Source organism: Limosilactobacillus gorillae (genome assembly GCF_001293735.1).
GTDB classification, from domain to species: domain Bacteria; phylum Bacillota; class Bacilli; order Lactobacillales; family Lactobacillaceae; genus Limosilactobacillus; species Limosilactobacillus gorillae.
The window spans coordinates 1-40,609 of the sequence record NZ_BCAH01000020.1 but is presented as its reverse complement, the minus strand read 5'-3'; the positions used below and the strand labels follow the sequence as shown (position 1 = coordinate 40,609).

The 40,609-nt window shown below is 47.4% G+C and carries 39 protein-coding genes and 2 tRNA genes; 26 read left to right on the top strand and 15 right to left on the bottom strand.

Annotation, left to right across the window (positions count from 1 at the left end; translation table 11 throughout):
- Positions 1-54 precede the first annotated feature (54 nt).
- The gene (locus AOQ57_RS03770) at positions 55-1,083 is read right to left on the bottom strand and encodes a branched-chain amino acid aminotransferase (RefSeq protein WP_093625354.1); all 1,029 of its coding nucleotides are present in this window, start codon (positions 1,081-1,083) and stop codon (positions 55-57) included.
- A 17-nt stretch (positions 1,084-1,100) separates the two neighbouring features.
- Positions 1,101-2,042 carry an L-lactate dehydrogenase gene (locus AOQ57_RS03765; protein WP_093625352.1) on the bottom strand — a complete coding sequence of 314 codons (942 nt, stop codon included), beginning with the start codon at positions 2,040-2,042 and terminating at the stop codon, positions 1,101-1,103.
- A gap of 309 nt (positions 2,043-2,351) precedes the next feature.
- Between AOQ57_RS03765 and AOQ57_RS03760 the strand changes: the two genes are divergently transcribed.
- The 9 genes from AOQ57_RS03760 (at position 2,352) to whiA (ending at position 14,124) form a co-directional block, all read left to right on the top strand.
- Positions 2,352-4,076 carry a phospho-sugar mutase gene (locus AOQ57_RS03760; RefSeq protein WP_093625350.1) on the top strand — a complete coding sequence of 575 codons (1,725 nt, stop codon included), beginning with the start codon at positions 2,352-2,354 and terminating at the stop codon, positions 4,074-4,076.
- Between the two features lie 61 nt (positions 4,077-4,137).
- Positions 4,138-4,773 (top strand): YfbR-like 5'-deoxynucleotidase, encoded by a 636-nt coding sequence (locus tag AOQ57_RS03755; RefSeq protein ID WP_093625348.1) that lies wholly within the window; start codon positions 4,138-4,140, stop codon positions 4,771-4,773.
- A gap of 6 nt (positions 4,774-4,779) precedes the next feature.
- The gene (locus AOQ57_RS03750; protein WP_093625346.1) at positions 4,780-4,986 is read left to right on the top strand and encodes a hypothetical protein; all 207 of its coding nucleotides are present in this window, start codon (positions 4,780-4,782) and stop codon (positions 4,984-4,986) included.
- A 99-nt stretch (positions 4,987-5,085) separates the two neighbouring features.
- On the top strand, positions 5,086-7,101 hold the full coding sequence (gene uvrB, locus AOQ57_RS03745; RefSeq protein ID WP_093625344.1) for an excinuclease ABC subunit UvrB: 2,016 nt from the start codon (positions 5,086-5,088) through the stop codon (positions 7,099-7,101).
- Between the two features lie 10 nt (positions 7,102-7,111).
- Positions 7,112-9,973, top strand: coding sequence for an excinuclease ABC subunit UvrA (uvrA, locus tag AOQ57_RS03740; protein WP_093625342.1), 2,862 nt, complete (start codon positions 7,112-7,114; stop codon positions 9,971-9,973).
- Between the two features lie 87 nt (positions 9,974-10,060).
- Positions 10,061-11,152 (top strand): 3'-5' exonuclease, encoded by a 1,092-nt coding sequence (locus AOQ57_RS03735; protein WP_093625340.1) that lies wholly within the window; start codon positions 10,061-10,063, stop codon positions 11,150-11,152.
- 145 nt (positions 11,153-11,297) lie between these two features.
- Positions 11,298-12,167 carry an RNase adapter RapZ gene (rapZ, locus tag AOQ57_RS03730; protein ID WP_093625338.1) on the top strand — a complete coding sequence of 290 codons (870 nt, stop codon included), beginning with the start codon at positions 11,298-11,300 and terminating at the stop codon, positions 12,165-12,167.
- Between the two features lie 21 nt (positions 12,168-12,188).
- A complete protein-coding gene (gene mgfK, locus AOQ57_RS03725) occupies positions 12,189-13,166 on the top strand; it encodes a gluconeogenesis morphogenetic factor MgfK (RefSeq protein ID WP_093625336.1) in 978 nt (325 codons plus the stop codon).
- Between the two features lie 19 nt (positions 13,167-13,185).
- The gene (gene whiA / locus AOQ57_RS03720; protein WP_093625334.1) at positions 13,186-14,124 is read left to right on the top strand and encodes a DNA-binding protein WhiA; all 939 of its coding nucleotides are present in this window, start codon (positions 13,186-13,188) and stop codon (positions 14,122-14,124) included.
- Positions 14,125-14,161: 37 nt separating this feature from the next.
- On the opposite strand, the gene clpP is transcribed toward whiA, so the two are convergent.
- On the bottom strand, positions 14,162-14,752 hold the full coding sequence (clpP, locus tag AOQ57_RS03715) for an ATP-dependent Clp endopeptidase proteolytic subunit ClpP (RefSeq protein WP_093625332.1): 591 nt from the start codon (positions 14,750-14,752) through the stop codon (positions 14,162-14,164).
- A gap of 316 nt (positions 14,753-15,068) precedes the next feature.
- Positions 15,069-15,203, bottom strand: coding sequence for a hypothetical protein (locus AOQ57_RS08395; RefSeq protein ID WP_268871487.1), 135 nt, complete (start codon positions 15,201-15,203; stop codon positions 15,069-15,071).
- Positions 15,204-15,501: 298 nt separating this feature from the next.
- Here AOQ57_RS08395 and AOQ57_RS03710 point away from each other — a divergent pair.
- Both AOQ57_RS03710 and AOQ57_RS03705 read left to right on the top strand, forming a co-directional pair.
- Positions 15,502-15,573 (top strand) — tRNA-Arg (locus AOQ57_RS03710).
- 17 nt (positions 15,574-15,590) lie between these two features.
- A tRNA-Leu gene (locus AOQ57_RS03705) sits at positions 15,591-15,674 on the top strand.
- 1,045 nt (positions 15,675-16,719) lie between these two features.
- Here AOQ57_RS03705 and AOQ57_RS03700 read toward each other — a convergent pair.
- The 9 genes from AOQ57_RS03700 to AOQ57_RS03660 form a co-directional block, all read right to left on the bottom strand.
- Positions 16,720-17,076: a hypothetical protein gene (locus AOQ57_RS03700; RefSeq protein ID WP_093625330.1), complete on the bottom strand. Its 357-nt coding sequence runs from the start codon at positions 17,074-17,076 to the stop codon at positions 16,720-16,722.
- 684 nt (positions 17,077-17,760) lie between these two features.
- Positions 17,761-18,270: a hypothetical protein gene (locus tag AOQ57_RS03695; RefSeq protein WP_093625328.1), complete on the bottom strand. Its 510-nt coding sequence runs from the start codon at positions 18,268-18,270 to the stop codon at positions 17,761-17,763.
- Entirely contained in the window at positions 18,236-18,625 is a 390-nt protein-coding gene (locus tag AOQ57_RS03690; protein WP_093625326.1) for a hypothetical protein, read from the bottom strand. The genes AOQ57_RS03695 and AOQ57_RS03690 overlap by 35 nt, the downstream gene beginning before the upstream one ends.
- A 4-nt stretch (positions 18,626-18,629) precedes the next feature.
- Positions 18,630-18,995 (bottom strand): hypothetical protein, encoded by a 366-nt coding sequence (locus tag AOQ57_RS03685; protein WP_093625324.1) that lies wholly within the window; start codon positions 18,993-18,995, stop codon positions 18,630-18,632.
- Positions 18,996-19,301: 306 nt separating this feature from the next.
- On the bottom strand, positions 19,302-20,870 hold the full coding sequence (locus AOQ57_RS03680) for a DNA primase family protein (RefSeq protein WP_093625322.1): 1,569 nt from the start codon (positions 20,868-20,870) through the stop codon (positions 19,302-19,304).
- 55 nt (positions 20,871-20,925) lie between these two features.
- A complete protein-coding gene (locus AOQ57_RS03675) occupies positions 20,926-21,753 on the bottom strand; it encodes a bifunctional DNA primase/polymerase (protein WP_093625320.1) in 828 nt (275 codons plus the stop codon).
- A gap of 21 nt (positions 21,754-21,774) precedes the next feature.
- Positions 21,775-22,020 carry a hypothetical protein gene (locus tag AOQ57_RS08185; RefSeq protein ID WP_157686479.1) on the bottom strand — a complete coding sequence of 82 codons (246 nt, stop codon included), beginning with the start codon at positions 22,018-22,020 and terminating at the stop codon, positions 21,775-21,777.
- 338 nt (positions 22,021-22,358) lie between these two features.
- A complete protein-coding gene (locus tag AOQ57_RS03665) occupies positions 22,359-22,625 on the bottom strand; it encodes a helix-turn-helix domain-containing protein (protein ID WP_093625316.1) in 267 nt (88 codons plus the stop codon).
- Between the two features lie 11 nt (positions 22,626-22,636).
- Positions 22,637-22,822, bottom strand: a complete 186-nt coding sequence (locus AOQ57_RS03660; RefSeq protein ID WP_093625314.1) for a helix-turn-helix domain-containing protein — start codon at positions 22,820-22,822, stop codon at positions 22,637-22,639.
- A 137-nt stretch (positions 22,823-22,959) separates the two neighbouring features.
- Here AOQ57_RS03660 and AOQ57_RS03655 point away from each other — a divergent pair, with 137 nt between their 5' ends.
- Both AOQ57_RS03655 and AOQ57_RS03650 read left to right on the top strand, forming a co-directional pair.
- Positions 22,960-23,985 carry a helix-turn-helix domain-containing protein gene (locus AOQ57_RS03655; RefSeq protein ID WP_093625312.1) on the top strand — a complete coding sequence of 342 codons (1,026 nt, stop codon included), beginning with the start codon at positions 22,960-22,962 and terminating at the stop codon, positions 23,983-23,985.
- A 122-nt stretch (positions 23,986-24,107) separates the two neighbouring features.
- Entirely contained in the window at positions 24,108-25,211 is a 1,104-nt protein-coding gene (locus tag AOQ57_RS03650; RefSeq protein ID WP_093625310.1) for a tyrosine-type recombinase/integrase, read from the top strand.
- 197 nt (positions 25,212-25,408) lie between these two features.
- On the opposite strand, the gene AOQ57_RS08390 is transcribed toward AOQ57_RS03650, so the two are convergent.
- On the bottom strand, positions 25,409-25,540 hold the full coding sequence (locus tag AOQ57_RS08390) for a hypothetical protein (RefSeq protein WP_268871486.1): 132 nt from the start codon (positions 25,538-25,540) through the stop codon (positions 25,409-25,411).
- A 267-nt stretch (positions 25,541-25,807) separates the two neighbouring features.
- Here AOQ57_RS08390 and gap point away from each other — a divergent pair, with 267 nt between their 5' ends.
- The 9 genes from gap (at position 25,808) to smpB (ending at position 36,889) form a co-directional block, all read left to right on the top strand.
- The gene (gene gap / locus AOQ57_RS03645) at positions 25,808-26,821 is read left to right on the top strand and encodes a type I glyceraldehyde-3-phosphate dehydrogenase (protein WP_093625308.1); all 1,014 of its coding nucleotides are present in this window, start codon (positions 25,808-25,810) and stop codon (positions 26,819-26,821) included.
- Positions 26,822-26,902: 81 nt separating this feature from the next.
- Positions 26,903-28,108, top strand: coding sequence for a phosphoglycerate kinase (locus AOQ57_RS03640; RefSeq protein WP_093625306.1), 1,206 nt, complete (start codon positions 26,903-26,905; stop codon positions 28,106-28,108).
- 86 nt (positions 28,109-28,194) lie between these two features.
- A complete protein-coding gene (tpiA, locus tag AOQ57_RS03635; protein WP_093625304.1) occupies positions 28,195-28,956 on the top strand; it encodes a triose-phosphate isomerase in 762 nt (253 codons plus the stop codon).
- Between the two features lie 125 nt (positions 28,957-29,081).
- Positions 29,082-30,404 (top strand): phosphopyruvate hydratase, encoded by a 1,323-nt coding sequence (gene eno, locus AOQ57_RS03630; protein ID WP_093625302.1) that lies wholly within the window; start codon positions 29,082-29,084, stop codon positions 30,402-30,404.
- A 214-nt stretch (positions 30,405-30,618) separates the two neighbouring features.
- Complete coding sequence (locus tag AOQ57_RS03625) at positions 30,619-32,016, top strand: amino acid permease (protein ID WP_093625301.1); 1,398 nt, start codon at positions 30,619-30,621, stop codon at positions 32,014-32,016.
- A gap of 87 nt (positions 32,017-32,103) precedes the next feature.
- Positions 32,104-33,654: a ClC family H(+)/Cl(-) exchange transporter gene (locus AOQ57_RS03620; protein ID WP_093625299.1), complete on the top strand. Its 1,551-nt coding sequence runs from the start codon at positions 32,104-32,106 to the stop codon at positions 33,652-33,654.
- Positions 33,655-33,716: 62 nt separating this feature from the next.
- Positions 33,717-33,956, top strand: coding sequence for a preprotein translocase subunit SecG (gene secG / locus AOQ57_RS03615; RefSeq protein WP_004563267.1), 240 nt, complete (start codon positions 33,717-33,719; stop codon positions 33,954-33,956).
- A gap of 53 nt (positions 33,957-34,009) precedes the next feature.
- The gene (rnr, locus tag AOQ57_RS03610) at positions 34,010-36,394 is read left to right on the top strand and encodes a ribonuclease R (protein ID WP_093625297.1); all 2,385 of its coding nucleotides are present in this window, start codon (positions 34,010-34,012) and stop codon (positions 36,392-36,394) included.
- A gap of 21 nt (positions 36,395-36,415) precedes the next feature.
- Positions 36,416-36,889: an SsrA-binding protein SmpB gene (gene smpB / locus AOQ57_RS03605; protein WP_093625294.1), complete on the top strand. Its 474-nt coding sequence runs from the start codon at positions 36,416-36,418 to the stop codon at positions 36,887-36,889.
- A gap of 51 nt (positions 36,890-36,940) precedes the next feature.
- On the opposite strand, the gene AOQ57_RS03600 is transcribed toward smpB, so the two are convergent.
- On the bottom strand, positions 36,941-37,489 hold the full coding sequence (locus tag AOQ57_RS03600) for an LURP-one-related/scramblase family protein (RefSeq protein WP_235788999.1): 549 nt from the start codon (positions 37,487-37,489) through the stop codon (positions 36,941-36,943).
- 139 nt (positions 37,490-37,628) lie between these two features.
- Here AOQ57_RS03600 and AOQ57_RS03595 point away from each other — a divergent pair, with 139 nt between their 5' ends.
- From AOQ57_RS03595 to AOQ57_RS03580, 4 genes are read left to right on the top strand one after another with little or no spacing between them, the layout of a single operon-like run.
- The gene (locus tag AOQ57_RS03595) at positions 37,629-38,318 is read left to right on the top strand and encodes a uracil-DNA glycosylase (RefSeq protein ID WP_093625292.1); all 690 of its coding nucleotides are present in this window, start codon (positions 37,629-37,631) and stop codon (positions 38,316-38,318) included.
- Between the two features lie 34 nt (positions 38,319-38,352).
- Positions 38,353-39,327: a phosphate acetyltransferase gene (gene pta / locus AOQ57_RS03590; RefSeq protein WP_093625290.1), complete on the top strand. Its 975-nt coding sequence runs from the start codon at positions 38,353-38,355 to the stop codon at positions 39,325-39,327.
- An 8-nt stretch (positions 39,328-39,335) separates the two neighbouring features.
- Positions 39,336-39,788: a tRNA (adenosine(37)-N6)-threonylcarbamoyltransferase complex ATPase subunit type 1 TsaE gene (gene tsaE, locus AOQ57_RS03585; protein ID WP_093625288.1), complete on the top strand. Its 453-nt coding sequence runs from the start codon at positions 39,336-39,338 to the stop codon at positions 39,786-39,788.
- Positions 39,788-40,300 (top strand): GNAT family N-acetyltransferase, encoded by a 513-nt coding sequence (locus tag AOQ57_RS03580; RefSeq protein ID WP_093625286.1) that lies wholly within the window; start codon positions 39,788-39,790, stop codon positions 40,298-40,300. Before tsaE ends, AOQ57_RS03580 begins: the two co-directional genes overlap by 1 nt.
- The last annotated feature ends 309 nt before the right edge of the window (positions 40,301-40,609 follow it).

Sequence of the window (40,609 nt, the reverse complement as noted above, 5' to 3'; positions counted from 1 at the left end):
CGGTTCTAGGCCCCTTTAAAATTGTTACAGCCCTTTATTATTATGGGGATTGGCTTACTTCACGCGGACAGTCCAACCGTGGGTATCTTCGACATCTCCTTGCTGGATACCATAAAGGGTATTATAGAGCTTAGTTGTAACTGGTCCGACCTCTTTTTCGGAATAGAAGACGTGCTTTTGGCCTTTGTAGGTCAATGAGCCGACCGGTGAAATTACGGCTGCCGTTCCCATGGCCCCGGCTTCGGTAAAGTTGTCGAGTTCTTTATCGATTTCAATTTTGCGTTCAACCGGGTTTAAACCCAGGTCATCAGCAATTACTAGCAGGGAACGCTTAGTGATTGATGGCAGGATTGAATCAGACTTTGGCGTTACGAACTGACCCTCCTTGGTAATGCCAAAGAAGTTGGCACCGGAGAATTCGTCGATATACTTGTGTTCGCGTGGGTCCAAGTAAAGACAATCGGCAAAACCGGCCTTCTTAGCTTCGATTTCTGGTAAAAGGGAGCTAGCGTAGTTTCCCGCGGTCTTGGCTTGACCAGTCCCGGCGCCAGCCGCTCGATCGTATTCGGAGACCGTGTATGGCGATGGAGCCAAACCATTGATGTAGGCACCAACCGGGGTGGCATAGATATGAAAGGTATAGGTATCGGCTGGGGCTACCCCGACAATTGGCTGGGTTCCAATTAAGAAAGGACGGATATAAAGGGAACCGCCCGTTCCGTACGGCGGAACGAATTCTTCGTTAGCTAAGACAATCTGCTTAACGGCCTCAACAAACTTATCGACTGGGTAAGGTTCCATTAGCATTCGCTTGGCAGAGTTGACTAGACGCCTAGCATTTTCTTCCGGACGGAATAGGTTGATATGGCCGTCTTTAGTTCGGTAGGCCTTGAGTCCTTCAAAGACCTCTTGACCGTAGTGAAGGACTTCGGCGGCTTCCGATAAGGTGATGGTGGAGTTTTCCGTTAGGTGTCCCCCTTGCCATTTGCCATCCTTAAACTCTTCATTGAAGCTATAGGGGAGGTCATGGTATTCAAAGCCAAGGTTGTTCCAATTCAAGTTTGCGACAGTTTCTTTGGTCATAAAAGTAGTCCTCCTAATTAATTTTCATGGTTCGCGGCTGATAAGGACTCAGCGAACTTTTGCTTGATAAAGTCAGCGGAAACTTGGAGCTTCTGGAGCTCTTCTTTGGTTAGGTCTAACTGACACTGTTCGACAATCCCGTCTCGTCCTACCACGGCTGGGTAGGAGAGGTAGACATCGTATTCCTCGCGGTAATTAGAAACCGGTAGCTCAGTTAAGGCGTTAGAAAGAATCGTATTCACCAGTCGAACAGCGGCTGTGGCTACCCCGTAGTTGGTGTACTTTTTACCCCGGAAGACGATGAACCCCCCTTCCCGGGCAGCCTTATCTAAGGCCACCAAATCCAGTCCCCGTTGGTCAGCAATGGCTTGAATTGGTTTACCTAGGACCCGGACCGTGGACCAGGCGGTGAATTGGGAGTTACCATGTTCACCGAGGTTATAGCCATCTACGGAGCGAGGATCCAGGTTAAGTTTCTTGGCCACAGCTCGCTTCATCCGGGCAGAGTCAAGAAGCGTTCCGGTTCCGATCACGTGATTTTTAGGAAGGCCGGTAACCTCTTGATATAGTGAAGTAACTACGTCAACCGGGTTAGTGATAGCTACGATGATCCCGTTGAAGCCGACCTCCTTGAGCTTTTCGGCAACCTTGCGAACCTGTACCCGGGTATAGGGAAGTTCGGCAAAGCGGTCATCATCGGGGTTATCCTGGAGCTTAATATTACCTAGGGCTGAAATAACTATATCGGCGTCAGCCAGAGACTGATAATCATTAACGAAGATGTTGGTGTGATACTCGAGGTTAGCCATGGCGTCTTCAAAGTCGACAGCATCGGCGATAACCTTTTCTTCACGAGGATCAATGAGGATGAGATCGTCGGTAAATCCGCCGGCGATAATATAGTGGGCAACGGTTGCACCGACGTTACCCATCCCAACAATAGCAACTTTTCGTGCCATGTAAACATCTCCTTTACATCGTTACTTAATTTTCTAATTAATTTTTAATATAGCGCGTTAAAAGGGAAAGTGCAATGATTATTTTGGAGCCAATGCTAGAATGTCAGAAAGGGTGGTTACTAATGTTAACCTCATGCTGTTTAATGAACGGGTTGAGCAGTGTCTGATTAGTAAAGCGAAGTCGTAATGGTTCCTCTAATGATCATGATGGGGCATTAGACAGATTAAATCTGGGTCATCTATTTAACCCCTTTCACTAGTGCGGTATACTAAAGTTGTTGAAATAAATACCGTAAGGAGATGCTTGTTGTGACCTGGAAAGACACCTATCAAGAATGGCTAAACCAAGATCAATTAGAACCGGCGCTAAAGAAACAACTCGTTGAAATGGATGACGACCAAGAGAAAGAGGACGCCTTTTACGGCCCACTTTCCTTTGGAACGGCCGGGATGCGGGGGCTGATGGGTCCCGGAATTAACCGGATGAATGTCTACACGGTTCGTCAGGCTACGGCTGGCTTAGCTAAGCTGATGACCAGTTTGGGTGAAGAAACGATGGCCCGCGGGGTCGCTATTTCTTACGACTCTCGCAATAACTCCCGCCTCTTTGCCCACGAAGCAGCACGGGTTTTAGGAGCCAAGGGGATTAAGACTTATATTTACGACGACCTGCGCCCAACACCGGAACTGTCCTTTGCGGTACGCCACCTGCACACTTACGCGGGAATCATGATCACAGCCAGCCACAATCCTAAGGAATATAACGGCTACAAGATCTACGGTGAAGATGGGGGACAAATGCCACCAAAGGAATCCGATATGATGACGGACTATATCCGTCAGATTGAAGACCTCTTTAATATTGAGTTGGCTGACGAAGGTGAGCTGATGGATAAGGGCTTAGAGATCGTAATTGGTGAAGACGTTGACCAGGCCTACCTGAATAACGTTAAGACGGTTACGATTAACAACGAGTTAGCCAAGGAATTTGGTAAGGACATGAAGTTCGTTTACACCCCACTGTGCGGGACCGGACGGATGCTTGGGGAACGGGCCTTAAAGCAGGCAGGCTTTACTAATTATGAGCTGGTGGAAGAAGAAGCAATGCCCAACGGTGACTTCCCAGGACTCAAAAACCCAAACCCAGAATTTCCGGAGGCCTTTGTACGGGCAACGGTCCTTGGTAAAAAGGTGGATGCCGATATTTTGATCGCTACCGACCCGGATGCTGATCGGCTGGGCTGTGCGGTACGCCAACCAAGCGGGGATTACCAACTCCTGACTGGAAATCAAATTGCCACTGTTTTGCTACACTACATCTTAGAGGCTAACAAGCAGGCCGGTACTCTACCAGAAAATGCAGCTGCCGTTAAGTCAATTGTTTCCACGAACTTCGCCACCAAGATTGCTCAGAGCTACGGGGTGGAAATGGTAAATGTTTTGACTGGCTTCAAGTGGATTGCCGACCAGATTCACCAGTATGAAACTAAGCATAACCATACCTTCATGTTTGGGTTTGAAGAATCATACGGCTATCTAATCAAACCGTTTGTTCGGGATAAGGATGCCATTCAAACTCTGGTTCTCCTAGCTGAGGTAGCCGCATACTACCGGAGCCGGGAAATGACTCTTTACGATGGGGTACAAGAGTTATTTGCTAAGTACGGCTACTTCAAGGAAAAGACAATCTCAACGACATACGCGGGGGTTCAAGGACCGGCGAAGATTGCAGCCCTGATGAAGAAGTTCCGTGAGGAAGCACCAAAGGAATTTGCCGGAGTGAAGATTGAAGAGACCGAAGACTTCACTAACAACACTAGGACTCAGGCCAACGGGACCGTTGAGAAACTGGGGATGCCAAACTCTAATGTTTTACGCTACATCTTGGCTGATGAGACCTGGATTGCCATTCGGCCGTCCGGAACTGAACCAAAGCTTAAGTTTTACATTGGAACGTCAGCGAAGACTGAGCAAGAATCTAACCAAAAGTTGGCAGACTTTGAAGCTGCCTTAACCACTTTTGCTAACGAATGATTGATTTGAAATGGTGCGCCCCGCTTGGGATCGCACCATTTTTGGAAGGAAAGAGAAAAATATGGGAATGCATGAATACCTTAAAAGTTTAAGCGACTTAGAGATGATTAACCGGGCACCGGGCTATTTTAAGTTTGAAGAGCACAATGTTGCCGCCCATTCCTTTAAGGTGACTCAGGCAGCTCAGATGCTGGGCGACATTGAAGAGCAGGCGGGTAACGAAATCGATTGGCGTTCCCTGTACGAACGGGCGCTTAATCATGATTACACTGAGCGCTTCATTGGCGATATTAAGACGCCGGTTAAGTACGCAACCCCGGAGTTACGGACGATGCTGGCTAGGGTTGATCGATCGTTGACTGAAAATTTTATTCAGTCTGAGATCCCAGCTGAGTTCCGTAAGGCATATGAACGTCGCTTTGAAGAAGGAAAAGATGAGACCATCGAGGGCCAGATCCTTTCGGTTGCCGACAAGATTGACCTAATGTACGAATCCTTTGGCGAAATCCAAAAGGGAAACCCCGAACCTGTTTACATGGATATTTACCGCTCCAGTTTGGAAGCAATTATGGACTTTTCCAGCATGGCTTCGGTGCAGTACTTCTTAAAAAAGATCCTACCCGAATTACTGAAGGATAACGTCGCTAGCAATAGCCAACAGTTAGCTATCATTACCACCCAGATTATTCAAAGGTAAAAGAAAATGAAAAAACAAACCCCTATTTTAGTAACGATCATTGCTAACTTAGCCATGTTTGTCGCTGGCGCCCTAGTAATTTTAAAATTATGGTGGCCCTTAATAGTTACCCTAGTAATTTACGTAATTGCCGCCAGTTACCAGTTTGCCTGGTTGAACTATGTTCGCCTTTGGCAGCAACGGATCGAAGAAGAGAAAGAATCATCTAATTAGACGAATAGACGTTCGTGTGCTAAACTTAGTTTGATTGTGGGCCCGTGGTAAAACTTTAACCGCGGGCCCTTATACGCTAGTAAAAAAGGGGGTCAGACGATGATTTATCGCCAACCGGATCAGCCGTTTAAACTTGTCTCAGATTACCAACCAACTGGTGATCAACCAGAGGCGATTGCCGCTTTGACCAAGGGGGTTGAAGAGGGTAAAAAGGCGCAAATTCTGTTGGGAGCCACCGGGACGGGGAAGACCTTTACCATCTCCAACGTAATTAAAAACGTTAACCGGCCCACGTTGATTTTATCGCACAATAAAACCTTAGCTGGTCAGCTCTACGGGGAAATGAAAAAGTTTTTCCCGGACAACGCCGTTGAGTACTTCGTTTCCTATTATGATTACTACCAACCCGAAGCCTACGTCCCTTCCAGTGATACTTACATTGAAAAGGATGCTTCAATTAACGATGAGATTGACCAGCTTCGTCACTCGGCAACCTCGTCTTTGATTGAAAGGAATGACGTGATCGTTGTGGCCTCGGTTTCTTCGATCTTCGGGTTAGGGTCACCGGCTGAATACCAAAACCACGTTGTCTCCTTACGAGTTGGTCAGGAAATCCCTCGTAACCGCCTACTACGGGAACTGGTGGAGATTCAGTTTGACCGTAATGACATCGACTTTCAGCGGGGCCGTTTCCGAGTCCGGGGTGACGTAGTGGAAATCTTCCCGGCCTCACGGGAAGAAAAGGCGATCCGGGTTGAGTTTTTTGGTGATGAAATTGATCGGATTCGTGAGGTTGACGCCCTAACTGGGGAGGTGCTGGGCGAGCGAGAACATGTTTCGGTCTTTCCGGCTACCCACTTTTTAACCTCCGAAGAAGTTATGGACCTGGCCTTACCAGAAATTGAAACTGACATGAAAAACCAGGTAGCCAAGTTTACCAAGGAAGGTAAGCTCTTAGAGGCCCAACGCCTACAGCAGCGGACAACTTACGACGTTGAAATGATGAAGGAAATGGGTTACACCAACGGAATTGAAAATTACTCGCGCTATATGGACCGGCGCAAGCCTGGTGAGCCACCGTTCACTCTGTTAGACTTCTTTCCCAAGGACTTTTTATTAATTGTCGATGAATCTCATCAAACGATGCCCCAAGTTCGGGGAATGTATAATGGGGACCGGGCACGTAAGCAACAGTTGATTGACTACGGCTTCCGCTTACCAAGTGCCTTAGATAACCGGCCGCTAACCCTAAAGGAATTTGAGGGTCATGTTCACCAGGTCATTTATATGTCAGCAACCCCAGGACCGTATGAAGAGGCCCAAACCGACTGCGTGGTCCAACAGATTATTCGACCAACCGGCCTGCTTGACCCAACAATTGAAGTTCGTTCAGTGATGGGACAGATAGATGATCTGGTAGGCGAGATTAACAAGCGAATAGAGCAAAATGAGCGGGTGCTAGTTACTACTTTGACTAAGAAAATGTCAGAGGATTTGACCGATTACTTAAAGGACCTCGGCCTAAAGGTGAAGTACCTCCACTCGGATATTAAGACCCTTGAACGAACTCAGATTATCCGTGACCTACGGCGCGGAAAATTTGATGTTTTAGTCGGGATCAACCTTTTACGGGAAGGACTAGACCTCCCAGAAGTTTCCTTAGTGGCCATTTTGGATGCTGACAAAGAAGGATTCTTAAGAAACGAGCGCTCTTTAATTCAAACGGTTGGACGCGCAGCCCGCAACGCTCACGGGGCCGTAATCATGTACGCCGATACAATTACCGATTCAATGCGGGCGGCCATTGATGAAACCAAACGCCGGCGAACAATTCAAGAGGCGTATAACAAGGAAAATGGTATCGTTCCTAAGACGATCATTAAACCGATCCAAGAGGCGATTTCTGCCATCAAGCCGGTTGAAGAAGATATTGAAGATAAGAGAACCGAATTCACCAGCGAAGACTTTGCCGCGCTTGATAAGGAAGCTCAAACTCAGATGATCACCGAATTAACCGAGCAGATGAAAGCAGCTGCTAAGCGTTTAGACTTCGAACAAGCGGCGACACTGCGTGACACGGTCATGGAATTAACGAGTCAAATGAAGAAAAAATAGGAGTTTTACGATGGCAAACGAAAAGATTGTGATTCGTGGTGCGCGGGCGCACAACTTAAAAAACATTGATGTGACAATTCCCAAGAATAAATTGGTTGTGATCACGGGATTGTCAGGTTCTGGGAAGTCGTCATTGGCCTTTGATACGCTCTATGCTGAAGGGCAGCGCCGTTACGTGGAAAGTCTTTCGGCCTACGCACGTCAGTTTTTGGGACAGATGGATAAGCCTGATGTTGATTCAATTGAGGGGCTTTCACCAGCCATTTCGATTGATCAAAAGACAACCTCCCATAACCCCCGCTCAACAGTGGGAACGGTTACGGAGATCAATGATTTTTTACGTCTCTTGTGGGCACGAGTGGGGACCCCGGTCTGCCCGAATCACGGGGTACCGATCGCTAGCCAGTCGCCGGAGCAAATGGTTGATCAAATCATGGAACTACCGGAACGAACCCGACTTCAGGTCTTAGCGCCGGTTGTTCACGAAAAACGAGGGACTCAAAAGACAGTTTTAGCGAAGATCAAAAAGGATGGCTTCGTTCGGGTCCAAGTTGATGGGCAGACCTATGATATTGACGAGGTACCAGAACTAGAGAAAAATAAGAAGCATTCAGTTGATGTAGTGGTTGACCGGATCATCGTCAAGGCGGGGGTCCGCTCACGTCTGTTTGACTCCTTTGAGGCTGCCTTACGATTGGCCGATGGGGTGGCTGTAGCCGATATTATCGGTGGTGAAAAGATCCCTTTTTCCGAACACTACGCTTGTCCTTATGGTGACTTTTCAATGCCGGAACTAGAACCCCGGCTTTTCTCCTTTAATGCTCCGCTGGGGGCCTGCCCCGCCTGTGAGGGGTTAGGGAGTAAGTTGGAGGTTGATGTTGACCTGGTGGTTCCCGACCAAACTAAGACCCTGAACGAAGGGGCCCTTTTGCCGTGGAACCCGATCTCTTCTAAGTATTACCCGAGCTTATTAAGCCAATACTGCCAGGCGGCGGGGATTAACATGGACACGCCCTTCGAACAACTCGAAGAAGAGGTTAAGCACCATTTACTTTACGGGGACGATTTGACCTTCCACTTCCATTACAAAAATGACTTTGGCGGGATTCGGGATGTTGATGTGACCTTCGAAGGGGTTATTACCAACGTTTCACGGCGCTATAAGGAGACTAACTCGGATTTCACCAGGGAGCAGATGCGCAAGTACATGGCGGAATTACCGTGTCCAGCTTGCCATGGTTACCGGCTTAATGAGCAGGCTTTGGCAGTCAAGGTTGCCGGACAAAACATTGGTCAGGTTTCTGAGTTACCGATCTCAAAAGAAATTAGCTTCTTTAAGGATGTAAAGTTGTCTAAGCAAAATCAGGAGATTGCCCGCCCCATTCTAAAGGAGATTCTTGATCGCTTAACCTTCATGCAAAACGTGGGGGTTGAGTATCTGACCCTGTCGCGGTCAGCACGAACCCTTTCCGGGGGAGAGGCCCAGCGGATCCGCTTAGCCACCCAAATTGGTTCGAACCTCTCTGGGGTCATGTACGTGCTGGACGAACCTTCAATTGGGCTTCATCAACGAGACAACGACCGCCTGATTAATTCATTAAAGAAGATGCGTGACCTGGGAAACACCCTGATTGTGGTAGAACACGATGAGGATACGATGCGCGCGGCTGATTATATTATTGACATTGGCCCGGGGGCTGGAGAAGCTGGGGGCCAGGTAACGGCGGCTGGAACTCCTAAGCAGATCATGCGCTCACGTAAGTCATTAACTGGTAAATACCTATCCGGACGGGAGGTAATTCCAATCCCGAATGAGCGACGTACTGGTAATGGGCATGTACTCACCCTGGTGGGAGCCAAGGAGAACAACCTCAAGGATATTACCGTTAAATTCCCATTGGGTAAACTGATCTGCGTGACTGGGGTATCTGGGTCTGGAAAATCAACCTTGGTAAATCAGATTTTAAAGCGGATCCTGGCTCAAAGGTTAAACCGAGCTAACGAAAAGCCGGGCCGCTACAGGGAAATTCAGGGTCTTCAAAATATCGAAAAGGTAATTAACATCGATCAATCACCAATTGGCCGGACCCCGCGTTCTAATCCTGCTACCTATACTGGCGTCTTCGATGACATTCGGGGGCTGTTTGCTCAAACCAACGAGGCTAAGCTACGGGGCTACGGCAAGGGGCGGTTCTCCTTTAACGTTAAGGGGGGACGCTGTGAAGCCTGTCATGGGGATGGGATTATTAAAATTGAGATGAACTTTTTACCTGATGTGTATGTCCCTTGTGAAGTTTGTCATGGAACCCGCTATAACTCTGAGACCCTCGAGGTTCACTATAAAGACAAAAATATCGCTCAGATTCTGGATATGACCGTTGAAGAGGCCCTGCACTTCTTCAGTGCAATTCCAAAGATCCGGCGCAAGCTCCAGACGATTCAAGACGTCGGTCTAGGCTACGTTCACTTAGGGCAACCAGCCACTACCTTATCTGGGGGGGAGGCTCAGCGGATGAAGCTAGCCAGTGAGTTGCACCGTCAGTCTAACGGGAAGTCTTTTTATATCCTAGACGAGCCAACAACTGGGCTTCACATGGCTGACATCAAGCGCCTCTTGACCGTCTTGCAACGGTTGGTAGATGCCGGTAACACCGTTTTGGTGATCGAACACGACTTAGACGTGGTTAAGTCTGCTGACTGGCTGATCGACCTTGGACCGGAAGGGGGGCAGGCCGGGGGTGAAATTGTCGCCACCGGGACCCCTGAAGAGGTCGCACAAGTTTCCGAATCATACACCGGTCACTACCTAAAGGTGATGCTGGCTCGGGACGCCGAGTGGGCTAAGCAGCGGGCTGAGAAAAAACACTCATAGACCTTTCTTGACAAAGCAGTTAATTAGCTCCTATCCTTGATGTAACTAGATTGTACGGATAAATTATCTAATGGAAAGGACTTTAGAATGCAAGAAATGAAACTGGCCAAACTCCAAAGCCTCCCAAGTAAGTACTACCTGTTGGACCTTGAGTTTGCCACCCATAAAAAGACCCGCGAACACCTTCCGCTTGAGATTGGGGTTGTTAAGTACCAAAACGGTCATAAGGTGGGGAAGCAATTTCACCGCTTTGTTTACTGGGCTGATGCTGAGGCAGATGACCTTTTACGCGGGATTGATTATGCCAACGTTACTTATAAGACTTATAAGAAGCAGGGGCAGTGGGATAAGATTGTCACTGATCTCTTAAACTTTCTTGACTTCAGCCTGCCGATTGGGGGGTGGAATGTCCATGGTGACCTGCAGGTACTAATTGATGCTATCAACAACCACGGTGGGCCCCAAGTCGATGAAAAAACGGTCTGTTGCTTTGAAGTTGATGAACTGGCCAGCTGGCTGGGTGAGTTACCGAATAAGCCGAGTTTGCGGGGGATGGGACGCTTATTGGGGCTTGATGTTTCCAACATGCACCATGCCTTGGCTGACGTCTTGTTGACGGCGCAGGTTTATGATTACCTAATTTCCCTGCCAGAACTGGCTAGTTGGCAAAATCATGGTCTAGCAAGGGAAACGGGTAAGCAAGAATCCCCAAGGGGAGCTAGGGCCCGAAGTAAGCAGTCATCTGATAAGTCTAAGCCCCAGAATCGGGTCGTCAAGGAAGCACCGAGGAGCAAACGGGTTCCAATGGTAATAGACCAACCCAAAGGGAAACTGACCGACCTCGATCAAAAACCGGTTTCCTTGGGGGAATTAGCCCAAGAAGATGGTAGTATTCCGGTAGCGGTGGTTTTCAATCCTAAGCAGACGCGGATTACCAATGACCAGTCGGTGATTGACCAGTTGGCCAACCACTGTCAGCACCACTTTAAACGGGTTTCACCAAAGGAAGCCCGTCTGGGGCTCTTATTAGATACCAACAGTACGGTACCACGGGCCGCCAATAAGCAGAGTGCCCAGTTCCGCTACTTAGCTGATCACCAAGTGCCGATTCTTTCGGTAGCCAACCTGGCTAAGGAATTCAACATCAAGACTGAGAAGGGAACCCCAGAAAATAATTAATACTAAGCAAGGCTCCCGCTTGTCCGGTAATGAACAGGCGGGAGCCTTATCTTGAATAATTTTTGATACGCCGGGTAGCGTTGCTAGGCATGATACACCCGGTGTGTTAAAATCAAGAGGTGTTAAAAAATGGGGGTGTTTGAAGATGGCGGAACAATTAGAGGTCGTTATTATTACTGGAATGAGTGGTGCAGGAAAAACGGTGGCAGTTCAATCGTTTGAAGACCTGGGCTACTTTGTGATTGATAACATGCTACCGAACCTGGCGACCAAGTTCATTGACGTGATCAAGCAGTCGGGGGAATTCACCCGGATGGCAATGGTAATGGACTCGCGGTCACGGGAGTTCTACAATCAGATTTCCCCTTGCGTTGCTTCTCTACGTAAGCGCACGGCTATAAACCTAGGACTTTTGTTCTTGGAGGCAACCGACGAGGAACTGGTTTCGCGTTACAAGGAGTCTCGGCGTGCCCATCCTTTAAACCAGCAAGATGGAGTTTTACCGGGAATTATGCGGGAACGCCAGCTACTAGGAAACCTTAAAGCCCAAGCCGACCAAGTTATTGATACGACTAACTTAACTCCCCGCCAGCTTCGAGCTCGGATAACAGACCGCTTTTCACCAGACAAGGCCCACTCCTTTTATGTCAACGTGATGTCCTTTGGTTTTAAGTATGGGATTCCCTTAGATGCGGACCTGGTGATGGACGTCCGTTTTTTACCTAACCCGTATTATATTCCAGAGTTAAAGCACCAAACTGGCAATGACGTTGCGGTCCAAGAGTACGTGATGCAAAGCCCCTTAGCTAAGAATTTCTATCAATACCTTTACTCACTGATTGAAGTAGCGTTACCGGGTTACATCAAAGAGGGTAAGAGTAGCCTAACAATAGCGATTGGCTGTACTGGTGGTCAGCACCGTTCGGTGACGATTGCTAACCGCCTTGCCCATGATTTAAAGAATAACGAATATCCAGTCAGTGTCCACCACCGCGATGTGGATAAGGCCCAGTAATAGAAAGAAGGAGTAGCTTTGATGCATCATCGCCCAAAGGTCGTGGTAATTGGTGGCGGGACTGGCCTGCCGGTAATTTTACGCGGTCTAAGAGACCATAATGTTGATATAACTGCTGTTGTGACCGTTGCCGACGATGGCGGGTCGTCCGGAATCCTACGTAATTATGTAAACGTGGTACCACCTGGTGACATCAGAAATGCCCTGGTGGCCCTGGCGGAAGTACCCCGGATTGAAAAGGATATTTTTCAGTACCGCTTCCAAAGTTCTGATCAGTTCTTAGCTGGTCACGCAATCGGTAACTTGATTATCTCGGCTTTGGCAGAAATGCGAGGTGGGATTTTTGAGGCGGTTCAAGAGTTAGGGACAATGATGAAAATTCGTGGACATATCTATCCGGTCGCAAATGAACCGTTGACCCTCAACGCCTCCTTTGTTGACGGTCGGATGATCCGGGGCGAATCCGAAATCACCGCGGCCCATGGTCAAATTGACCACGTGTGGGTAAGCGACGGAGATCAGCATCAGCCTGAAGCGGTACCCGAAGTTATCGATGCAATTATGGATGCCGACCAAATTGTCCTGGGACCAGGGAGCCTGTTCACCTCCATCTTACCTAACTTAATGATTGAAAACGTTGGCCGGGCGGTTTGTGAAACGAGTGCCGAGGTGGTTTATATCTGCAACATTATGACCCAGAAAGGGGAGACCGACTACTTCACCGATGCCGATCACGTCCGGGTTTTAAATAATCACCTAGGTAAAAACTTTGTTGACACCGTTTTGGTTAACATCCAGCCGGTGCCAAATGACTATATCGATTTTAAGGAGTGGAATGAAATCTCACAGCCGGTTACCCATGACTTCAACGCCCTACGGGAAATGGGCTGCCGGGTAATTTCAAGTAACTTCTTGCGGTTAAGTGATAACGGAGCCTTCCATGATCGCGACAAGGTGGTGGAGGAGTTGATTAACCGCCTCCACGATGTTCACTATTAAAATTTGAAAGGGGACGCCCATGTCTTACGCTAGCGAGGTTAAAAAAGAACTCACTGGGATTGTAGTGCACGAAAAAAACGCACGCGCAGAATTGATGGCTCTAATTCGAATGAATGGCTCGATTGGCCTAGCCAACCACACCATGATTCTGAATGTTCAGACTGAAAGTCCAGCGATTGCCCGACGGATCTATTCGCTGATTAAACAGCTCTACAAGGTAGAAAGTGATATCTTGGTGCGTAAGAAGATGAAGCTTAAGAAGAACAACACCTACGTTGTCCGTCTACGGTTCCATGCCCAAGAGATTCTGAGTGACTTAGCAATTTTAAATGGATTTCAGATTAAAGAACGGGTACCAATGGACCTCTTGACCGATGATTTGATGATCCGCTCCTATTTACGGGGGGGCTTTTTGGCAGGGGGGTCCGTCAACAACCCAGAAACATCCCGGTACCATCTTGAAATTTACTCTTTATACGAAGAACACAACGAGATGATTGCCGAAATGATCAATCGCTATGGCCTTAATGCCCGGACAACCAATCGGCGTAGCGGTTATATCGTCTATTTGAAGGAAGCCGAAAAGATTGCTAATTTCTTACAACTGATTGGGGCGACGACCTCAATGTTAGAATTTGAAAACATCCGGATTGTCCGTGATATGCGTAATTCGGTCAACCGGCTAGTTAACTGTGAAAACGCCAACATGGATAAGGTGGCCAATGCCGCTAACCGCCAGGTAGAAAATATTATGCTGATTGAGGACACGGTAGGGCTGGCTAGCTTACCTGAAAAACTGCGAGCAATTGCTGAAACACGGTTGGCTCATCAAGAAGTGAGTCTAAAGGAACTGGGAGCCCTGGTTCCGGGTGGTCCAATCTCGAAGTCAGGAGTTAACCACCGGCTTCGTAAACTAAATGCCTACGCCGATGAATTAAGGCAGGGTAAGGCAATTTAATAGGTAATAAAAAAGGCGCCCTGAGGCGCCTTTTTTATTACTTCAATTTATTGGAGTCCATGATCCCATCCAAAAGACCATAGTCAACCGCTTCTTGGGCGGTTAAGTAGTGGTCCCGTTCGGTATCTTGTTCAACCCGTTCGATGCTTTGCCCGGAGTTTTTAGCAAGGATCTCATTGATCATCTTGCGCGTCTTCAGGATTTCTTCGGCAGCGATTTGAATTTCGGTTTGTTGCCCTTGGGCTCCACCGGATGGTTGGTGAATCATCACGGTCGAGTGTGGGAGACCGAATCGCTTACCCTTAGCCCCAGAGGAAACCAGAACGGATGCCATTGAGGCAGCCATCCCGATCACGATTGTTTGTACATCAGACTTAATGAAGTTCATCGTGTCATAAATCGCCATCCCAGAGGTTACGACCCCACCCGGGGAGTTAATGTACAAGTAGATGTCCTTAGTTGAATCCTGGGCATCAAGGAAGAGTAGTTGAGCGATGATTGAGTTTGCCATGTTATCTTCAATTGGACCAGATAACATAATAATCCGGTCTTTTAAAAGACGGGAGTAAATGTCATAAGCGCGTTCGCCACGGGACGACTGCTCAATGACGGTTGGTACTAAGTTCATTCAGTTGGCCTCCTTAATTAGCACTAGTTAGTACTGATTGCTAACTTATGTGGATAGTCTACTCTGTAGGTCAAAAAAGGTCAAATGATTTGCCACCATTAACAGGATGAATTTCCTTCCCTAGTTAAAAGATTATGCTTGGCTAGGGGAATTTCTCATCTATGTTACACCATCAATATTATTTATGAGTAAGTATTTTGGGTGGGGTCAAGATGGTTCTTGATAAAAATGCCGGCCCTTCGAACAATCGAGTGACCGGCGATGAAATTTACATGATATGTTGCAATTTTATATGTTGCAATTTTAATGGAAGAGCTTAGTCGTGAAGGTCTTGGCATAAGAGATCAAGTTCGGCATTGGCACTTTCGGCAGCTAATTGGCTCATTTCGGCCTTAGTATCTTGGTTTTCGTATACATTTAAGGCCGCTAGCATCTTTTCGTTTTTCATCATGATCTAATTCCTCCATGGTTATCTGAACTACTTTATATTCAGTATTTACAACTGGTTAGCGGGGGATGAATCCCCGTTGCTTCTTAATATTGACCATCATAATCCTTAATGGTCTAGTTGACAATAACTTTTTATAATATATTTTTAACGGCTGGTTTAGCAAAATTGGTCTAGATAGTAATTAAGGAGGGCTTAAAATAATTCGAAAAAGGGGCTTGTCAAAAAGGAGAATAATGTGTAATATTATATACGTTGCTTGATAGCAAAGCGTTAATAATGATTAGTATCATTAAAAGACGCGCCCTTAGTGTAATGGATCGCACGTGAGATTCCGGTTCTCGAGATCGGGGTTCGACTCCCCGGGGGCGCATCAAAAACAAATATCATGCCCCAGTGGCGGAACTGGCAGACGCGCAACGTTCAGGTCGTTGTATGGGTAACCATGTACAGGTTCGAATCCTGTTTGGGGCACTTGGTTTTATTGTCGTCATTTTCAGGGGTGTTTAAAACCTTGATATGACGGCATTTTTTATTCTTACTGAAAATCAGTAAACATAGTTTTAAATAGAAACTGTGGTAAAACTGTGGTAAAAATCATTTTCATAAGGTCGTGCATTTGGGCTATCTGATTTAGATAGCTCTTTTTTATTTGGTTGGCTTTGATAGTGTGGTGGTGACTGCTCCAGGACAAAAAGGTCCGTGATTAGCTTTTAGGCAAAATTACAACCACCATCCGTCACCAAGTATCGCCTGGTTGGGCTAGGGAGCTGTCAGTCGGTCTAATCTGGGACTGTTTGCCACATTCTCAGCCCTAGCGACAACATGTGTCGTTAGTAACTGTGACGGTCTGCCCCCCCTCGTCAGAATTCGAAAAACATAGTCTGCGATAAAGACAATGGCAATGTGTGCGCTCTGCTGTTATAAATTATGGGGGGCGGGGGTGTTAATTAGTCACCCTCTTTTATTTACCTCTCTCGTCCATTTTAAGCCGTTTTAACTGTGCAATGGATAATTCATCTAATTCATCTAAAACACCTGTACGGCTCGTTATTATTAGCTGTCGCTAGTTGATACGGTGCATTCCCTGCGCCTGGTCTGGTGACCTAACAAGTGTACAAGGTTATACGGTTGTTGTGGCCCCAGCGCAACTATGCGCCCGGCCTCCTGGTCGGAGCCTGCTGTCGTGCGCTTCCTTCGATGAGTGTACAAGCTTGTGCGGTCACAAGTGGCAACCGATCCGATGATGGATTGGTTAGGGTCTGGTCGGTGTCGGCGGTTAAAAATCAATACTGAGTTATGATGGCCGGGATGCTCTCCAGGTGGTTTGGGTGTACTTTTAGGTACGCCCATTATGTTTGCACTTCCAGGTGCAAACGTTCTTGCCCGCTACGTCAAAAGCTCCCTAATTGTTCGGCTTTGTTTACCACTCAACAGGTGACAAGGCCCGTCCGTATTGGCTTTTACTTTCAACAAACAGTTGGGCAATTTCCTGCGATTATGTAGGTATTTGTAGTACTTAGGCGGTGAAGGTGATTTCCAGACGCTGAAAGCAAGGGGATGCATTGAGACCGGCTGCTAATTTTTGTCGGGCGCTTAATTGACGTCTGCGGTAAGCACTTGGCTTCAAGCCCATATCGTTCATAACGTCATTAACCCGTTCCTTATTGATGAACTGACGCTTGATGATAGTCTGCTCCTCTTCATTAAGCTGATCAAACACGGTAGTGTACTCGTGATACAAAGTAAGCAAACACTCCCAATCAGGCCGTTTAGTCGGTAGTGGATTATCCCCCATAATGCTGTAGTACATAGTGATACGTTGATAAGAAACGGGTGCATAATTTGAAGCAGCATAAAATTCTTTCACTTTCATGTTTACAGCTCCTCCTAATTCTTAGTCAGCCTCGTTAAATGTCAGGTTTTATCAGGTTGTGGCCGTTGGTGTCTGTTGGTCTGGTCGGCGATCAACAACAGGTTTTAATAGGTCGGTTGCCGGCTTCGATCACTCCACTTTTGGCTTCACCTCCCAGCCACTTCACCACTTAGGGCGGTTTAATTTTACTCTCGGGGGAAAAATAGGAAAGGGGGGCTGCGCAATTTGCGCCCTCCAAAGGGTGAAAATCCACTTTTGGATTATGACCGTCCAATTTTAGGCTCTCCAAATGGTGAAAACTCATTTTTGAGTTATGACCGTTTGAACTGCTCAACTCTGATCCCTTCAAAGGCCGGCCCAGATTAGGGCCCGTCCCCGATCCGTTTTTGGATTGGGCATTAGACCGGCTCGGTTTTGAGTTTGTCCCTAGCATCCGTCAACACGTCCTTCATTATATCAATCAGAAAAGGCCGGTCGGTTGCCTAGCAATGCTATAATAGCTCCATTGAGTGGGCCAAAATAAAAAGGCCGTCACCTTTGTTGGGTGGCGGTCTTTTACTATCTGCTGTCCTTAATATTCTTCGATTAGCCTCTTTGCTTCCTGTTGGTCGGTGAAGGGGATGCTGACCACTATCCGGCGGTATTTGCCGATGACTTGTTAGGCCTCTTGCGTAGTTGTGATCATTACTTAGCTCCCACCTTCCACCAGGTGATACGCTTCTTCGGTTCGTTGGTGATATTATCGATGGCCCGCTGTTGGGCTTGTGCGGAACTCGTGTAACTAGCGATTCGGCTTGTCCTGTCGGTTAAACGGTGGTCTATCTCACTTTCTGGCAAGTTGTCAATCTCCCTAGCCAGCCGCTCCATCTCTGGTATTAAGGCGCTTTGCGTTTCTATTAGGTCGGTGACCATCCGCTTCGCTTGCTCCAGTAAGCGGTTGTACTTTGTAACTTCCTTTGCATCTTCCATTAGTGCGGTTGGGATCCATTTATGACCAGGTAACACGCCGATATCATCGAAAAGGCGCTTTCCAGTAAACGGGATCTTGATAAAGGTTTTATCCAGCTTTTCCCGGCGGTCTTCGATGCTCTTATCAAGGACTTTCATTCGGCCTTGTACCCAAAGAACGTCAAATTCCTGTTCGTAAGTGGCAATCCATTTATCTAGGATCGCTAAAATCTGCTCGTATTTCATCGTCTGTACCTCCATCTTTTAAAACGTCGGCTAACATAAGCCCGGCGTCGCAAATGTTGTAAGCTAGGTCGGGTGAAACCACCTCGTCCCAGCGTTGACTTGTCATGATCTCTTTGGCCTCTTGGTAACACTCGTCCCGATCTTGCATGATCTGGTCAATGAACACTCGGTGCTTGTGGTAGGCCTCAGTTAGTAGCTTTACCTTTGCCTGGTACTCGGAACTGTCATGGGCAAGATAGGTAATTTCATCCACCAGCTCGGTGATGCTCTTTTCCAGGCGCTTCACGATCACCATCAAGCGCAACATTTCCAAGTACTTCAAGCCAACAAGCTCTTGCTCGGTCATTTTCTCCATCCCTCTAGGCCTCTTTGGTTGTCTGGTCCTTTACCTTTGGGTCAGCTTCGGTTGGTTCAGCTAACGCCTCTTTCTTGCTGATCGTCTTAGCACGTCGCAATCCTGCTAATCGCCGTTGTACCTCTCGGGTCTGACTTGTGATTGGCCGTAACGCTAGCTCTAATTCATCGTCGCTAGTGGCCCAGAAATAGCCGGCTGGCTGGTGACGACTTGCTCCAATTGGGTAGCCCTTAACGTTCAAATTATGCACAATGGCCCGTACTGTCCGGGCATTAAGGCCAACCAGGCGGGCCACTTCCCTCATTGAACGGGGGTGGTCTGCGCCTTCAGGGATGGCCTTAATGATGCGTTTCTCGTCGTTGTTAAGCATATTTTTTACCTCTTTTCTTGGTTGATCTTGTAGTGCATCCGGTTAAAAGGCGGCTTAGTTAACCGGGAACCCGGTAACTTTACCGGGCGCTATAACCGTTGGGGCTGTAAGGATTAAGTCCCGTTCCCGGTAACCCGGTTTAAAAATGGGGGTCTGTTACTCCCTATATACATATACCTTCTGTATCTTATATATATCTTTTTCTTGTTTCTTTACCGGGTAACCGGGAAAGAGTAAATAAAGGTAGTAGTATCAAGGGATTTGGCCACCCGGTTTACTTCCCGGTAACCCGGTTAGTAACAGTTTTTAACCGGTTGGGTCGTCACGATAGAAAATTCCTGTCCGTGTCCTGACGTCTTGTTTTGCTAATCGTGGGTAGTTAGTTCCAACCCGGTCGTCGTATTCGTCTACTAGGTCTAGGTCCCGCTTATCAAAGCGATCTAGGGAGCTGAGATTCTTGTTATCGTACTTCCATCCCTTGCTCTCCATGTAAGGTCGTATCTGTTTAGTGAAGGATCGTTGCTTGAGTTTGGTGGGGTTGTTTTCTGACTTCATAAAAGCGCAAAATAAATTAAAGAGAAAACTAGTCGGGAAACGTGTGCTCTGTAGCCTGCTAACAACTTCCTCTACAAAGTAAAGGACCGGGTCATTATCTAGCCTGGTGTCATAGACCAGCTCTTGGCTCTCTCGGGTATCAATGATGGTCGTAACGTCAATCTCCAACGCCCTTTTCAATATCCATTCCAGTAACCGGCGATCGTAAATGTAATCGTCTTTAATACGCTTGCCCGCTGGTGTGTCGGGGTATTGCTTAGGGAAATAAATCATCCGGAAACGGCGGTACAGGCCACCGCTTCTATCTCGGAAAGTTGGAACGCCGTTCATTGATTGAACCACCGTTGCGAAAAATCTGGCGGTGAAGGGTTTAGCTCCCTTTGGGTTTAACAGAACTGTTTCGTTGGTCACGATGCTTTTTAGGTTGCTTCCATCATCGATATAGCCCTTCGGCTCGTTGTCGTCGCCAATAATCAACCGGGCGCCGTAAGCGTTGGCTAGTTTGAAATCGTGGCCAAACTCATCTAGTTTTAAGCTGGTGTAATTGTCTTTGCCCACTAGGTTCATTAACAATTGCTCCAGCGTGCTCTTTCCTGTCCGGCCTTGTCCGTTGTCAACAAAAGCAAAGAATACGTTAGCCGTGTCACGGTTCTTAACGATGGATGCAAGCATTTGCCAAATTAGCATACGCTTATCCTCGTTACCTTGTGCTAACTCATTGATCCAATCACTGAACTTCCAGCCGTTGAACGAAGGTTCAGTGGCGTTTGGGTTGTAGTTCGTGGCGATCTTGCTAGTAAACACTATCTCGGGTGTGAATGGCTTAAACTCTCCGCTGTCGGTGTTGTAAATCCCGTTGCCAACCGGAATTAGGCTCGGGGATGATTCGGGCGCCTTTGCTAATGCTTCACCGTCAAGCAACCACTCAACCTCGTTGCGGGTCTTAATCGTGCAAGAAGGTTCTAGTGCTAGGATCATCCGGCGAACCCTCGTTGTGCTATGCGTATAAATTCCACGATCCGGAACATAAAGGACAAGCGGGGCGCTCTCAAGTTCCCGGTCGGTTTCTCCAAGTTTGGCGATCGTGGCCACCGCTTCTATCTGGTTGGCGATCATCCGGGCTGGTATTCGCTTAGTTGTTACCGATTTGGTACCGTCCTGGTGTTGTACCGTCCTGGTGTTCTCTTTTCGGTACTGCTGGCCCCAAGTACTCAAAAGTTCTAACTGCTCGTCAAATGACTTCGTTTGTGCATCATGGCGACGCTTCATCATTTCATCGATAGTTTCTTGGGTTTCTTTTGGAATTACCCTAACTGTCATTCAAAATCCTTTCTGTTGGCCACCGTCTGCGTGGCTGCTCCCGCTCAAACATTGCTTAGTGATATTTACAAACTGATTTAAAAACTGCGTTCACTTCCCGATCGTCTAGCGGTGGGGAAACAAAGTATTGGTTAATCCATTTCACCAACCAGTAGGCGTTGTCGGGTTCGGTTCCAGCGTTCAAGATTGAACCGGTCACGCTGGCCAACCAACTGTTACGTTCTCCCTCGTTGGCGCCTTGCGCTATCTTGTCAAATAGGCGTCCCGTATAAGTCTTTTGCCCACTAATAAGGTAATTATTAGCCCTTGTTGGGTTAGAAGCCGTTTGTGGCGCTGTTAGAAGGTCTACAATCCATTGTGGCGCCGTTGCGGTGTTGTGAATGCTGACCGGCTGTTGGCGGCTTTTCATGACCAGGTAAGGCGCTCCATCGATCTCACTCGGGGATGCGATGACAAAATCGCCCAGAACGTCTACGCCGGGTAAGGCGTTGGTCTTGCGGGTCGGCCTCTCCAACGGCTGATCTAGCTTGAAAAACAAGTGAATCCCGCCGTGTGGTGTCTGTTCTGCGTACATGTGGTGCGGTAGCTGTCGCTTGTGTTGTTCCAAGTAACGCTTCAAGGCCTTAACTCCATTCTTGCCACCGTGAACGGCGTGGCCGTTGCGGTCGGTTCCTGGTCGGTCAAGGTCAATCACCACCATCCCGGCGGTGAATAGGTCAATCCCAAGTCCCCAATCATCCGCCCAGCGTAATACTGCGTCGGGGTCGGTAGTTGCTTCCTGGTAACCGTGATGGCCCTTTGGCGGGGTCTTGCTTCCTGGTGCTAGTGGATAGACTGGGATACCCGTTTGTGCAAGCTGTAAGGCTCGTTGCTTTGCTTCCATTCTGTCTTGTCGCCTCCCTCTCTAGTGTTGGTTAATGTAGGTAACGTTATTGGCGATTCCCAACAGGTCACGTAACACAAGCGTCGCGGTGGCAAGCGTGCGGGTGTTGAATTCGATCTGCTGATCTTCTTTAGTGAGTTGGCCCGCCTGGTATCGCTTAACTAGTTGACGGTGGTTCCAGTAGGTACGAACTAGTTCGCGATGGATAGATGGTGTCATTACCGGCCGGCGCTTTCCAATTGTGATGATGGTTGAACGATTATTCATGATTGTTACCTCGTTTCGGTTTAAACCGGCCTCGTTATTTGATATAATTACGATTAACGGGGCCTTAGTAATAGGTCTTTTAAAAATGTGAGTGGTCATTAACGAACTTTGGTCGGTTGGGTTAATGGCCTTTTTCTTTTCCATTCTGCTGTTTCTAGTGCTCCCAAGTCCTCACTTCCTTTCAGTTGGCAAGTGCTCCAAGAGTACGTTACTCGGTGGCAATCACCCCCTTTCAGTGCAATTAAAGCGATCAACTACCCGTCAAAGTATTTCTTTGTTTGCTCTCATTGCTAATTTAGTTACCCAATACCAGCGATGGCCTTCAAGCCGTCGCTTTTTTATTGCTGGCTGCGTAACCAGGTGTCCAGGTCGGCCTTTTTAAACCGATAGCTTCTTGTCCCGATTCGCTTACATGGTAATGATTGGGACTTGATTAGTTCATCCAGGAAGACCCGTGACACCTTGAGATATTTACTAGCCTCTCCCTTGTTTAACCAAGCGTCGGCTTCCATCTGTGGGTGTGGTTTCTGCTGGTCTAGCTGGTCGGCTAGACATTTGGCGATCATCCCGGCGAACTCGTCGGGGAGTTGTAACTTAATCTCCACGTGATCACCGCCTAATCTTTGGGTGCTGCGGTTACTGTGTGATCTTCCATAAATTTTTTAAGGTCGTTTGCGTTAATCCGCTTTGAATTACCAATAACGATGACCGGTAACCCGTTTTTAATCAGGTAGTACAGCCCTTTGTAAGACTTTAGATGCAAGAGTTCGCAAGCTTCCTTGTACGTAAGGTATTCGCTCATGTTGTCTCCCTCCGTTTCCTTTTCGCTTTTGAGTAATAGTTTATTTTTATATTATTATCGCTTTTGCGAAAATGCAAGAAGTTAATTTACTATTTTTCTCTTTTGTGGAATAATGTTTCCAAGAAGGGAACATTATTATGGGAAACAGAATTAAAGAATTACGCAAAGAAAAAGGCGTCACTCTAAAAACACTGAGTGACGCCGTTGGGATTGCGGTTTCAACATTAAGTGGATACGAAAAAGCGGTAGGCGAAAAGGGCTATAGAAACCCTAAAATTGAGAATTGGGAAAAATTAGCAGATTATTTTAAAGTCCCAGTTGAGTATGTGGAAGGCGACGGATGGTCACAAGATGACGTTGTGGAATTGCTGTTATTCATGATCGCTAACAGGTATAACGGCTTTATCGATGGCCCGTTTTATGTGGAAGTTGATAATGGGAAGGTATTCAAGTACGGCTTGTATAAGGTTGATCTAGATGGTGTTGATCCAAAAGATTTACCAGGCTACAAGGAAAAAATGAAAGAGTATTTGGAACAGCAAGTCACAATTGACGAAAACGAAAAGGGGAGAAAGGCCACTCACTCCGATGATTATCTACAAGATGATTATTACGCCGACTACTTCGATGAGTTAGTGGGTGTGTACGCTCCAGATGATGAAGTGGTTCGCCAATCTTTAATAGATGAAATCGATAATCCAACAATCGATCTAGCTTCAGTACTTGGCGGATTGTTACCAGGCGATGAGATAAGAAAAATTGAAACGGCGTACATTGAGTTTGATTCTGTAGAAAACCTTTTGGATGAATTACATTCACGGAATGAAACATTTTTTGCCTTTAAAAAGATACTTTTAGACAACATAAAGTCATTAAGTGACTATGCGTTCCTTGCTAGTGTTGGTGAAGGGTGGGGGATGCAACCATCCCCAGAATATGTGATTGCCAAAAGGCTGTCCGATGAACTTCAAGAAAAGAAATTCGATAGCAAGATGGATTCATTCAAGGTAGACCCTTATAAAGCATCCAAGAAAAACATTGATGCAATGAGTGTTACGTCTAACGACCATGAATTGCTATTTGAGATTGTTGCCCACCTTCTTGATGAGAATAAGGAATTGAAGAAAAGGGTTGACCAGCTAGAAAACAAGTTGCCAAAATAAGCCTCTCAGGCTAAACTAAACGATCAACTACCCGTCAAAGTAAAGCTTGATCGCTCTCATTGTTAATTTAGTTATCCAATACATAGCACGGCCTTATGTTAGCTATGGAAGGATGAAACATAATGAGAACTTCAATATCAATATCAAAGCGTGGGAGCCGGTACCAGGCAAGAGTGCTCTGGTATGATGACCAGAATAAACGTCACGAAAAAAGCGCCGGGATACACGATAAGCGCCGGGATGCAAAAGCAACTGCGGAACGTGTTCGGGATGAACTCCAGAAACAACTTAATCCCGATCTTACGGAAATTACGCTATCCGACTATTACCAACGTTGGTACCGGCTGTATAAGGAACAGGGTATAACCAGGATCACTCAGAACCGCTACAAGGTGATTGGCAATGTCCTAACCAAGTACTTCAGCAAAAGGAAGCTTAAGGACGTTCGCAAGTCCGATTACCAGGCCTTCATTAACTGGTATGGTGCTAACCATGCAAGGGATAGCGTCAACAAGCTAAACGGAGCTGTTAAGAAAATGGTGTCATTTGCTCTTGATGATGAAATCATTCGTAAGGACTTCACCAGCAATATTCAAGTAATCTCCAATAAAGACCGTGAAAGGAAGGTTGAGTACCTCAATCAGAAAGAAACGGCGCTCTTGATGGATGCGGTTAAGGGTGAACTTGATCCCGACCATCCGGTTAAATACATGATCCTAACGGCGCTCTTAACAGGGATGCGGAAAAGTGAAATTCAAGCGCTGACTTGGAACGATCTTGACTACCTTCATTCCACGATCAATATTAATAAATCGTGGGATGAAATAGAAAAAGCCTTCAAGCCAACCAAGACCTTGAGCAGCCGGCGGGTGATTCCAGTTAACCGTGAACTACTCAAAATGTTAGCAAGCCTAAAGGCTAATAATTCTACAATGGTTTTCTATTCGCCGGAATATGACCAGGTACCGACGGGTAACGCCCTAAATAAAGCGCTACGCCTTATTATGCATCAACAGGCGATCGCTAAACAAGGGTTTCACTTTCACTCCCTGCGCCACGTACACGTCGCCTATCTGCTAGGAAAGGGCGTTGACGTCTACGCTATCTCTAAACGATTGGGCCACTCAGATATTACGATCACTCTCAAAACCTACAGTTATCTGATTGACGAGTACAAGGCCCAGAATGATGATCTGATTGTTAAGAAACTTCAGGAGTTGATCTAGCCTAACTGTGGTAAGATTGTGGTAAAGATTTTAGAAAATGTTGATATATCAACGATTAACAAGGCTATTAAATTCCTGTTTGGGGCACTTGTTTTTAAGGCTCGCATTTATGCGGGTCTTTTTTTTGCCCCTAAAAGGGTAATACAAATGAATTCAAAAAAATCCCCACCTTTGAAAGATGGGGATGATAATTGAAATTACTTTTCTTCAGCAGGTGCTTCCTTAGCCCACTTACGAATAGCTTCAATCTTCTTTTCTTTTAAAGCTCGCTTGTACTTAGGAGCAATTGGACGACGACCTTGAACGCCGTGTGGATGTGCTTTGCGCATGTTTATGCCTCCTTTATCTCTCGTAAATAATTCAACATTCCGATTATAACGAAAGTCACTCTAAATAGCAACTGTCAATAATTCACGTAAAATCTGAGGTGCAAGAATGGACAAGTCCTTACAAAATGAGTACAATGTTGTTTGTATTGGTGGAACCTATTTGGGCGTACCTTGTTAAAAAATGAACTAATTTAGCTGTATTTTTTACGCAATGGTGATAGACTAAGTAGGTACATGAATTATTTTCCTAAAGGAGGAAATTACAGTATGACTGTAAAGATTGGTATTAATGGTTTTGGCCGGATCGGTCGTCTGGCTTTCCGTCGGATTCACGAACTCAACTCTAGTGAAATCGAAGTTGTTGCAATTAACGACTTGACGACGCCGTCCATGTTAGCTTACTTACTTAAGTACGACTCCACGCACGGTAAGTTCCCGGGCGAAGTTTCAGCTTACGAAGAAGGAATTGTCGTTGACGGCAAGAAGTACCCAGTTTACGCTGAACGCGATGCTAAGAACATTCCGTGGGTTGCAAACGATGGTGTTGACTTTGTTCTTGAATGTACTGGTTTCTACACCTCCGCTGAAAAGTCCCAAGCACACTTGGATGCCGGTGCTAAGCGGGTTCTGATTTCTGCCCCTGCTGGTAACATCCCGACGGTTGTTCCTGGGGTTAACCTGGACACACTTAAGGCAGACGATAAGATCGTTTCCGCAGGTTCCTGCACCACTTCTTGCCTTGCCCCAATGGCTTACTTCCTGAACAAGGAATTCGGCCTTAAGGCAGGTACGATGACGACGATCCACGCATTCACTTCCACGCAAGCCATTCTTGACGGTCCTCGTGGTAAGAAGATGCGTAACAACCGTACTGCAAGCACGAACACGATTCCGCACTCTTCTGGTGCAGCTAAGGCCATTGGTCTGGTTATCCCAGAACTGAACGGTAAGCTTTCTGGTCACGCACAACGTGTTGGTGTTGTTGACGGTTCCCTGACGGAACTTGTTTCCATCATGGACAAGCACGTTACGGTTGACGAAATCAACGCCGCTATGAAGAAGGCTACGGAAGGCAACGACGCCTTTGGTTACACTGAAGACCCAATCGTTTCCTCCGACATCATTGGTTCCACTTACGGTTCCGTCTTTGACCCATCTCAAACGGAAATCATGGAAGCTGATGATGGTTCCCAATTAGTTAAGACTGTTGCATGGTACGACAACGAATACGGTTTCACCAGCAACATGATCCGTACCCTGATCCACTTTGCTAGTCTGTAAGCAAAGCTTGAATTAAGGTGATTTAAAAAGGCGGGAGGAGGTGACTCCCCCGCCTTTTATTTTAATCGAGGAGGAAAAAACATGGCTAAATTAACGGTTGAAGATTTAGACCTGGCCGGTAAGAAGGTCTTAATGCGCGTTGACTTTAACGTGCCAATTAAGGATGGTGTTGTTGGTGACGACAACCGGATCGTGGCAGCATTGCCAACCATCAAGTATGTATTGGACCACGATGGGAAGGCAATCCTGTTCTCCCACCTGGGACGGATCAAGAAGGAAGACGATAAGCCGGGTCTTTCCATGCGCCCAGTTGCTGAACGTCTGTCGAACTTACTGAACAAGCCGGTAACCTTTGTTCCAGTAACAGAAGGTCCGCAATTAGAAGACGCCATCGCTAAGATGGAAAATGGCCAAGTATTGGTTGTTCAAAACACCCGTTATGAAGACGTTAAGGATGGCGAATACGTTAAGCGCGAATCTGGTAACGATCCAGAATTGGGTAAGTACTGGGCATCCTTAGGTGACCTGTTCATCAACGATGCCTTTGGGACTGCTCACCGTAAGCACGCTTCTAACGTTGGTATTGCTACCAACATGCCTGGTAAGGCTGCTGCTGGTTTCTTGATGGAAAAGGAAATTAAGTTCTTGGGTGATGCGGTTACCAACCCAGTACGCCCATTCGTTGCCATCCTGGGTGGGGCCAAAGTTTCTGACAAGATCGGGGTTATCAATAACCTGCTCGACAAGGCTGATAAGGTCATTGTCGGTGGGGGGATGACTTACACCTTCTACGCCGCTAAGGGAATCAAGATTGGAAACTCCCTGGTCGAAGAAGATAAGATTGACGTTGCCAAGGAAATCATTGAAAAGGCAGGCGATAAGCTGGTTCTGCCAGTAGATAACGTTGTGGCCAACAAATTCGCCAATGACGCCGAAACTAAGGTTGTCGAAGGCGACATTGATGACGGCTGGATGGCCCTGGACATTGGTCCAAAGTCTATCCAAGAGTTTAAGAACGTCTTAGCTGACGCCAAGACGGTTGTTTGGAATGGTCCAATGGGTGTCTTTGAAATGAGTAACTTTGCTAAGGGAACCTTGGAAGTTGGTCAATTCTTAGGAACGCTTGAAGGGGCAACCACGATCGTTGGTGGGGGTGACTCCACGGCCGCTGCTAAGCAACTTGGAATTTCAGACAAGCTAACCCACATCTCAACTGGTGGGGGTGCATCATTGGCATACCTTGAAGGAGATGTCCTTCCGGGAATTGCCGCTATTTCTGATAAGTAATTTTAAGAGAAGCTGTGACAGAGGTGTCGCAGCTTCTTTTGAATCCAATTCAGTAGGATTCTAATGGACGTTTTGGGGGCTGTTACATGCGAAAACCATTAATTGTTGGGAACTGGAAAATGTACAAGACAATCACTGAGGCGGTTGATTACGTTGACCAGGTTAAAGATGCCCTACCAGACCCGGCTAAAGAAGAGGTTGAGCTGGCCGTGCCAACCCTCTTCTTAGAATCACTAGTTGAACACACCAGGGGGACGGCTCTAAAGATTGTGGCGGAGAACTGTTTTTATCAAGATGAGGGGGCCTTCACCGGGGAGACTAGTCCCTTAGCCCTACGCGAATTAGGGATCAAGCACGTTATCATTGGCCATTCTGAGCGTCGGCGCCTGTTTTTTGAGGACGATACCACCGTTAACAAGAAAGTTCGCGCGGCCTTAAACGCCGGGATTTGTCCAATCCTATGCGTAGATGAGACCATGAAGCGTAAGCAGGAACACGATAAGATTGTCTGGGTGGTCAGCCAAGTTATCTCTGGCCTCCAGCAGGTCAGTGAAGAAGAATTAGCGCGGGTAACGGTTGCCTATGAGCCTAGCTGGGCAATTGGGAGTGGTAACGAAGCTGCTACCCCCGCAGAGGCGAATGAGGGTTGTTACCTAATCCGTCAAACGATCGCCCACCTGTACAGCGAGCAAGCTGCCGAGCGGGTTCGGATCTTATATGGCGGAAGTGTTAATTTGGCTAATATAAAACTTTTGATGCAAAAAGATGACATCGATGGAGTTTTAATTGGCCGAGCAAGCCTTGATGCAGCCACCTTTTTAAAGATGGTTAATTACCAATCCTGTTAATCCAAAAATGGATAAGATTAAATTTAAAAGGAAATTAGGGATCTGACTTGTTTTAAACTGATCAAGATAATAAAATGGAAAGCGGAATTGCTATCCAAATAAAATCAAGAGGAGAGAGTCATCTAATGTCACTTATTACAGATATTTTTGCCCGTGAAGTCCTTGATTCACGTGGTAACCCAACCGTTGAAGCTGAAGTCTACACCGAAGATGGTGGTGTTGGTCGGGGAATTGTCCCGTCCGGTGCTTCAACTGGTGAACACGAAGCTGTTGAACTTCGTGACGGTGACAAGAACCGCTTCGGTGGTAAGGGCGTATTAAAGGCCGTTGCCAACGTTAACAACGTAATCGCTAAGGAAATCGTCGGGATGGAAGTTACTGACCAAGTTGCAATCGACAAGGCCATGATCGCCCTCGATGGTACGCCAAACAAGGGTAAGTTAGGTGCTAACGCTATCTTAGCCGTTTCCCTGGCAACCGCACGGGCTGCTGCGGATGAACTGCAAGTTCCTCTTTATAACTACTTGGGCGGCTTCAACGCTCACGTTTTGCCAACGCCGATGATGAACGTTATCAATGGTGGGGCCCACTCTGACAACAAGGTGGACTTCCAAGAATTCATGATCATGCCAGTTGGTGCCCCAACCGTTCGGGAAGCTATCCGGATGGGATCTGAAACTTTCCACGCCCTGAAGAAGGCCTTGGAAGCTGATGGCAAGGTTACTTCCGTTGGTGACGAAGGTGGTTTTGCACCGGACTTTGCTAACAACGAAGAACCATTTGAATACCTGATTAAGGCTATCGAAGCTGCCGGCTACAAGCCAGGCAAGGACGTTGCAATTGCCTTTGACGTGGCTGCTTCTGAACTTTGGAATGATGAAGACAAGAAGTACAAGCTTCACTGGTCAACTGGTGAAGAATACACCACGGAAGAATGGATTGAATACCTTTCCGGTATCATTGCTAAGTACCCAGTTGTTTCTGTTGAAGACCCAATTGATGAAAACAACTGGGAAGATTGGGTAACTTTGACCAACAAGCTTGGTAAGAAGGTTCAATTAGTTGGTGACGACTTCTTTGTTACCAACACTGACTACCTTGCAAAGGGAATCAAGATGGGTGCTGCCAACTCTATCCTGATTAAGCTTAACCAAATCGGTACTTTGACGGAAACTGTTGAAGCTATCGAAATGGCTAAGGAAGCTGGTTACACGGCCATTGTTTCCCACCGTTCTGGTGAAACCGAAGACACGACGATCGCTGACTTGGTTGTTGCTACTAATGCTGGCCAAATCAAGACTGGTTCCATGAGCCGGACTGACCGTCTTGCTAAGTACAACCAATTAATGCGGATTGAAGATAACCTTGGCGACGTTGCTAAGTACAAGGGGATTCGTTCCTTCTACAACCTTAGTGAACAAGCTAAGCAAGATATTGAGAACCGTTAAGATGGTTTAAATTGGCATAGGTCCAAATGAAAAGTGGTCGAGCAATCAAATGATTGCCCGGCCGCTTTTTTGGTTTGAAATTAAATTTTGATGAGATCGACTTGTTGCCCGGACTCAGAAGATGGCCTATAATTGAACGCAGTTGTTTTACAGTTTACAGTTGAAAAAGGGCGGTTAACCGCCCCCATTACTTTAGAGAGGAATTGATTTGATTATGCAGCAGCAGTCAAGTGGCGCCCCCAAACTGAGGCGCTCGATGACGGCCGGCCAAATGGAGATGATCTCTTTAGGAGGCGCCATCGGGGTTGGTCTATTTATGGGATCCACCTCCACCATCAAGTGGACTGGGCCGTCGGTAATCCTAGCCTACGCCTTTGTCGGACTAATTTTGTATATTGTAATGCGGGCGCTGGGGGAGATGATCTACATTAACCCCGGGACGGGTTCATTTGCTGATTATGCCACTGAATATGTTCATCCTTTGGCGGGCTACCTTGCTAAGTGGGCTAACGTCTTCGAATATATTGTGGTCGGGATGTCGGAAGTAGTGGCCGCTACGGAGTACCTCCAGTACTGGTGGCCCCATACGAAGACTTGGGCGGCTGGTCTGATCATCATTGCCTTTTTAGTTTTGGCAAACCTAGCGAGCGCCAAAGCCTATGGTTCACTGGAGTTCTGGTTTGCGATGATTAAAGTGATTACAATCATCTTGATGATTCTCTTAGGCTTTATGATCATTTTCTTTGGCTTTGGCAACGGGGGGCACCCAACTGGCTTTGCCAACCTCTGGCAACACGGCGGTTTTTTTACTGGGGGTGTTTCAGGCTTTTTCTTCTCTATGTCGATTATCGTTGGTTCCTATGAGGGAATTGAATTACTGGGAATATCGGCCGGTGAGGTTGCGAATCCCCAACGGGCAATTGTCAAATCCGTTAAATCGGTTCTCTTCCGGATCCTAATCTTTTACGTTGGGGCAATCTTTGTGATCGTGACCATTTACCCATGGAATCGGCTTAGTGCGGTCGGCTCACCATTCGTATCGACCTTTGCCAAGGTGGGAATTACAGCGGCAGCTTCGCTGATCAACTTTGTGGTCTTGACGGCGGCCCTATCGGGAGCCAATTCGGGGATCTACTCCTCCAGTCGGATGCTCTTCAAACTAGCCCACGAAGGAGATGCACCCAAAATTTTTGGACGGCTCTCTAAACATGTGGTGCCGGATATGGCTATCCTGGGGATTTCCGGGGGGATTTTGATTGGATTTATATTGGATATCGTGGCAACGGCCCTTTCTAAGACGACAACCGACATGTTCGTGATCGTCTTTTCATCATCAGTCCTGCCGGGGATGATTCCATGGTTCGTAATCTTATTGGCTGAACTACGCTTCCGTAAGCATAACGCATCCTTGATGGAAGACCATCCCTTCAAGTTACCTCTGTACCCGTTTTCTAACTATTTTGCCTTCATTATGTTAATAGTGATCGTGGTCTTCATGTTCATTAACCCCGATACCCGAATTTCGGTAATTACCGGAGCCGTTGTCTTAATCGTGGCGGTATTGGCCTACTTAGTTCGTCACCGGGGGAATCTACGTAAAGAAATTAACTAATTCGATAACGGTGGCGCTTTCACGATGAAGCGGCACCGTTATTTTATGCTAGAATGTTTGGGTAGTTAATCAAGGGGGCCAAAATCTGTGATTAGGTTTAAGTTTTTAAAGTATAATAACGTCCGCTCGGTGGTCCGGGCAATCGTGATTGGGGTGATTGTTGGACTGGTGGCCTCGGTCTTTCGCCTCGCTATTCAAGACGTCTTGACCTTAACCAAACGAGCCTTTTTGTTTTTTCACCAGCGTCCGACCTGGCTTTTAGCTTGGGTTGCAGTGACGATTCCTTTGGCGATTTTTCTGGGGCGGATGACCCAGAAAAATCCGAATATCAAGGGGTCGGGAATTCCACAGGTTGAAGGGCAGTTGACCGGTCAGTTTGATGAGCAATGGTGGCCGGTGCTGTGGCGAAAGTTCCTTGGGGGAATCCTATCAATTGGTCCGGGACTCTTCTTGGGCCGGGAAGGACCTTCAATTCAAGTCGGGGCAACGGTTGGTCAGGGAATTGTTGAGGGACGGAGAAAAAAGAAGCTCACCGCCATTGAGCGGCGGGTGGGAATTGCTTCCGGGGCCGCGGCTGGGCTATCAGCCGCCTTTAACGCCCCGATTGCCTCATCAATGTTCGTTTTAGAGGAGGTTTACCATAATTTTTCTCCTTTGGTATGGCTGTCGGTTTTCATCTCGTCAATTAGTGCCAACTTTGTGTCGATGCAGTTTTTTGGCTTGAAACCCAGCTTGGATCTTCCTCACGAGACGTATTTTCCAGTTAATCAGTATGGTTACTTACTGTTGATGGGGCTTTTTTTAGGGCTTTTAGGGCGCTTTTATCAATACGTGATCCTGCACTTAGGGACTTGGAGCCGTAAGGTAAAGTGGTTTAAACCAGCCTGGTATCCGGTGATCCCCTTTTTGTTAGTTATCCCAATCGCCTGGTGGTGGCCTGACACCCTGGGGGGTGGTAACGGATTGATCGTGAACCTAACTAGCCTACCAACCTCGGTGAGCCTATTTTTAGGTCTCTTTGTTCTGCGCTTTACCTTCTCGATGATCTCTTACGGCTCCGAATTACCTGGGGGAATTTTCTTACCAATTCTAACGCTAGGGGCCGTTTTAGGGGGACTTTACTGTGTGATTATGGTTCACTTAGGGTTGATCCCAGACCGTTTTTTAGCGAACTACGTAATCTACGCAATGGCAGGGTACTTTGCCTGCATTTCTAAGGCCCCCTTCACGGCAATCCTCTTGATCACTGAGATGGTCGGTTCATTGGCTCATCTAATGCCACTAGCGGTGGTGGCAGTAGTTTCCTACTTAGTTGTTGATACCTTAGGGGGCGCCCCTATCTACACGGCAATGTTCGAAAACTTTATTCATCGTCAACCACACCAAGCGCTACAGGGAATTACTCAGATGACAACTACCATCTTCGCCGGTACGGCCCTGGATGGAGCGCTGGTTAAAGACGTTGCCTGGCCTCCATCGTGTTTGCTGTTAATGGTCTACAGGGGGGAAGAAGAAATCGTTCCCCATGGTGACACTCGCCTGCAAGTAGGTGATACCCTGGCTATCCAACTGACTGGGGCGGAGCACCTTAAGTCTAAACAAAAGATAACCGTTGCTGCCCACCAAGTGATTAATTAGCAATTTAGGTTTTTCTATGTTAAACTCTAAGGGTTATAGTGTGAGCGGATAGGAGGAAAATCGTGGAAAATACGTTAATGACCCTGTTTTTGATCGATTGCGTGGTCATGATCGCGTGCGTAATGATGCAGCCGGCCAAGAACGATAATGATTCGATGTCTGCTTTGACCGGGGGAAGTGGCGACCTCTTTTCCCGGCGGAAGGCGCGGGGCTTCGAAGCCGTTATGCAAATCGTAACTGTCATTGTGGGAATTATCTTCTTTGTTCTTGCATTGGCACTGGTTTACGTTTCCTCACATTAGTAGTGAGCGCCTCCGTTTAGCGGGGGCTTTTTTTAAATGCGAAAGGAAATAAGATGACAGATTTAAAAACAACCATACTTGATTGCCTAACAAACAACGCTGCCTTAAGCTTTTCGGCCGAAAAGTTGGCACGGGTGTTAGACATGGCAAGTGCTGACCAATTTACACCATTGGTACAAACCCTTGTTCAATTAGAGCGGGAAGGTAAGGTGGAAGTAACCGATGACGGGGAGTTTAAACTCGTTCCCCAGGTTAAGGAATTTACAGGGGTCTTTCACCGGAACCCAAAAGGCTTCGGGTTTGTTTCCTACGACCCGGAGATGCCAGATATTTTTATTAACCCGGACCACACCATGTACGCTTTAACGGGCGATGAAGTGGCGGTTAAGATTTTACGGGCTGGCGATCCAACTCGTGATCAGGGACCGGAGGGGGAAATCACCAAGATTTTAACCCACTCCTATGATCACGTGGTGGGTGAGTTTAAGAATATGACGATGGGTAACTATATTGGGGAAGTAATCCTAAAGGATAAGAAGCTGGGTAACTTCCGCTTCTACGTGACCGACGACGGGATTCACCCGCAGGATAACGAAATAGTAACTGCAAGCATCGCAACTTACCCGAGTGAAGAATCACCAGAAGTGATGACCGGCCCGGCTATGGAAGTGGTCGGGGATAAGGATGAGCCCGGAGTTGATATCTTGTCGGTCGTTTATGCCCACGATGTTCCTCACGAGTTCCCACAGGAGGTCTTAGATCAGGCAAACCAGATTCCACTGACGGTTCAACCGGAAGAAAAAGAGAAGCGCCCAGATTTAACCAGCCAGCCGCTGGTTACAATTGACTCGATCGAATCAAAGGACTTAGACGACGCCGTGGTAGCCTGGAGACTCGATAATGGTAACTATCACCTGGGGGTCCATATTGCTGATGTCTCCCACTATGTTAAGCCAGGAACGCCATTAGACGAGGAGGCCTTTAAGCGCGGAACGTCAGTTTATCTAACCGACCGGGTAATTCCGATGCTACCGCGGCGCCTTTCAAATGGGATTTGTTCTCTAAATCCAGGTGAAGAACGACTGGCAATGTCTTGCGAAATGGAAATTGACCCGCAGGGAAACATTGTTAGTCACAAAATTTTCCCGTCAGTTATCCGCTCTCATGCCCGGATGACCTATAAGGCGGTTAACGCCATTTTAGAGGCACATGATGAAAAGACTCGTCAGGAGTACAAAGACCTAGTACCGATGTTTGAAACAATGGCCGATCTACACCGGATTCTATTAAAGCACCGCCACCAACGCGGGGCGATCGACTTTGAAGCCCCAGAAGCCAAGATCATTGTTGACGAAAATGGTCATCCAACCGACATTCAGCTACGGGACCGGGGGCTTTCAGAACGAATGATCGAGTCCTTCATGCTGGCCGCTAACGAAACGGTTGCCGAGCACTACGACCTAATGCACGTTCCGTTCCTTTACCGGATTCACGAGCACCCCGATACGGAACGGATTAAAAATTTTGCTGAGTTTCTTTCCGTCTTTGGAATTAACATGCCAGGTGATCTAGCCAATGTAAAGCCTAAGATGCTTCAACAGGTCCTGAAAAAGGTAGCCGGTACGCCGGAAGAACAGATGGTTCAAACCATGATGCTACGAAGCATGCAACAGGCTAAGTACTCTGAAGATGAGCTGGGTCACTTTGGGCTGGGAGCTCAGTACTATACCCACTTCACGTCCCCAATCCGTCGATATCCAGACACGACCGTGCACCGGTTGATCAAATGGTACAAGGAAAATGGGACTGGTGAAGAGGCTAAGGCTAAATACCGTGATCGCTTAGCTGAGATTGCGGAACATACGTCCGTTACTGAACGGCGGGGGATTGATACTGAACGCGATGTCGATTCGATGAAGAAAGCCGAATTCATGGAGGACCACGTTGGTGAAACCTTTGACGCCGTCGTTTCTTCCGTGATGAAGTTCGGGCTCTTTGTCGCCCTTGAAAACACGGTAGAAGGTCTAATCCACATCTCGGTAATGAAAGACGACTACTACGAGTATAGCGAAAAGCATATGGCCCTGGTTGGTCGGGATCACCACCACATTTTCCAAATTGGCCAACCGGTTAAGGTAAAACTTCTCCGGGTGGACAAGGACCAACGTGAGGTTGATTTTGAGCTGGTGAACGCTGATGAAGCCCCACTGACCAAATTGCGGATGCCACGTCAAAATGGCCGACGCAACGGCCGGGGGAATGGTAACAATCGACGGAACAATAACTGGCGCCACTTTTCCGATGATCACGGCCGCGACAATGGGAGTCGTAACAGTACCCAAATTAACCGGGGGCAAACCCGTCACCGCGGCGACCGGGATAATAATCGAAACCGGAACCGCCGTCACAATGGTAACGGTCAATCCCGGCGGCACTAAAATCTAAAGGAGGGATCTGGAATGGCGAAAAAGAACCGTCAGGGACTAGACGCCAACCTGATTGCCCAAAATAAAAAGGCCCGCCACGACTACGCGATTACTGAAACCTTTGAAGCCGGGCTGGTCCTGACTGGGACGGAAATCAAGTCCGTTCGGGCTCGGCGGGTCACCTTAAAGGATGGCTACGCGCAGTTTTACGGTGGTGAGCTATGGCTGATGAACGTTCACATTGCTGAATTTGCTGGGGGAAATATATTTAACCACGATCCCCTGCGCAACCGTAAGCTTTTATTGCACAAAAAAGAGCTCAAAAAACTTCAGAGTGAGTTGACTGCTAAGGGGGTCACCCTGGTACCACTCAAGATGTATTTAAAGCACGGCTACGCAAAGGTTCTCCTGGGTCTGGCCTGTGGGAAGCACGAGTACGACAAGCGTAACGCCATCAAGAAGCGGGAACAGGATCGTCAAATTGAGCGGGTTATGAAACATTATTAAAAAAGATAATAAGGGCTCTGGTAATTCAGAAATGAACTACTGGAGCCCTTACTAGTTATGATTGATTGGTGCTACCTCGCCTAAGCGACGGGGGAGCGGGCGGGGATGCCATGCAACCATGGGTTCTCGACCACCTCGGTGGGCCCAGTGGTTTAAGATTGTGGCAACTAACAGGGCCAGGGGTTCGTCCGCCTGGTTAGAGACGGAAATTGCTTGGTAAAGGCCCCCGGTACCTTCAAGGGGGCTAGTGGAAAAGACCAGCCGGTTATTCTGGTATACCCGGTAGCGGTTTGATAGCGGAGTACCAACGACCACCCAATTTAGTCCGCGGATGTAGATCACCTGGCGGATAAACCCGAGTGATTTGGCAACAACACCGACCCGGTGCCGGTTTTGGTAGAGGACAAACTTAGGCCGTAGACCAAGGGTCATTTGCTTGACTTCAGCCAGCAGGTCCCCCTTCATCGTGTATAGGGAGAGAACGTCCTGGCGCAGCCCCCACTTACCGGCAAGTAGGTAACAGGCATTATTCGACTGGTCGTGAATGATGGTTGTGGCTGAACGTTGACTACCATGTTCACGTAGATATAGGGTACGCACCAAAATCCCTCCTTAACGATAAGCTATCTGTATTCTAACAGGAAACGGACGTTATTTCACGAATCGATTACGAAAACGGTTTCGCGAAGGGCTATTCCCAATCCTGGGAGTGTGCTAAAATACTTACGAGGTGTCGGAAGTGAAACAGTTAATTAACAACGATTGGTGGCCAGTCTTAAAACCACAGTTTGAGGCGACCAATTACCAACAATTGCATAATTTTTTGGTGGATGAATACAGCCACCAGCAGGTCTACCCTGAGATGCACCATATCTTTGAGGCCTTTAATTGGACCCCTTTCTCCCAAACTAAGGTTGTGATCTTGGGTCAGGATCCATATCATGGCCCGGGTCAAGCACACGGGTGTTCATTTTCGGTCTTACCGGGGGTGGCCATCCCACCGTCCTTGCAAAATATTTATAAGGAACTAGAGGCAGATCTGGGCTGTCAACCAGTTAACCATGGCTACCTCAAGTCCTGGGCTGAGCAGGGTGTTTTGTTATTGAATTCGGTGCTAACGGTACGTGATGGTCAAGCCAACTCACATCAGGGACACGGGTGGGAGAAGCTCACGGACGCAGCGATTATGGCCTTGTCTGAGCGTCCAACACCAGTTGTCTTTATCCTATGGGGACGGTCAGCCCGCAATAAAAAGCACCTTATTGATCTCAAAAGTAACTTTGTGGTGGAGTCGGCGCATCCGAGTCCCCTGTCGGCGCACCGGGGCTTCTTTGGTTCCCGGCCGTTTTCAAAGACCAACCAGTTTTTGGAAATGACGGGCCAGGCCCCGATTAACTGGCAACTACCGTCAACTATCGATCACTTGTAGTATTCGGGTACGTTTAGAATGGAGGAAACATCGAATGGACATTTTTGAAAAGTTAGCTGATCAATTGCGTGGTCAAGAAAAAATCATCGTTTTCCCTGAAGGGGAGGATCCACGGATTCTTAGCGCTGCCATCCGCTTGAAGCACGACCAACTGATTGAACCAGTGGTTTTGGGAAACCAAGGGGCTATTGAAAGGGTTGCTAAGGAAAACGGTCTTGATTTAACGGGCTTACAGCTCCTTGATCCGGCAACATACCCGGCAAAAGATAAGCAGGCAATGCACGATGCCCTGTTAGAACGTCGTAACGGTAAGAACACCTCTGAACAAGTTGACCAAATGCTAGAAGACATCTCCTACTTTGCCACCATGTTAGTTTACATGGGGAAGGTTGATGGGATGGTTTCCGGGGCGGTCCATGCCACTGGAGACACGGTTCGCCCTGCATTGCAAATCATTAAGACCAAGCCAGGTTCCCACCGGATTTCTGGGGCCTTTATCATGCAGAAGGGTGACGAACGCTATATCTTTGCTGATTGTGCCATTAATATTGAGCTGGATGCCCAGACGATGGCTGAAGTGGCCCTTCAATCGGCTGAAACGGCGAAGCTCTTTGGGATTGATCCAAAGGTTGCAATGCTAAGTTTCTCCACCAAGGGATCCGCCAAGGGTGACATGGTTACTAAGGTTGCCGAAGCAACTAAGTTGGCTAGGGAAGCCAACCCAGACCTGGCTATTGACGGGGAGCTCCAATTTGACGCCGCCTTTGTGCCGTCAGTAGGGGAATTAAAGGCCCCAGGCTCCGATGTTGCCGGCCATGCCAACGTTTTTGTCTTTCCAAGTCTGGAAGCAGGGAACATTGGCTACAAGATTGCCCAACGCTTTGGGGGCTTTGAAGCAATTGGCCCGATCTTACAAGGATTGAACGCACCAGTTGCTGACTTGTCACGAGGGACCGATGAAGAAGCGGTTTACAAGGTAGCCTTAATTACGGCTGCTCAGTCACTATAAGGATTAATATGAAGCAATTTATTTTTGATACTCCAGAACAAACCAAAGAATTGGGCCAACGAATTGCCCAGGGGCTAACCGCTGGCGATGTGCTCGTCTTAAATGGCGATCTCGGTGCAGGAAAAACGACCTTTACCAAGGGACTTGCTACAGGGCTTGGAATTACGGACGTAATTAAAAGTCCTACCTTTACCATCATCCGTGAATACCAGGGAGGACGCCTTCCCCTGTATCACATGGACGTGTACCGGCTTGAAAATGGTGGGGCAGCTGACCTGGGGCTAGATGAGTACTTTGAAGGTGATGGGGTCAGTGTGGTTGAGTGGGCCCAGTTTGCAGAAGATGAGCTTCCCGACGATTACTTGGCACTAACCTTTAAGAGGACTGGACAGGATAACCAGCGGCAGATTGAGGTGGTTCCTAAAGGGGGGCACTTTGTTGCCCTGATGGAGGAGCTGTAATGGCAGATGAAACGGTATCCTTACGGGTAGCCACTCCCAAAGATGCAGAAGCACTTTTGGCCCTATTAAATCAATTACAGCAAGAGACTAACGCAATTACCTACGACAACCTTTCAAGCTTAAAGGTTGAAAAGGAGGCGCAGAACCTGGCTCAGATTGCCCGTTCCACTAACGGGATTGTCCTGTTGGCGAGCTACCAGGACCAATTGATTGGCCTGGCAACAGTGATGCACTTGAGTGATGGGGCTAACGCAGGGGAATTAGGCCTCGCGGTTTTAAGGGACTTTTGGCACAATGGGGTTGGCTCCCTCTTACTTGATGAGACCCTTTATTGGTACCTGAACTATGCTGACTTGGATCATCTGGTGCTCGACGTTTTTAAGAGCAATAAACGGGCCCAACAGTTGTATCAACATTATGGCTTTGTAAAGGTAACCGATTGCGTCATCAAGGATAGCAACGGAATTGATCAGCCTGCGGTTGGAATGGAGTACCGAGGATTAGAAGAATAGTAAAAATTAATGAAGTTTAAAGTGCCCAAGAATAGTTAGACATAAATCTAGCCATTCTTGGGCACTTCATTGATATATTATGGGCTGGATACCCGTCACTTTAGTGATGGGAGGAAAGCCCCCACTCAAGCACCTACGGTGCTTCTTTTCTTGACCTTTTCCCTTTCTTTTTGCACATCTAAATATGATATAATAGATGTATGAAGAAAGTGAGGTGAACCTAATGCAGCAAGCTGTTACTATCAAGTGCAAATTAAAGTTACAGTCATCACTAGATGAAGCGGTTTTAGTTAAATCCTTAGAACAATA

Excerpts from the sequence above, each read along its gene's own strand:
- uvrB (WP_093625344.1), top strand. The coding sequence starts at position 5,086 with ATGATTTATCGCCAACCGGATCAGCCGTTTAAACTTGTCTCAGATTAC.
- uvrA (WP_093625342.1), top strand. The coding sequence starts at position 7,112 with ATGGCAAACGAAAAGATTGTGATTCGTGGTGCGCGGGCGCACAACTTA.
- rapZ (WP_093625338.1), top strand. The coding sequence starts at position 11,298 with ATGGCGGAACAATTAGAGGTCGTTATTATTACTGGAATGAGTGGTGCA.
- AOQ57_RS03765 (WP_093625352.1), bottom strand. The coding sequence starts at position 2,042 with ATGGCACGAAAAGTTGCTATTGTTGGGATGGGTAACGTCGGTGCAACC.
- AOQ57_RS03695 (WP_093625328.1), bottom strand. The coding sequence starts at position 18,270 with ATGAAATACGAGCAGATTTTAGCGATCCTAGATAAATGGATTGCCACT.
- mgfK (WP_093625336.1), top strand. The coding sequence starts at position 12,189 with ATGCATCATCGCCCAAAGGTCGTGGTAATTGGTGGCGGGACTGGCCTG.
- AOQ57_RS08395 (WP_268871487.1), bottom strand. The coding sequence starts at position 15,203 with ATGATGAAAAACGAAAAGATGCTAGCGGCCTTAAATGTATACGAAAAC.
- AOQ57_RS03675 (WP_093625320.1), bottom strand. The coding sequence starts at position 21,753 with ATGGAAGCAAAGCAACGAGCCTTACAGCTTGCACAAACGGGTATCCCA.
- rnr (WP_093625297.1), top strand. The coding sequence starts at position 34,010 with ATGACAGATTTAAAAACAACCATACTTGATTGCCTAACAAACAACGCT.
- AOQ57_RS03700 (WP_093625330.1), bottom strand. The coding sequence starts at position 17,076 with ATGAAAGTGAAAGAATTTTATGCTGCTTCAAATTATGCACCCGTTTCT.
- AOQ57_RS03735 (WP_093625340.1), top strand. The coding sequence starts at position 10,061 with ATGCAAGAAATGAAACTGGCCAAACTCCAAAGCCTCCCAAGTAAGTAC.
- pta (WP_093625290.1), top strand. The coding sequence starts at position 38,353 with ATGGACATTTTTGAAAAGTTAGCTGATCAATTGCGTGGTCAAGAAAAA.
- clpP (WP_093625332.1), bottom strand. The coding sequence starts at position 14,752 with ATGAACTTAGTACCAACCGTCATTGAGCAGTCGTCCCGTGGCGAACGC.
- AOQ57_RS08185 (WP_157686479.1), bottom strand. The coding sequence starts at position 22,020 with ATGAATAATCGTTCAACCATCATCACAATTGGAAAGCGCCGGCCGGTA.
- AOQ57_RS03625 (WP_093625301.1), top strand. The coding sequence starts at position 30,619 with ATGCAGCAGCAGTCAAGTGGCGCCCCCAAACTGAGGCGCTCGATGACG.
- AOQ57_RS03750 (WP_093625346.1), top strand. The coding sequence starts at position 4,780 with ATGAAAAAACAAACCCCTATTTTAGTAACGATCATTGCTAACTTAGCC.
- AOQ57_RS03680 (WP_093625322.1), bottom strand. The coding sequence starts at position 20,870 with ATGACAGTTAGGGTAATTCCAAAAGAAACCCAAGAAACTATCGATGAA.
- AOQ57_RS03685 (WP_093625324.1), bottom strand. The coding sequence starts at position 18,995 with ATGCTTAACAACGACGAGAAACGCATCATTAAGGCCATCCCTGAAGGC.
- gap (WP_093625308.1), top strand. The coding sequence starts at position 25,808 with ATGACTGTAAAGATTGGTATTAATGGTTTTGGCCGGATCGGTCGTCTG.
- AOQ57_RS03690 (WP_093625326.1), bottom strand. The coding sequence starts at position 18,625 with ATGGAGAAAATGACCGAGCAAGAGCTTGTTGGCTTGAAGTACTTGGAA.
- smpB (WP_093625294.1), top strand. The coding sequence starts at position 36,416 with ATGGCGAAAAAGAACCGTCAGGGACTAGACGCCAACCTGATTGCCCAA.
- tsaE (WP_093625288.1), top strand. The coding sequence starts at position 39,336 with ATGAAGCAATTTATTTTTGATACTCCAGAACAAACCAAAGAATTGGGC.
- eno (WP_093625302.1), top strand. The coding sequence starts at position 29,082 with ATGTCACTTATTACAGATATTTTTGCCCGTGAAGTCCTTGATTCACGT.
- AOQ57_RS03580 (WP_093625286.1), top strand. The coding sequence starts at position 39,788 with ATGGCAGATGAAACGGTATCCTTACGGGTAGCCACTCCCAAAGATGCA.
- AOQ57_RS03650 (WP_093625310.1), top strand. The coding sequence starts at position 24,108 with ATGAGAACTTCAATATCAATATCAAAGCGTGGGAGCCGGTACCAGGCA.
- tpiA (WP_093625304.1), top strand. The coding sequence starts at position 28,195 with ATGCGAAAACCATTAATTGTTGGGAACTGGAAAATGTACAAGACAATC.
- AOQ57_RS03655 (WP_093625312.1), top strand. The coding sequence starts at position 22,960 with ATGGGAAACAGAATTAAAGAATTACGCAAAGAAAAAGGCGTCACTCTA.
- AOQ57_RS08390 (WP_268871486.1), bottom strand. The coding sequence starts at position 25,540 with ATGCGCAAAGCACATCCACACGGCGTTCAAGGTCGTCGTCCAATTGCT.
- AOQ57_RS03770 (WP_093625354.1), bottom strand. The coding sequence starts at position 1,083 with ATGACCAAAGAAACTGTCGCAAACTTGAATTGGAACAACCTTGGCTTT.
- AOQ57_RS03660 (WP_093625314.1), bottom strand. The coding sequence starts at position 22,822 with ATGAGCGAATACCTTACGTACAAGGAAGCTTGCGAACTCTTGCATCTA.
- AOQ57_RS03640 (WP_093625306.1), top strand. The coding sequence starts at position 26,903 with ATGGCTAAATTAACGGTTGAAGATTTAGACCTGGCCGGTAAGAAGGTC.
- AOQ57_RS03755 (WP_093625348.1), top strand. The coding sequence starts at position 4,138 with ATGGGAATGCATGAATACCTTAAAAGTTTAAGCGACTTAGAGATGATT.
- whiA (WP_093625334.1), top strand. The coding sequence starts at position 13,186 with ATGTCTTACGCTAGCGAGGTTAAAAAAGAACTCACTGGGATTGTAGTG.